The sequence below is a fragment of the Salmonella sp. 5800 genome (assembly GCF_046558195.1).
Taxonomy (GTDB): Bacteria; Pseudomonadota; Gammaproteobacteria; order Enterobacterales; family Enterobacteriaceae; genus Salmonella; species Salmonella enterica.
On sequence record NZ_JBGDOX010000002.1, the window covers coordinates 57,672 to 115,342 of the forward strand.

General features: G+C 53.3%; 52 protein-coding genes, 7 tRNA genes and 1 pseudogene (1 of these 60 only partly in view). 46 read left to right on the forward strand and 14 right to left on the reverse strand.

The features are described from left to right. On the reverse strand, positions 1-1,248 hold the 5' portion of the coding sequence (pgm, locus tag ACLJZ5_RS05265; protein ID WP_000974372.1) for a phosphoglucomutase (alpha-D-glucose-1,6-bisphosphate-dependent). It extends 393 nt beyond the left edge of the window; 1,248 of the gene's 1,641 nt are visible here — the first part of the coding sequence; it begins with the start codon at positions 1,246-1,248; the stop codon falls past the left edge of the window. 24 nt (positions 1,249-1,272) lie between these two features. Beyond that, entirely contained in the window at positions 1,273-1,815 is a 543-nt protein-coding gene (gene seqA / locus ACLJZ5_RS05270) for a replication initiation negative regulator SeqA (protein ID WP_000848395.1), read from the reverse strand. Positions 1,816-1,999: 184 nt separating this feature from the next. On the opposite strand from seqA, the gene ybfF reads away from it, so the two are divergent. The 9 genes and pseudogenes from ybfF (at position 2,000) to tcuC (ending at position 9,635) form a co-directional block, all read left to right on the forward strand. After that, complete coding sequence (gene ybfF / locus ACLJZ5_RS05275) at positions 2,000-2,770, forward strand: esterase (protein WP_000773245.1); 771 nt, start codon at positions 2,000-2,002, stop codon at positions 2,768-2,770. A 133-nt stretch (positions 2,771-2,903) separates the two neighbouring features. Beyond that, on the forward strand, positions 2,904-3,197 hold the full coding sequence (gene ybfE, locus ACLJZ5_RS05280; RefSeq protein ID WP_001040939.1) for a LexA regulated protein: 294 nt from the start codon (positions 2,904-2,906) through the stop codon (positions 3,195-3,197). Between the two features lie 150 nt (positions 3,198-3,347). Continuing rightward, on the forward strand, positions 3,348-3,878 hold the full coding sequence (fldA, locus tag ACLJZ5_RS05285) for a flavodoxin FldA (protein ID WP_001018621.1): 531 nt from the start codon (positions 3,348-3,350) through the stop codon (positions 3,876-3,878). A 203-nt stretch (positions 3,879-4,081) separates the two neighbouring features. Then, positions 4,082-4,167 (forward strand): annotated as a pseudogene (locus tag ACLJZ5_RS05290) (ryhB-regulated fur leader peptide). Continuing rightward, a complete protein-coding gene (fur, locus tag ACLJZ5_RS05295) occupies positions 4,160-4,612 on the forward strand; it encodes a ferric iron uptake transcriptional regulator (protein ID WP_000131699.1) in 453 nt (150 codons plus the stop codon). The pseudogene ACLJZ5_RS05290 and the gene fur overlap by 8 nt, the downstream one beginning before the upstream one ends. Before the next feature lie 114 nt (positions 4,613-4,726). Next, positions 4,727-5,653 (forward strand): tricarballylate utilization LysR family transcriptional regulator TcuR, encoded by a 927-nt coding sequence (gene tcuR, locus ACLJZ5_RS05300; RefSeq protein WP_000423371.1) that lies wholly within the window; start codon positions 4,727-4,729, stop codon positions 5,651-5,653. A 97-nt stretch (positions 5,654-5,750) separates the two neighbouring features. Further along, the gene (tcuA, locus tag ACLJZ5_RS05305; protein ID WP_024798325.1) at positions 5,751-7,154 is read left to right on the forward strand and encodes an FAD-dependent tricarballylate dehydrogenase TcuA; all 1,404 of its coding nucleotides are present in this window, start codon (positions 5,751-5,753) and stop codon (positions 7,152-7,154) included. Then, positions 7,141-8,280 (forward strand): tricarballylate utilization protein TcuB, encoded by a 1,140-nt coding sequence (gene tcuB / locus ACLJZ5_RS05310; protein WP_000811146.1) that lies wholly within the window; start codon positions 7,141-7,143, stop codon positions 8,278-8,280. Before tcuA ends, tcuB begins: the two co-directional genes overlap by 14 nt. 50 nt (positions 8,281-8,330) lie before the next feature. Then, positions 8,331-9,635, forward strand: a complete 1,305-nt coding sequence (tcuC, locus tag ACLJZ5_RS05315) for a tricarballylate/proton symporter TcuC (RefSeq protein ID WP_000057014.1) — start codon at positions 8,331-8,333, stop codon at positions 9,633-9,635. 48 nt (positions 9,636-9,683) lie between these two features. Here the strand turns inward: tcuC and chiQ are convergent, their stop codons facing one another. The 4 genes from chiQ to nagE all read right to left on the reverse strand — a co-directional run bounded on the left by chiQ (position 9,684) and on the right by nagE (position 15,902). Beyond that, on the reverse strand, positions 9,684-10,016 hold the full coding sequence (gene chiQ / locus ACLJZ5_RS05320) for a ChiQ/YbfN family lipoprotein (RefSeq protein WP_000722260.1): 333 nt from the start codon (positions 10,014-10,016) through the stop codon (positions 9,684-9,686). Positions 10,017-10,065: 49 nt separating this feature from the next. Continuing rightward, entirely contained in the window at positions 10,066-11,472 is a 1,407-nt protein-coding gene (gene chiP, locus ACLJZ5_RS05325) for a chitoporin ChiP (protein ID WP_024798324.1), read from the reverse strand. Positions 11,473-12,071: 599 nt separating this feature from the next. After that, a complete protein-coding gene (gene glnS, locus ACLJZ5_RS05330) occupies positions 12,072-13,739 on the reverse strand; it encodes a glutamine--tRNA ligase (protein ID WP_001287181.1) in 1,668 nt (555 codons plus the stop codon). 210 nt (positions 13,740-13,949) lie between these two features. Continuing rightward, complete coding sequence (gene nagE, locus ACLJZ5_RS05335) at positions 13,950-15,902, reverse strand: PTS N-acetyl glucosamine transporter subunit IIABC (RefSeq protein ID WP_001023069.1); 1,953 nt, start codon at positions 15,900-15,902, stop codon at positions 13,950-13,952. A gap of 326 nt (positions 15,903-16,228) precedes the next feature. On the opposite strand from nagE, the gene nagB reads away from it, so the two are divergent. The 12 genes from nagB (at position 16,229) to ACLJZ5_RS05395 (ending at position 23,151) form a co-directional block, all read left to right on the forward strand. Continuing rightward, the gene (gene nagB / locus ACLJZ5_RS05340) at positions 16,229-17,029 is read left to right on the forward strand and encodes a glucosamine-6-phosphate deaminase (RefSeq protein WP_001237059.1); all 801 of its coding nucleotides are present in this window, start codon (positions 16,229-16,231) and stop codon (positions 17,027-17,029) included. Positions 17,030-17,088: 59 nt separating this feature from the next. Next, positions 17,089-18,243, forward strand: a complete 1,155-nt coding sequence (nagA, locus tag ACLJZ5_RS05345; protein WP_024798323.1) for an N-acetylglucosamine-6-phosphate deacetylase — start codon at positions 17,089-17,091, stop codon at positions 18,241-18,243. A 4-nt stretch (positions 18,244-18,247) separates the two neighbouring features. After that, positions 18,248-19,468 carry a DNA-binding transcriptional regulator NagC gene (gene nagC / locus ACLJZ5_RS05350; protein ID WP_000187579.1) on the forward strand — a complete coding sequence of 407 codons (1,221 nt, stop codon included), beginning with the start codon at positions 18,248-18,250 and terminating at the stop codon, positions 19,466-19,468. 46 nt (positions 19,469-19,514) lie between these two features. Next, positions 19,515-20,267, forward strand: a complete 753-nt coding sequence (gene nagD, locus ACLJZ5_RS05355; protein WP_000153143.1) for a ribonucleotide monophosphatase NagD — start codon at positions 19,515-19,517, stop codon at positions 20,265-20,267. Positions 20,268-20,556: 289 nt separating this feature from the next. Continuing rightward, positions 20,557-22,221 (forward strand): asparagine synthase B, encoded by a 1,665-nt coding sequence (asnB, locus tag ACLJZ5_RS05360; protein WP_024798322.1) that lies wholly within the window; start codon positions 20,557-20,559, stop codon positions 22,219-22,221. Between the two features lie 221 nt (positions 22,222-22,442). After that, positions 22,443-22,519 (forward strand) — tRNA-Met (locus ACLJZ5_RS05365). Positions 22,520-22,527: 8 nt separating this feature from the next. Then, positions 22,528-22,612, forward strand: a tRNA-Leu gene (locus ACLJZ5_RS05370). A 23-nt stretch (positions 22,613-22,635) separates the two neighbouring features. Then, a tRNA-Gln gene (locus tag ACLJZ5_RS05375) sits at positions 22,636-22,710 on the forward strand. Positions 22,711-22,745: 35 nt separating this feature from the next. Further along, positions 22,746-22,820: transfer RNA gene (locus ACLJZ5_RS05380), tRNA-Gln, on the forward strand. 15 nt (positions 22,821-22,835) lie between these two features. Beyond that, positions 22,836-22,912: transfer RNA gene (locus ACLJZ5_RS05385), tRNA-Met, on the forward strand. Positions 22,913-22,958: 46 nt separating this feature from the next. Continuing rightward, positions 22,959-23,033: transfer RNA gene (locus tag ACLJZ5_RS05390), tRNA-Gln, on the forward strand. A 43-nt stretch (positions 23,034-23,076) separates the two neighbouring features. Further along, positions 23,077-23,151 (forward strand) — tRNA-Gln (locus ACLJZ5_RS05395). A gap of 132 nt (positions 23,152-23,283) precedes the next feature. Here ACLJZ5_RS05395 and ubiF read toward each other — a convergent pair. Beyond that, positions 23,284-24,459, reverse strand: a complete 1,176-nt coding sequence (gene ubiF / locus ACLJZ5_RS05400; protein ID WP_024798321.1) for a 3-demethoxyubiquinol 3-hydroxylase — start codon at positions 24,457-24,459, stop codon at positions 23,284-23,286. Between the two features lie 143 nt (positions 24,460-24,602). Between ubiF and miaB the strand changes: the two genes are divergently transcribed. The 10 genes from miaB (at position 24,603) to rihA (ending at position 35,019) form a co-directional block, all read left to right on the forward strand. Further along, positions 24,603-26,027: a tRNA (N6-isopentenyl adenosine(37)-C2)-methylthiotransferase MiaB gene (gene miaB / locus ACLJZ5_RS05405; RefSeq protein ID WP_001519200.1), complete on the forward strand. Its 1,425-nt coding sequence runs from the start codon at positions 24,603-24,605 to the stop codon at positions 26,025-26,027. Positions 26,028-26,231: 204 nt separating this feature from the next. Beyond that, positions 26,232-27,278: a PhoH family protein gene (locus ACLJZ5_RS05410; protein WP_001018045.1), complete on the forward strand. Its 1,047-nt coding sequence runs from the start codon at positions 26,232-26,234 to the stop codon at positions 27,276-27,278. After that, a complete protein-coding gene (ybeY, locus tag ACLJZ5_RS05415) occupies positions 27,275-27,748 on the forward strand; it encodes an rRNA maturation RNase YbeY (protein WP_000084477.1) in 474 nt (157 codons plus the stop codon). Before ACLJZ5_RS05410 ends, ybeY begins: the two co-directional genes overlap by 4 nt. Before the next feature lie 157 nt (positions 27,749-27,905). After that, positions 27,906-28,784 carry a CNNM family magnesium/cobalt transport protein CorC gene (gene corC / locus ACLJZ5_RS05420; RefSeq protein WP_001278612.1) on the forward strand — a complete coding sequence of 293 codons (879 nt, stop codon included), beginning with the start codon at positions 27,906-27,908 and terminating at the stop codon, positions 28,782-28,784. Between the two features lie 19 nt (positions 28,785-28,803). Continuing rightward, complete coding sequence (gene lnt, locus ACLJZ5_RS05425) at positions 28,804-30,342, forward strand: apolipoprotein N-acyltransferase (RefSeq protein ID WP_024798320.1); 1,539 nt, start codon at positions 28,804-28,806, stop codon at positions 30,340-30,342. A 417-nt stretch (positions 30,343-30,759) separates the two neighbouring features. Then, a complete protein-coding gene (locus ACLJZ5_RS05430; protein WP_001518176.1) occupies positions 30,760-31,668 on the forward strand; it encodes an amino acid ABC transporter substrate-binding protein in 909 nt (302 codons plus the stop codon). A 159-nt stretch (positions 31,669-31,827) separates the two neighbouring features. Further along, a complete protein-coding gene (gltJ, locus tag ACLJZ5_RS05435; protein WP_000020930.1) occupies positions 31,828-32,568 on the forward strand; it encodes a glutamate/aspartate ABC transporter permease GltJ in 741 nt (246 codons plus the stop codon). Beyond that, positions 32,568-33,242 carry a glutamate/aspartate ABC transporter permease GltK gene (gene gltK, locus ACLJZ5_RS05440; RefSeq protein ID WP_000272799.1) on the forward strand — a complete coding sequence of 225 codons (675 nt, stop codon included), beginning with the start codon at positions 32,568-32,570 and terminating at the stop codon, positions 33,240-33,242. Before gltJ ends, gltK begins: the two co-directional genes overlap by 1 nt. Further along, positions 33,242-33,967 (forward strand): glutamate/aspartate ABC transporter ATP-binding protein GltL, encoded by a 726-nt coding sequence (gene gltL, locus ACLJZ5_RS05445; protein WP_000631369.1) that lies wholly within the window; start codon positions 33,242-33,244, stop codon positions 33,965-33,967. Before gltK ends, gltL begins: the two co-directional genes overlap by 1 nt. 116 nt (positions 33,968-34,083) lie before the next feature. After that, positions 34,084-35,019 (forward strand): pyrimidine-specific ribonucleoside hydrolase RihA, encoded by a 936-nt coding sequence (gene rihA / locus ACLJZ5_RS05450; protein ID WP_024798319.1) that lies wholly within the window; start codon positions 34,084-34,086, stop codon positions 35,017-35,019. Positions 35,020-35,104: 85 nt separating this feature from the next. On the opposite strand, the gene ACLJZ5_RS05455 is transcribed toward rihA, so the two are convergent. From ACLJZ5_RS05455 to ACLJZ5_RS05475, 5 genes are all read right to left on the reverse strand, one after another. After that, positions 35,105-35,578 (reverse strand): zinc ribbon-containing protein, encoded by a 474-nt coding sequence (locus tag ACLJZ5_RS05455; protein WP_024798318.1) that lies wholly within the window; start codon positions 35,576-35,578, stop codon positions 35,105-35,107. A gap of 92 nt (positions 35,579-35,670) precedes the next feature. Then, the gene (locus ACLJZ5_RS05460; protein ID WP_024798317.1) at positions 35,671-37,599 is read right to left on the reverse strand and encodes a sigma-54 interaction domain-containing protein; all 1,929 of its coding nucleotides are present in this window, start codon (positions 37,597-37,599) and stop codon (positions 35,671-35,673) included. 67 nt (positions 37,600-37,666) lie between these two features. Beyond that, positions 37,667-38,620 (reverse strand): 2-keto-3-deoxygluconate permease, encoded by a 954-nt coding sequence (locus ACLJZ5_RS05465; RefSeq protein WP_024798316.1) that lies wholly within the window; start codon positions 38,618-38,620, stop codon positions 37,667-37,669. A gap of 49 nt (positions 38,621-38,669) precedes the next feature. Then, entirely contained in the window at positions 38,670-39,842 is a 1,173-nt protein-coding gene (locus ACLJZ5_RS05470; protein WP_023240948.1) for a UxaA family hydrolase, read from the reverse strand. Positions 39,843-39,858: 16 nt separating this feature from the next. Continuing rightward, positions 39,859-40,200, reverse strand: a complete 342-nt coding sequence (locus tag ACLJZ5_RS05475) for a UxaA family hydrolase (RefSeq protein WP_001574029.1) — start codon at positions 40,198-40,200, stop codon at positions 39,859-39,861. A 236-nt stretch (positions 40,201-40,436) separates the two neighbouring features. Between ACLJZ5_RS05475 and leuS the strand changes: the two genes are divergently transcribed. Genes leuS through nadD form a run of 4 tightly spaced genes read left to right on the forward strand, consistent with a single transcriptional unit; the run spans position 40,437 to position 45,298 of the window. After that, positions 40,437-43,019, forward strand: a complete 2,583-nt coding sequence (gene leuS, locus ACLJZ5_RS05480) for a leucine--tRNA ligase (RefSeq protein WP_024798331.1) — start codon at positions 40,437-40,439, stop codon at positions 43,017-43,019. Positions 43,020-43,033: 14 nt separating this feature from the next. Further along, entirely contained in the window at positions 43,034-43,624 is a 591-nt protein-coding gene (lptE, locus tag ACLJZ5_RS05485) for an LPS assembly lipoprotein LptE (RefSeq protein WP_001269950.1), read from the forward strand. Further along, positions 43,624-44,655 carry a DNA polymerase III subunit delta gene (gene holA / locus ACLJZ5_RS05490; RefSeq protein ID WP_024798330.1) on the forward strand — a complete coding sequence of 344 codons (1,032 nt, stop codon included), beginning with the start codon at positions 43,624-43,626 and terminating at the stop codon, positions 44,653-44,655. Before lptE ends, holA begins: the two co-directional genes overlap by 1 nt. 1 nt (position 44,656) lies before the next feature. Beyond that, positions 44,657-45,298: a nicotinate-nucleotide adenylyltransferase gene (gene nadD / locus ACLJZ5_RS05495; RefSeq protein ID WP_001518902.1), complete on the forward strand. Its 642-nt coding sequence runs from the start codon at positions 44,657-44,659 to the stop codon at positions 45,296-45,298. On the opposite strand, the gene cobD is transcribed toward nadD, so the two are convergent. Next, the gene (gene cobD, locus ACLJZ5_RS05500; protein ID WP_024798329.1) at positions 45,273-46,367 is read right to left on the reverse strand and encodes a threonine-phosphate decarboxylase CobD; all 1,095 of its coding nucleotides are present in this window, start codon (positions 46,365-46,367) and stop codon (positions 45,273-45,275) included. The genes nadD and cobD overlap by 26 nt on opposite strands. A gap of 96 nt (positions 46,368-46,463) precedes the next feature. On the opposite strand from cobD, the gene ACLJZ5_RS05505 reads away from it, so the two are divergent. From ACLJZ5_RS05505 to lipA, 11 genes are all read left to right on the forward strand, one after another. Next, positions 46,464-47,072, forward strand: coding sequence for an adenosylcobalamin/alpha-ribazole phosphatase (locus ACLJZ5_RS05505; RefSeq protein WP_001241922.1), 609 nt, complete (start codon positions 46,464-46,466; stop codon positions 47,070-47,072). Positions 47,073-47,399: 327 nt separating this feature from the next. Continuing rightward, positions 47,400-47,717: a ribosome silencing factor gene (gene rsfS / locus ACLJZ5_RS05510; RefSeq protein WP_001161670.1), complete on the forward strand. Its 318-nt coding sequence runs from the start codon at positions 47,400-47,402 to the stop codon at positions 47,715-47,717. Between the two features lie 3 nt (positions 47,718-47,720). Beyond that, positions 47,721-48,188, forward strand: a complete 468-nt coding sequence (gene rlmH / locus ACLJZ5_RS05515) for a 23S rRNA (pseudouridine(1915)-N(3))-methyltransferase RlmH (RefSeq protein WP_000776107.1) — start codon at positions 47,721-47,723, stop codon at positions 48,186-48,188. A gap of 30 nt (positions 48,189-48,218) precedes the next feature. Beyond that, positions 48,219-50,120, forward strand: a complete 1,902-nt coding sequence (gene mrdA, locus ACLJZ5_RS05520; RefSeq protein WP_024798328.1) for a peptidoglycan DD-transpeptidase MrdA — start codon at positions 48,219-48,221, stop codon at positions 50,118-50,120. Positions 50,121-50,122: 2 nt separating this feature from the next. Next, positions 50,123-51,235, forward strand: coding sequence for a peptidoglycan glycosyltransferase MrdB (mrdB, locus tag ACLJZ5_RS05525; RefSeq protein WP_000131713.1), 1,113 nt, complete (start codon positions 50,123-50,125; stop codon positions 51,233-51,235). A 10-nt stretch (positions 51,236-51,245) separates the two neighbouring features. Continuing rightward, a complete protein-coding gene (gene rlpA / locus ACLJZ5_RS05530; RefSeq protein ID WP_024798327.1) occupies positions 51,246-52,379 on the forward strand; it encodes an endolytic peptidoglycan transglycosylase RlpA in 1,134 nt (377 codons plus the stop codon). Between the two features lie 139 nt (positions 52,380-52,518). Beyond that, the gene (gene dacA, locus ACLJZ5_RS05535; protein WP_000858711.1) at positions 52,519-53,730 is read left to right on the forward strand and encodes a D-alanyl-D-alanine carboxypeptidase DacA; all 1,212 of its coding nucleotides are present in this window, start codon (positions 52,519-52,521) and stop codon (positions 53,728-53,730) included. Between the two features lie 108 nt (positions 53,731-53,838). After that, a complete protein-coding gene (ybeD, locus tag ACLJZ5_RS05540; RefSeq protein ID WP_000850547.1) occupies positions 53,839-54,102 on the forward strand; it encodes a DUF493 family protein YbeD in 264 nt (87 codons plus the stop codon). A 99-nt stretch (positions 54,103-54,201) separates the two neighbouring features. Beyond that, on the forward strand, positions 54,202-54,843 hold the full coding sequence (lipB, locus tag ACLJZ5_RS05545) for a lipoyl(octanoyl) transferase LipB (RefSeq protein WP_000284009.1): 642 nt from the start codon (positions 54,202-54,204) through the stop codon (positions 54,841-54,843). A gap of 301 nt (positions 54,844-55,144) precedes the next feature. Beyond that, positions 55,145-56,098, forward strand: a complete 954-nt coding sequence (locus ACLJZ5_RS05550) for a YbeF family transcriptional regulator (RefSeq protein ID WP_001282817.1) — start codon at positions 55,145-55,147, stop codon at positions 56,096-56,098. 205 nt (positions 56,099-56,303) lie between these two features. Further along, positions 56,304-57,269, forward strand: coding sequence for a lipoyl synthase (gene lipA, locus ACLJZ5_RS05555; RefSeq protein WP_000042640.1), 966 nt, complete (start codon positions 56,304-56,306; stop codon positions 57,267-57,269). A gap of 85 nt (positions 57,270-57,354) precedes the next feature. On the opposite strand, the gene tatE is transcribed toward lipA, so the two are convergent. Continuing rightward, on the reverse strand, positions 57,355-57,558 hold the full coding sequence (gene tatE / locus ACLJZ5_RS05560; protein WP_000503938.1) for a twin-arginine translocase subunit TatE: 204 nt from the start codon (positions 57,556-57,558) through the stop codon (positions 57,355-57,357). Positions 57,559-57,671: the final 113 nt, after the last annotated feature.

A 57,671-nucleotide genomic window follows, 5' to 3' on the forward strand; every position in this document is an offset into this window, starting at 1 on the left:
CAGGCACATGATGATACCGTCTTTATCGGTAGACCACGGCGTACCGTCGAAACGCAGGAACGAAGCGCCCGCGCTCTCTTCCCCGCCGAAACCAAAGCTGCCGTCGAACAAACCGTCAACAAACCATTTGAAGCCAACCGGCACTTCCACCAGCTTGCGTCCCAAATCATTCACCACGCGGTCAATCATCGCGGAAGAGACCAGCGTCTTACCGACGGCAACATCTTTGCCCCACAGCGGACGATGCTGGAACAGGTAGTTAATGGCGACCGCCAGATAATGGTTCGGGTTCATCAGCCCTGCAGGCGTCACGATGCCATGACGGTCGTAGTCCGGGTCGTTAGCGAAGGCCAGGTCAAACTTGTCACGCAGCGCCAGCAAACCCGCCATCGCGCATTCGGAGGAGCAATCCATGCGGATCGCGCCGTCTTTATCCAGATGCATAAAGCGGAAGGTTTGATCAACCTGATCGTTGACTAACGTCAGGTTAAGCTTGTAATGCTCTGCGATACGTTTCCAGTATTCAATACCGGAGCCGCCCAGCGGATCAACGCCCAGCGTCAGACCGGCTTTCTGAATCGCCGCCATATCAACGATATCCGCCAGCCCTTCGACAAACGGCTGTACCAGATCTACCGCTTTAACGTGGCCCGAGGCCATTGCCGCATCCAGAGAGATGCGCTTAACGCCTTGCAGGCCATCCGCCAGCAGCGCATTGGCGCGATCTTCTACCACTTTAGTGACGTTGGTGTCCGCCGGGCCGCCATTGGGCGGATTATATTTAATACCGCCATCTTCCGGCGGGTTGTGCGACGGCGTAATGACAATACCATCAGCCAGCGGGCCGCCTTTTTTGTTATGGACCAGGATAGCATTTGACACGGCAGGCGTTGGCGTGAAGCCATTATTTTCCTGCACGATAACGTCTACGCCGTTTGCCGCCAGCACTTCCAGCACGGAAATGAAGGCCGGTTCCGAGAGCGCATGGGTGTCTTTCCCCACATAGCAGGGGCCGGTAATGCCATTCTTCGCCCGCTCTTCAGCAATCGCCTGGGCGATCGCCAGAATATGCGGTTCGTTGAAACTGTGACGACCTGCGCTACCGCGATGGCCGGAAGTGCCAAATTTCACGGCATGTTCTGCATTCCCTGCCTCCGGTTTCAGTACATAATACTGCGCCGTCAGTTGGGCGACGTTAATCAAATCACTCTGTTGCGCGGGTTGTCCTGCGCGGTTGTGGATTGCCATTGCCTGGTCCTTCTAATGCAAGGATTAAATTGTTCCGCAAACCTTTTCAATCAATTCCGCCGGGAATTGCATTGACTGCATGATGTGTTCGATCATGCTGCATTTACGGCCGGTGTTGGTGTTGGTGATCACCCAGTACGGCGTGCCGGGAACGTGCTTAGGTTTAGTTTGATTCCCATTTTTCAGCAGCGTTTGTTCATCCGCCGCAAAATAGACGCGCGTGCGGCCATGCAACGACTCCGTCGCCTCCGCAAACGCGTGGTGATCCAGTGAATAGAGTGTAGTCAGAATCAGCATAAAGCGGTTGACCGCTTTTTTCTGCTCGGCATATTCGTCAGACAACAACAGCTCACGCATCGCGCGAACTTTGTCTTTTACCGGGTTGACCGGTTTCGCTTCGGCAACGGGTTGCGCCGCAGGCGTCCCCTTCACCGCTGAAGCCGTTGGCTGTGTCGTGGCGGAAAACTTCAACATACGCCGTAAAATGTCGGATGCGCTCTCGCCGATATGCTTGGTGTGGCTGGCAATATAGCTATAGAGTTCATCATCAACTTCAATCGTTTTCATCTTAATCCAGTGCGATGTCTTTGCTGAATACAAGTCATTGGGATTATAGGAACAAATCCCAACAGCGGATAGCGTTAAGCCAGGCTGACAAAAAAACTCGGAGTAAACCTTAGAGGTTGCAGCCCAGTGGCAGAATGGTCAACATAATACCCTAACCCGACAGAGCGAAAAAAAGAACTTTGCCATGAAATTAAACATCCGAGCGCAATCTGCACAAAACCTGCACAATAATTCCCCCATCGTTCTCGTTCATGGCCTGTTTGGCAGCCTGGACAACCTCGGCGTACTGGCGCGCGATCTGGTGACCGATCACGACATTATTCAGGTCGATATGCGCAATCATGGTTTATCGCCGCGCGATCCGGTCATGGATTATCCGGCAATGGCCCAGGATCTTCTGGATACGCTTGACGCGCAGCAGATTGAAAAAGCGACGTTTATTGGTCATTCCATGGGTGGAAAAGCGGTAATGGCGCTGACGGCGCTGGCGCCCGATCGCATCGATCGTCTGGTCGCGATTGATATCGCCCCCGTGGATTATCACGTTCGCCGCCACGATCGCATTTTCGCGGCCATTAACGCCGTCAGCGAATCCGACGCGACATCCCGCCAACAGGCGGCAGGGATTATGCGCCAACACCTCAACGAAGAAGGCGTAATCCAGTTTCTGTTAAAATCCTGGGCTGAAGGCGAATGGCGTTTTAATGTTCCGGTATTATGGGAGCAGTATCCGCATATCGTCGGCTGGGAAACCATTCCGCCCTGGGAACATCCGGCACTGTTTATTCCAGGCGGTAACTCGCCGTACGTGACCGAAGCGTACCGCGACGCGCTGCTGGCGCAATTCCCTTTGGCGCGCGCGCATGTGATCGCCGGCGCGGGCCACTGGGTACATGCCGAAAAACCAGAGGCGGTTCTGCGCGCCATCCGCCGTTATCTGCACGATAAACGCTAACTGATTAAAAACTCATCGCCCGTGCGCGATTACGCGCGCGGGCGTTGGCGTCGCTTCCTCGCTGATGTATGATGGCGCGCTATCCATCCGGGCATAAGCCTGGCTGATTGTTTCCCCCGAAGTCACCAAAATCATGGCCAAAGAACAAACGGACCGTACGACATTAGATCTGTTCGCGCACGAGCGTCGCCCGGGACGACCTAAAACGAATCCGCTTTCGCGCGATGAACAGTTACGCATCAACAAGCGCAACCAGTTAAAACGCGACAAAGTTCGTGGCCTCAAGCGTGTCGAATTAAAACTCAACGCACAAGCGGTTGACGCGCTAAATGAGCTGGCCGAAGCGCGCAACATTAGCCGCAGCGAGCTCATTGAAGAAATATTAATGAAGCAGCTTATGGCGCTGCGCGGCCAGGGTTTAGTCTGAAAATAAGTTTTGTTTCATATTTCGTGTAGCAGAGCGTGCAGTCCCGCGTGATTGCTGTTTCCGCATATCTGCCTGTTCTGCTATGATTGCCCTTATCCGTGGGCAATTCGCCACCACCATTTCAATAAGTTTCAAGAGGTTATTTTACTCATGGCAATCACTGGCATCTTTTTCGGCAGCGACACCGGTAATACCGAAAATATCGCAAAAATGATTCAAAAACAGCTTGGTAAAGACGTTGCCGATGTGCATGACATTGCAAAAAGCAGTAAAGAAGACCTGGAAGGGTATGACATTCTGCTGCTGGGCATCCCAACCTGGTACTATGGCGAAGCGCAATGTGACTGGGATGACTTCTTCCCGACTCTCGAAGAGATTGACTTTAACGGTAAGCTGGTGGCGCTGTTTGGCTGTGGCGATCAGGAAGACTACGCGGAATACTTCTGTGATGCGCTGGGCACGATTCGCGACATTATTGAGCCGCGCGGCGCCACGATTGTGGGTCACTGGCCAACCGCAGGCTATCATTTTGAAGCCTCTAAAGGTCTGGCTGACGACGATCATTTTGTCGGTCTGGCGATTGACGAAGACCGTCAGCCTGAACTGACCGCCGAGCGTGTTGAAAAATGGGTTAAGCAAGTTTCAGCTGAATTGCACCTCGACGACATCCTCAACGCCTAATCTTATGCGGCGCAGCGTTATATCTGCGCCGCATCAATAGACAAGACCAATCAAAATAATTGCTACAAATTTGTAACTTTCGCACCCATCCCTGTACAATGTCCGGGTGTAATCAGGTGGCGCCAGAATTTGCAGGCAAAACCACAGTTTTATTAATATCTGCGAGAGACTTGCGGTTTTCATTTCGGCATGGCAGTCCTATAATGATACGCATTATCTTGAGTGCAATTTCTGTCACTTCTCTAATGAAGTGAATCGTTTAGCAACAGGACAGATTCCGCATGACTGACAACAATACCGCATTAAAGAAGGCTGGCCTGAAAGTAACGCTTCCTCGTTTAAAAATTCTGGAAGTTCTTCAGGAACCAGATAACCATCACGTCAGTGCGGAAGATTTATACAAACGCCTGATCGACATGGGTGAAGAAATCGGTCTGGCAACCGTATACCGTGTGCTGAACCAGTTTGACGATGCCGGTATCGTGACCCGCCATAATTTTGAAGGCGGTAAATCCGTTTTTGAACTGACGCAACAGCATCATCACGACCATCTTATCTGCCTTGACTGCGGAAAAGTGATTGAATTTAGTGATGACTCTATTGAAGCGCGCCAGCGTGAAATTGCGGCGAAACACGGTATTCGTTTAACTAATCACAGCCTCTATCTTTACGGCCACTGCGCTGAAGGAGACTGCCGCGAAGACGAGCACGCGCACGATGACGCGACTAAATAAGTGTAAATCTTTCGAAGAGCCAACCGCCCGGTTGGCTTTTTTATATCCTCCTCTTTCCTGCCGCTTGATGTTGATTTAATGTAAAAAACGCTATCGCATCTCAGGAGAGCAGGAATGGAGCTTCGCCAGTTACGCTATTTCGTGCGTATTATTGAAACCGGCAGTATGGGCAGCGCCGCGCAGGATCTTGATATTGGCGTTTCAGCATTAAGTCAACAGATGTCCCGTCTGGAAAACGAGCTTGCCATCCGTCTGCTGCAGCGCACTTCGCGCGGCGTAACGCCAACCAACGCCGGGCTGGCCTTTTATTCGCAGGCGCAACTCGCCCTGCGTCATGCCGACGACGCGATTCTCGCCGCCAGAGAAGCGCGCCTTTCCGGTCATGTGAGCGTAGGAATGGCCCCCAGTACCGCCTCCATACTGGGTATACCGTTTATCCATGCCATGCAGGAAAACTATGCCGATGTCCGACTGCATGTGGTGGAAAGCTTGTCCGGTAATCTGGAAAGAATGATCAATACCCGCCAGATTGATTTAGCCGTTGTTTTTCAAAAAGATAAAATCCTGCGCTGGAGCGCCAGACCGATCCTTGAAGAACAGCTTTTTCTGATTGGCTCCCATGCCCTGCTGGCGGCGCTTCCTGATAACCCGATCACACCAGAACAACTGGCAGGCATTCCGCTCATTATGCCAAGCCAGGGACATGGGCTGCGCGGCAGGCTGGACGCTGTCTGCCAGGAACATGCGCTTAACGTTGAAATCGTCGCGGAAATTGACGGCCTGGCGTTGTTGATGCGCGCCGTGCGCGACGGTCTTGGCGCCACGTTGCAGCCCGGCGCGGCGATTTCTCATCTGGATAACGACGCGCTACGCGTGATCGGCGTCCATAATCCGGTACTCAGCCGCCCCAATTTTTTAGTCAGCCTGTCGGATGATGAACTGACGCCCGCCGGCCTTGCCGCCAGAGTAGTCCTTACCAAAGTTATGCGTCAGTTAGTCGACGCTGGTGAATGGCCAGGCGCAACCCTTTACGCTTACTAAACCCCTGTTTAGCGCTACCTGATAGCGCGCCGCTTATTTATCCGTATACATTTCAATTACAAATTTAACAAATAGTTAAATGGTACGGGAGTATAAGATGGTTGATGTACTGGTGATAGGCGGAGGCAATGCCGCATTATGCGCCGCACTGACCGCACGGGAAGCGGGCGCATCGGTTCTGCTGCTGGAGGCTGCCCCGCGGGAATGGCGCGGCGGAAATTCTCAGCACACACGAAACCTGCGCTGTATGCATGATGCGCCGCAGGATGTGCTGGTAGAAAGCTATCCTGAAGAGGAATTCTGGCAGGATCTGTGGCGAGTCACCGACGGCAACACCAACGAGGCGCTGGCGCGGCTGGTCATTCGCACCTCTTCACAATGCCGCGACTGGATGCGCAAACATGGCGTTAACTTTCAACCGCCACTATCTGGGGCGCTCCACGTTGCGCGCACCAATGCGTTTTTTATGGGCGGAGGGAAAGCGCTCGTCAATGCCTATTACCGTAGCGCCGAACGGCTGGGCGTACAGATTCGCTATAACACGCCGGTTCACGCGCTTGAACTTCATGACGGCGAATTCGTAGCAGCGCTGGCAGGTAGCGAACGTATTACCGCCAAAGCCTGCGTATTAGCGGCTGGCGGTTTCGAATCAAACCGTGAATGGCTGCGGGAGGCCTGGGGAGAAAACGCCCGCGGCGAATGGCCCGCGGATAATTTCCTGATTCGCGGCACGCGTTTTAACCAGGGCGTATTACTCAAATTTATGATGGATGCCGGCGCGGATATCATTGGCGATCCGTCCCAGTCGCACTGCGTAGCGATTGATGCCAGGGCGCCGCTGTACGACGGCGGTATTTGTACTCGCGTGGATTGCGTATCGCTGGGTATTGTCGTGAATCGCGACGCCGAACGTTTTTATGATGAAGGCGAAGATTTCTGGCCGAAGCGTTACGCCATTTGGGGGCGGCTGGTGGCTCAACAGCCAGGACAAATTGGCTATTCGATTATTGACAGCAAAGCCATCGGCCACTTTATGCCGCCGGTTTTTCCTGGCGCGCAGGCCAATACGCTGGCTGAACTGGCCTGCCAGTTGGGGCTGGACGCGGAAAAACTTACCCATACCGTCACGCAGTATAACCAGGCCTGCCAACCCGGTCATTTTGATCATACCTTGCTTGATGACTGCGCCACTAAAAACCTGACGCCGGCGAAAACCCACTGGGCGCGCCCGCTTGATGCGCCGCCCTACTACGGTTATGCGCTGCGACCCGGCATCACATTTACCTACCTGGGCCTGAAAGTTAACGAACGTGCCGCGGTGCATTTTGCCGGTCATCCAAGCCGCAACCTATTTGTTGCTGGCGAGATGATGGCAGGAAATGTTCTGGGCAAGGGGTATACCGCAGGCGTCGGCATGTCTATCGGCACAACCTTTGGCCGCATTGCGGGAATAGAAGCCGCTCGCGCGGCGCACAAGGAGGCGCAGCATGAAACAGCTTGAAAAATTAATCATTGAGGCCACCGTGCTTACCGAACCGGAAGCCGAGGTCGAACGCGTCATGCAAGTGTGTAACGCATGTCGCTACTGCGAAGGTTTTTGCGCGGTATTTCCGGCGATGACCCAGCGGCTCGAATTCGGTAAAGCCGATATTCATTATCTGGCAAATTTATGTCATAACTGCGGTGCCTGCCTGCACGCGTGCCAGTACGCGCCACCCCATGAATTTGCCATTAACGTGCCGAAAGCGATGGCGCAAGCCCGCCTGGAGACGTATCAACAGTATGCCCAGCCCGCCGCTTTTGGCGCGTTATACCGTCGGGCGGGGATCACCGTCGCGCTGGCGCTGATAGTCGGTCTGACGCTCTTTTTATTACTGACGATGGCGCTGAAAGGGTCGCTGATTCATCCGCCGCTGGCCGGTGACTTCTATCAAATTTTTCCGCATAGCCTGCTGGCATGGATGTTTGGCTCAGTTTTTGTGTTGGCAATCGGTTTGCTTATGGCGGGCGTAATCCGCTTCTGGCGTGAGATCTCGCCGGGGGTACCGCGTTCGGCGGAGATTGCGGAAGCGTCGCACAATGCGTTAACGCTGAAATATCTCGACGGCGGTCACGGCAAAGGCTGTAACGAAGCGGACGATGCGTTCACGCTGCTGCGCCGTCGCTTTCATCACTTTACCTTCTACGGTTTTATGCTCTGTTTTGCCGCCACGGTCGTGGCGACGGGCTATCACTACGTCGCCGGTTGGGAAGCGCCCTACCCGTTCTTTAGCCTGCCGGTCATGCTCGGCACGCTGGGCGGTATCGGTCTGCTTATCGGCCCGGCCGGGCTACTGTGGCTCAATCTGCGGCGGTCGCCGTTACATGGCGATGCGCGCCAGAAACCCATGGATCGCGGCTTTATTCTGCTGCTGTTCTTAACCAGCCTTACCGGGCTGGCGCTGCTGGCAGGCAGAGACACCAGCGGAATGGGCATACTGCTGGCGCTCCATTTAGGCGTGGTGATGGCGCTCTTTCTCACCCTTCCCTACGGAAAATTCGCCCACGGATTTTTCCGCTGCGCGGCCTTACTCAAATGGGCAGTTGAGAAGCGACGCGGAAAACATGCGGGGGATACAGGCAACTGACCCGCAACATCTTACCCATAAAACAATAAAGACAGTGGAGAGCAAACCCTATGGCACAACACACACCTGCAACATCGCGCGCCGGCACGTTCGGCGCAATACTGCGCGTGACAAGCGGCAATTTTCTTGAACAGTTTGATTTTTTCTTGTTCGGATTTTACGCCACCTATATCGCCAGAACGTTTTTTCCGGCGGAAAGCGAATTTGCCTCATTAATGTTGACCTTTGCCGTCTTTGGCTCCGGTTTTTTAATGCGCCCCGTCGGCGCGATTGTGCTTGGCGCCTATATTGACAGAATCGGACGCCGTAAAGGGCTGATGGTGACGCTGGCGATTATGGGCTGCGGTACGTTGCTCATCGCCCTCGTCCCCGGCTACCAAACGATCGGCCTGGCAGCGCCTGCGTTGGTGCTGTTGGGCCGGTTATTACAAGGATTTTCTGCGGGCGTTGAGTTAGGCGGCGTCTCAGTCTATCTGTCCGAAATCGCAACGCCAGGCAATAAAGGGTTTTATACCAGCTGGCAATCTGCCAGTCAGCAGGTCGCGATCGTTGTCGCCGCGTTGATTGGTTATAGCCTGAATATCACGCTGGGACACGACGCGATATCGGAGTGGGGCTGGCGAATTCCGTTCTTTATCGGCTGTATGATCATTCCGCTGATTTTTGTTTTACGTCGTTCATTACAAGAAACAGAAGCGTTTTTACAACGCAAGCATCGCCCCGACACCAGGGAAATTTTTGCAACTATCGCCAAAAACTGGCGCATTATTACAGCCGGAACGCTGCTGGTGGCGATGACCACCACAACATTTTATTTTATCACCGTTTATACGCCGACCTATGGCAGAACCGTGCTTAATCTCAGCGCACGGGACAGTTTGATCGTCACCATGTTAGTGGGGGTGTCCAATTTTATCTGGTTACCCATTGGCGGCGCGATTTCCGACCGGATTGGCCGTCGCGCCGTGTTAATGGGCATTACGTTGCTGGCGCTGATCACCACCTGGCCCGTCATGCAGTGGCTGACCGCCGCGCCCGACTTTACCCGCATGACGCTGGTACTGCTGTGGTTCTCTTTCTTTTTTGGCATGTATAACGGCGCAATGGTCGCGGCGTTAACCGAAGTGATGCCAGTCTATGTGCGTACCGTTGGTTTCTCGCTGGCCTTTAGCCTGGCGACGGCAATTTTTGGCGGCCTGACGCCGGCCATCTCTACCGCGCTGGTAAAGTTAACCGGCGATAAAAGCTCGCCAGGCTGGTGGCTGATGTGCGCAGCGTTATGTGGACTTGCCGCGACGGCGATGCTGTTTGTACGTCTGAGTCGCGGCTATATCGCGGCAGAAAATAAAGCCTGAAAAAACCACGGGCGGAAAACATTCGCCCGTGGGTGGCAAGGCAGGGTTTTATTGCACGTTATTATGACTGCGAATTTCCTGCCAGACCTTATCGCAGTCAGCCTTGACCGCCTGATCGTTACCCGTGCGCGTCGCCTGAATGCACTGCTGATAGTCCAGTACCCGCACGCTTTCTTCGTTAGCAAATTGCTGATGTTTGCGCTCTTTTTTAAGGACATTCAGTACGCTTTGGCAGGCCTCTATCTTCTCAGGCGAGCCCTGTGCGGTATTGATACAGGCGCTGTACGCCTCTTTCAGCCGACTATCTTCTTCCGGCGCGGGTGATGACGCGCAGGCCGTCAAACCGGCGGTCATGCTGGCGATGAGTAAAATTTTTTTCATAGGTCGTTCCTCAACAGCGCGGCAGACCGGCAGCCTGCCGCATCTGACATCAGAAAATAGTGAATGGCGCAATAACGATAAATTTCACGTCACGTTCATCCTGGAAGATGTTGCCGTAACCACCGCCCCAGCTTGGAATATTGGAGTGGTTGTCATATTCGGTGAAGTGCAGTTTGAACATGGTGCCTTTGGCACGCCCCTCCTGCAGGGTATAGACCGCATCCAGACTGTATGAGGACTCTTCGATAGTGCGGTTTTTGTCGTAGTAAGCATCCGGGTTACTTTGCCAGGTTGCCGGTTTAGCATCCCAGGCGTAAACGTAAGACGCACCCACAGCCCAGCCCGGCAGATTCCAGTTTTTCAGGTCATACATCGCGCCGAAGAAAACCGCCTTTTCACCGTTAGCGTTAAAGTCGGAGCGGTTATCCCACCAGATATCCAGACGACCGTTTGAAGAGGCGTAGGTTGGCGTCATACGTTGCAGAAAATAGCCCTGCTGACCGTCCGCTTTCACCCAGGTGCCTTCCAGACGCAGGTCAACCACTTCCGCGATTTTGTAGCCGAAGGTCAACGCCTGCAACCAGGCCGTACCGTCGTAAATATCATTCACGCTGCGATCGTCTACTTTGTCGCGCGCGCCGTAGAACTGGTAACTGGTGGTGAACGGATTGCCGCCTAAATCAAATTTATAGCTGGCCTTTGCGAAATATTGATCGACATAGCCTTCGGACTGACCAAACGCCGCTTCCAGCACCAGATCATTTTTAAAGTCGTACTTCGCGCCGATAGAGTGGAGATAATCCACATTGGTTTTTTTATCCGCCTGATAAAACTTATCCATTTCGGTATGCCACGGCGCTTTATATTCGTTAGTCCACATGTAGGAAAAACTTAACGCGCCCGCATCGCCATAGTCAAAACTGGCGCCGGCTTCCGCACCCTGATAGGTACCCGGCATAAAACTCCAGTGCGGCGCTAACAGCGTCTGACCGGTAGGCTGAATATAACCGGCGCGCGCCCAGACCGGGCCATATTTAAATTTCGCTGCGGCTTTATAAAGACTGATACCGCTCTTATCGCCGGAATAGTCTTCGTCGTAGCCTTTATTCTTTTTCGAGAAGGCAATTTCGTTTGGATGACCGCTGTCGCCGTTTTCTGCCATTTCAATCGCGGTAAACGCCGCGATATCCAGACCGAACATATCCGCGGCGTAACCAGACTGAAAATCCAGGTTAGCGTTCCAGGTCGCATGAGAAAGGTTAGTTTTATATTTGTCGCCGTCGGTCACATCTTTGCGATCGCGTTCACGCTGCCAATAATAGATGCCGCCCGTTAACGTGGAGTCGTCGAAAAAGCCGGAGGCTTGCGCCTGCGGAACAACGATCCACCCCGACATTGCTGTGATACCGGCGATAGCCAGAGCCAGCGTACTACGTTTGCCACTAAACGTACGCATAAGTTAATCCTCTTTGACGTATAAATTGCTGCCGACAAAAGCGAACAGCGAAAAAATAAAAATAAAAAGTAGCGCTGAGAAACCTCATTTACTACGTTAAATAGACTATTTTTCGCGATGCGAATTATCAATCTCTTTCTGTAACCAGTATGTAATAATATGAGCAACCGCACATATTTAATTGCTTTCTGTTACATTCGACTGCTGGTGGGGGAAGCAGACCGCCAGAAAGAAAATTGACTTGTTTTCCATAGGCATGAAAATAATTGTCTCCTGTTGACCTGACGCTTATAACATTTAGATTAATAATCATTTATCAGATCAATAATTTTCAGAGAATAATTAATTCGCCTCGCAAAAAAGAGAATCGACTTAGAGCCTATCCCACCAGGCGTTATTGGCGCAGCCAGTTTGGACACGGACAGCGCGCAAAAACCGGAGCGTACACGTAGTACGTGAGGATTTTGAGCACTGCCCAGGTCCAAAATGGCAAGTAAAATAGCCCTAATGGGATAGGCTCTTGGAAATGCAGAGAAAAAACGCCGCAAAACGCGGCGTTGACAAGGTATTTTTACAGCATTCGCCTGTTGGCGCAGTGCTTATTCGCCCGCTTTCGCCCAGGTATCACGCAGGCCCACAGTGCGGTTAAAGACCAGCTTATCGGCCGTTGCATAGCGGCTGTCGAGGCAGAAGTAGCCTTCACGTTCAAACTGGAAAGCTTTCCCTGCTACCGCCGCTTTCAGCGACGGCTCACCATAACCCTGCTTAATCACTAATGATTCGGGGTTGATAACGGACAGGAAGTCCTCCGCGGCGCCCGGGTTCGGCACGCTGAACAGACGGTCGTAGAGACGAATTTCAATCGGCAGCGCATGTGCTGCGCTAACCCAGTGGATTACGCCTTTCACTTTACGCCCGTCAGCCGGATCTTTACTCAGCGTATCGGCATCATAGGTACAGAAGATGGTGGTGATATTCCCTTCGGCATCCTTCTCTACGCGCTCCGCTTTAATGACGTAGGCATTACGCAGACGCACTTCTTTGCCCATCACCAGACGCTTGTACTGCTTGTTCGCTTCTTCGCGGAAATCTGCGCGATCGATCCAGATCTCACCGCTAAACGGCACTTCACGGCTGCCCATCTCCGGTTTATTCGGATGGTTAGGCATGGTAACCATTTCGCTCTCACCCTGCGGGTAGTTTTCGATAACCAGTTTTACCGGATCGATTACCGCCATCGCGCGCGGCGCGTTTTCGTTCAGATCTTCGCGAATGCAGGATTCCAGCGACGCCATCTCAATGGTGTTGTCCTGCTTGGTGACGCCGATGCGTTTGCAGAACTCACGAATAGAAGCCGCGGTATAGCCGCGACGGCGCAGACCGGAAATAGTCGGCATACGCGGATCATCCCAGCCTTCAACGTGTTTGTCGGTCACCAGCAGGTTCAGCTTACGCTTGGACATCACGGTATATTCCAGATTCAGCCGCGAGAATTCGTACTGGCGCGGGTGAACCGGAATGGTGATGTTGTCCAGTACCCAGTCGTACAGACGACGGTTGTCCTGGAACTCCAGCGTACACAGAGAATGAGTAATACCTTCCAGCGCATCGCTGATGCAGTGAGTAAAGTCGTACATCGGGTAGATGCACCACTTGTTGCCGGTCTGATGATGCTCGGCGAATTTAATGCGATACAGCACCGGATCGCGCATCACGATAAACGGCGACGCCATGTCGATTTTAGCGCGCAGACAGGCTTTACCCTCTTCAAAACCGCCGGTACGCATTTTTTCAAATAGCGCGAGGTTCTCTTCGACGCTGCGATCGCGGAACGGGCTGTTTTTACCCGGCGCGGTCAGCGTACCGCGGTATTCGCGGATCTGCTCCGGCGTCAGCTCATCAACGTAGGCCAGGCCTTTATTGATTAGCTCGACCGCATAGGCGTGCAGTTGGTCAAAGTAATCGGAGGAGTAGCGAATATCGCCAGACCAGTGAAAGCCTAACCACTCGACGTCGTTTTTAATCGAATCAACGTACTCGATATCTTCTTTTACCGGGTTGGTGTCATCGAAACGCAGGTTGCACTGGCCCTGATAATCTTGCGCGATGCCAAAGTTCAGGCAGATAGATTTCGCGTGGCCGATGTGCAGATAGCCATTCGGCTCCGGCGGAAAACGGGTATGGACAGTGGTATGTTTACCACTCGCCAGATCTTCATCAATAATCTGACGAATAAAGTTAGTCGGGCGGGCTTCAGCCTCACTCATCGTGGATTCCTCAAAGCGTAAACAACGTATAACGGCATATGATCTTATAAGCCGGACAGACTGACAACCTTTAGTTACTTAAAAAGTGGCTTTGCAGAAAATATTGGGGCTAATTGCGGTAAAAAAAAGCGGCGAAGGTTTCCCTCTGCCGCTTATGTTTTCTGTGATATCGCCGGATGACGTCTTACGCCTTATCCGGCCAGGAAGCGATTATTTGCTCTTGATCTCGTACAGCGGCGTTTGACCCGCTACCACGTGACCATCCGCTTTGATGACCAGAGCGCTGAAGTCATCGCTGTTGCTGCAAACAACCGGGCTTATCATGGAACGCGCATTGGCATTCAGGAAGTCCAGATCCAGTTCCAGAACCGGCTGACCCGCCGTGACTTCCGCACCCTCTTCTACCAGACGCTTGAAGCCCTGACCGTTCAGCGCGACAGTATCGATACCCATATGGACAACGATCTCCGCGCCTTTTTCGGTTTCCAGACAGAACGCGTGGTTAGTGTTGAAGATTTTCACAATAGTACCCGCCGCCGGAGAAACCACGGTTTTATCGGTGGGTTTCACCGCTACGCCGTCGCCGACCGCTTTGCTGGCGAAAGCTTCATCCGGTACCTGATCCAGCGCCACTACCTCACCGGTAATCGGAGAGACCAGTTCAGCGATAGTCACCGCATTCGGCACCGCCTGGGGTTTGGCCGCCGGAGCAGGTGTTGCAACGTGAGCCGCATCAGCAGACGCTGCCGCGACCGGTCCCCGCGCCACCACTTTCTTCATTTCATCGCCAATCGATTCCGCTTTCGCGCCGACAATAACCTGAATGGTCTGTTTGTTCAGTTTCACCACGCCGGAAGCGCCGAGGCGTTTGCAGGCCGCATCGTTGACACGAGCAGAGTCATTCACGGTCAGGCGCAGACGGGTAATACACGCATCGATCGCTTTCAGGTTGTCCGTACCGCCAACCGCAGCAATATAGCTGGTCGCCAGTTGCGTTAACCCTTCTTCGGTGTTGCTGTTGGCTTCTTCCGTTACCATCTCATCAACTTTATCTTCGCGGCCCGGCGTTTTCAGGTTAAACATACGAATAACCGCGCTGAACAGCAGGAAGTAGATGATAAAGAATACAACGCCCATCACCAGCAACATCCAGACGTTATTGCTGGCCGCTGGCAGGTTATACATCAGAACATAGTCGATCGCGCCTGCCGAGAAAGAGAAGCCTGCATGGATACCCAGCAGCGTCGCGACGAACAGGCTGATACCGGTCAAAATGGCGTGCAGGAGGTACAGCAGCGGCGCCAGGAACATAAACAGGAATTCCAGCGGCTCGGTTACGCCGGTCAGAAACGCGGTAATCGCGACAGACAGCAGCATACCGCCCACCATCGGACGACGTTCTTTCGGCGCGGCGAAATACATCGCCAGAGCGGCGCCCGGCAGACCAAACATCATGATCGGGAAGAAGCCGGACATAAACATCCCCGCCGTGCCGTCGCCAGCATAGAAGCGGTTGATGTCGCCGTGGAATACAGTGCCTGCGGCATTGGTGAATTCGCCAATCTGGAACCAGGCGATGGTGTTCAGTACCTGATGCAGACCGGTTGGGATCAGCAGACGGTTGATGAAGCCAAAGATACCGGAACCCAGCGCGCCTGCGGAAACGATCCATTCACCGCCCGCATGGATGCCATGCTGTACCGGCGGCCAGACGTAACCGAAAATAGCGGCCAGCACCAGACAGAAAAAGCCCGTTGCGATCGGCACAAAACGTTTTCCACCGAAGAAACTGAGAAAATCAGGCAGTTTGATACCAGACCAGCGATTATAAACCGCGCCGCCGACCAGACCGGTAATAATCCCCGCCAGCACGCCCATGTTGATTTCCGGGTTAATCGTCACCATCGCTTTGGTCATGACGAAGTAACCCACGGCTCCCGCCAGCGCTGCCGCGCCCGCGCTATCTTTAGACCAACTGGATGCCACGCCGATAGCGAAGACCAGCGCCAGGTTATCGAAAATAGACCCGCCCGCTTGCGCGATAAACGGCATATTCAGCAAATCTGGTTGGCCGAATCGCAGCAACAACGCTGCCACCGGCAACACGGCGATAGGGAGCTGCAACGCCCTACCCAGCCGCTGGAAAAAACCTAAAATATTCATCTTATTCCCCCTACGAGACGCCGATATGGCTTCTTTGAAGCCGTTTTTTATTGTGCTGCAAACGTTAAAAACGTGATGTTCTGTAATCGAACGGTGAGATCATCTTCTGCAGAGTGTGTGGAAAATTAATTCGCCTCGCAAATTAAACGGGTGTTTTTTGTGATTATAATCACTAAATATCGTAATTACCCCCACCATCCACTGGCTAACACGGAAAACTTATTTTATGATTCAAAAAATCAGGACGGATTGAACACGAACCCTGGATATCCAGGTTACGCTTAATACGATCCGCCAAATTTTGACATTGATTATTGAGGTGAAGAATGAGACTGATCCCCCTGAGTACCGCAGAACAGGTTGGCAAATGGGCCGCTCGCCATATCGTTAACCGTATTAATGCGTTCAAACCGACCGCCGATCGTCCGTTTGTCCTTGGACTGCCTACCGGCGGTACGCCGCTAACGGCGTACAAAGCGCTGGTTGAGATGCACAAAGCGGGCGAGGTCAGCTTTAAGCATGTGGTCACCTTTAATATGGACGAATATGTTGGCCTGCCGAAAGAGCACCCGGAAAGCTACCACAGCTTTATGCATCGTAACTTTTTCGATCACGTTGATATTCCAGCAGAAAACATCAATCTTCTCAACGGTAACGCACCGGATATCGATGCAGAATGCCGTCAATATGAAGAAAAAATTCGTTCTTACGGTAAAATCCATCTGTTTATGGGCGGCGTCGGCAACGACGGTCACATCGCCTTTAACGAACCGGCGTCTTCCCTGGCTTCCCGTACCCGTATCAAAACGTTAACCCATGATACTCGCGTAGCGAACTCCCGCTTCTTTGACGGCGACGTAAACCAGGTGCCGAAATACGCGCTGACGGTAGGCGTGGGCACGCTGCTGGATGCGGAAGAAGTGATGATTCTGGTGCTGGGCCATCAGAAAGCCCAGGCGCTGCAGGCGGCGGTTGAAGGCAACGTCAACCACATGTGGACTATTAGCTGCCTGCAACTCCATCCGAAAGCGGTTGTGGTATGCGATGAGCCGTCCACAATGGAACTTAAAGTTAAAACATTGAAATATTTCAATGAATTAGAAGCAGAAAATATTAAAGGTCTGTAATGTTGTCTCCGCCCCGCCAGTCAATGCGGGGCGGTAAATTTTTGATATCGGGGGTCAGAATGTATGCTTTAACCCAGGGCCGGATCTATACCGGTCACGAAATTCTTGATGACCATGCGCTTGTTGTCGCTAATGGCCTGATTGACCGCGTTTGTCCGATGGCCGAACTGCCGCCGGGAATAGAACAACGCTCATTGAATGGGGCCATTCTCTCCCCCGGTTTTATTGATGTGCAGTTAAACGGCTGCGGCGGCGTGCAGTTTAACGATACCGCAGAAGCCGTCAGCGTTGAAACGCTGGAAATTATGCAGAAAGCCAATGAAAAATCGGGCTGTACTAACTTTCTGCCAACGCTTATCACTACCAGCGACGAATTGATGAAACAGGGTATTCGCGTCATGCGCGAATACCTGGAAAAACATCCGCACCAGGCGCTGGGTCTCCACCTGGAAGGGCCCTGGCTTAATCTGGTAAAAAAAGGCACCCATAATCCTGATTTCGTACGTAAACCAGACGCTGCGCTGGTCGATTTCTTGTGCGATAATGCCGACGTCATCACCAAAGTTACACTCGCGCCGGAAATGGTGCCTGCCGACGTAATCGCTAAACTGGCGAATGCGGGCATTGTGGTTTCCGCAGGCCACTCCAACGCGACGTTAAAAGAGGCAAAAGCGGGCTTCCGCGCCGGGATTACCTTTGCGACTCACCTGTTTAACGCGATGCCGTACATTACAGGGCGTGAGCCGGGCCTTGCTGGCGCCGTTCTGGACGAAGCGGATATTTATTGCGGCGTTATCGCCGATGGTCTGCATGTCGACTACGCCAACATTCGCAATGCCAAACGCCTGAAAGGCGACAAACTTTGTCTGGTGACAGACGCCACCGCACCGGCGGGGGCCAATATTGAGCAGTTCATTTTCGCAGGTAAAACAATATACTACCGCAATGGACTGTGTGTGGATGAAAACGGTACGTTGAGCGGTTCGTCCTTAACCATGATTGAAGGCGTACGTAACCTGGTCGCGCATTGCGGCATCGCGCTGGATGAAGTGCTGCGCATGGCAACGCTCTATCCGGCTCGCGCTATCGGCGTTGATAAGCATCTCGGTAGCATTGCGCCGGGTAAAGTCGCCAACCTGACCGCGTTCACCCACGATTTTAAAATTATCAAGACCATCGTTAATGGTGACGAGGTCGTTGACTTGAGTAAGTGAGAATATGACACCAGGCGGACAAGCTCAGATAGGTAACGTTGATCTCGTAAAACAGCTTAACAGCGCGGCCGTTTACCGCCTGATTGACCAGCATGGTCCTATCTCGCGCATACAAATTGCCGAGCAAAGCCAGCTTGCTCCCGCCAGCGTAACGAAAATTACGCGTCAACTCATTGAGCGCGGGCTGATCAAAGAAGTCGATCAGCAGGCCTCTACCGGAGGCCGCCGCGCTATCTCTATCGTCACGGAAACCCGTAACTTCCATGCCATTGGCGTTCGCCTGGGCCGTCATGACACCACTTTAACGCTCTACGATCTGAGCAGTAAAGTGGTCGCTGAGGAGCATTATCCGCTACCGGAGCGCACCCAGGAGACGCTGGAACATGCGCTGCTCAACACCATCGCCGTCTTTATTGATAGCTGTCAGCGTAAAATTCGTGAATTGATCGCTATCTCGGTGATCCTGCCAGGGCTTGTCGATCCGGAAAGCGGCGTGATTCGTTACATGCCGCACATTCAGGTTGAAAACTGGGGACTGGTCGAAGCGCTGGAAAAACGGTTTCACGTTACCTGTTTCGTGGGACACGATATCCGTAGCCTGGCGCTGGCGGAACACTACTTCGGCGCCAGTCAGGATTGCGAGGACTCGATTCTGGTGCGCGTTCATCGTGGTACAGGCGCCGGGATTATCTCCAACGGACGCATCTTCATTGGCCGTAACGGCAACGTCGGCGAAATTGGGCATATTCAGGTGGAGCCGTTGGGCGAGCGCTGCCACTGCGGTAATTTCGGCTGTCTGGAAACCATTGCCGCCAATGTGGCGATTGAACAACGGGTGCTGAATTTGCTTAAACAAGGGTATCAAAGCCGTGTTCCGCTTGACGACTGCACGATTAAAACCATTTGTAAGGCGGCAAACCGGGGCGACAGCCTGGCCTCGGAAGTCATTGAGCATGTTGGTCGCCATTTGGGCAAAACGATCGCCATTGCTATCAACCTGTTTAATCCGCAAAAAATCGTCATTGCCGGCGAGATCATTGAAGCCGATAAAGTCCTGTTGCCCGCTATCGAAAGCTGTATCAATACGCAGGCGTTAAAGGCATTTCGCAAAAATTTGCCGGTGGTACGCTCCACGCTGGATCACCGTTCTGCCATCGGCGCTTTTGCCTTAGTTAAACGCGCCATGCTCAACGGAACATTGCTGCAACGTTTGCTGGAAAGTTGATGCGCTCTTATAGTATCGGATTATTCACAAATTCCCTGGGTAGTTCATGACCATCAAGAATGTAATCTGCGATATCGACGGCGTGCTGATGCACGACAACGTAGCCGTACCCGGTGCGGCGGAATTTCTGACGGGGATTCTGGAAAAAGGTCTGCCGCTGGTGCTGCTGACCAATTACCCGTCGCAAACCGGCCAGGATCTGGCGAACCGTTTTGCTACCGCTGGCGTTAACGTGCCGGACAGCGTGTTTTATACGTCAGCAATGGCGACAGCCGATTTTCTGCGCCGTCAGGAAGGTAAAAAAGCGTATGTCGTGGGCGAAGGCGCGCTTATTCACGAGCTCTATAAAGCGGGTTTTACCATTACCGATGTGAACCCTGATTTTGTCATCGTTGGAGAAACCCGCTCCTACAACTGGGACATGATGCATAAAGCAGCATTTTTCGTCGCCAATGGCGCGCGCTTTATCGCCACCAATCCGGATACCCACGGTCGCGGCTTTTATCCGGCCTGCGGCGCGCTGTGCGCAGGCATTGAAAAAATTTCCGGCCGGAAGCCGTTTTATGTCGGCAAACCCAGCCCGTGGATCATCCGCGCGGCGTTAAACAAAATGCAGGCGCACTCGGAAGAGACCGTTATTGTCGGCGACAACCTGCGCACCGACATTCTGGCGGGGTTCCAGGCCGGTCTGGAGACCATTCTGGTACTTTCTGGCGTATCAACGATCAATGATATTGACAGTATGCCGTTCCGCCCAAGCTGGATTTACCCTTCCGTCGCCGAGATCGACGTTATCTAAACCTGTCCCCTACCTGATGACGCATAGCTTTCAGGCCTACGGTTCGAACAGCATTGTAGGTCTGATAAGCGAAACGCCATCAGGAAAAACATAATTCAATTAAACCACGATAAAACTGAAGATCCATCAATAAATCCGCGCAATACGTAATCATTTTTCACTAATCAACAATGACGATTGCATTTTTCATTTTTCAGACCGTAATCCCCTTGCGCCTTCCACGCCTTTGCGGCATTTTTTAGTCAAGCAAACACAAAAAGTACGACGCAACAGATTAACGGAGAAGGCTATGTGTTCTATTTTCGGCATATTCGATATCAAAACAGATGCAGCGGAACTGCGTAAAAAAGCCCTTGAACTGTCACGCCTGATGCGCCATCGCGGCCCGGACTGGTCCGGCATCTACGCTTGCGATAACGCGATTCTCGCACATGAACGTTTGTCGATTGTTGATGTTAACGCCGGCGCCCAGCCCCTGTATAACGCCAGAAAAACCCACGTGCTGGCGGTGAACGGTGAAATTTATAACCATCAGACATTACGCGCGGAGTATGGCGATCGTTACGCGTTCCAGACAGGCTCCGACTGCGAAGTTATCCTCGCGCTATATCAGGAAAAAGGGCCGGATTTCCTTGACGATTTACAGGGGATGTTCGCCTTCGCCCTGTATGACAGCGAAAAAGACGCTTATCTGATTGGTCGTGACCATATCGGTATTATTCCGCTCTATATGGGCTATGACGAATTCGGCAACTTCTACGTAGCGTCAGAAATGAAAGCGCTGACCCCGGTCTGCCGCACCATTAAAGAGTTCCCGGCGGGCAGCTACCTGTGGAGCAAAGACGGCGAAATTCGTCAGTACTATCAGCGCGACTGGTTCGATTACGATGCGGTAAAAGACAACGTTACCGACAAAAATGAGCTGCGCCAGGCGCTGGAAGAATCCGTGAAAAGCCACCTGATGTCCGACGTCCCTTACGGCGTGCTGCTCTCCGGCGGTCTGGACTCGTCGATTATCTCGGCTATCACCAAAAAATTCGCCGCCCGTCGCGTCGAAGATCAGGAGCGCTCCGAAGCCTGGTGGCCACAGCTGCACTCTTTTGCGGTCGGTCTGGAAGGTTCGCCTGACCTGAAGGCGGCCCAGGAAGTGGCTAACCACCTCGGCACCGTGCATCATGAAATTCACTTCACCGTGCAGGAAGGCCTTGATGCCATTCGTGATGTTATCTATCACATTGAAACCTATGACGTGACCACTATCCGCGCCTCAACGCCAATGTATCTGATGTCGCGTAAGATCAAAGCGATGGGCATCAAAATGGTGCTCTCCGGCGAAGGTTCCGATGAGGTGTTTGGCGGCTACCTGTACTTCCATAAAGCGCCGAACGCCAAAGAGTTACATGAAGAGACGGTCCGTAAGCTACAGGCGCTGCATATGTATGACTGCGCCCGCGCCAACAAAGCGATGTCAGCCTGGGGCGTGGAAGCGCGCGTACCGTTCCTGGATAAAAAATTCCTCGACGTGGCGATGCGTATCAACCCACAGGATAAAATGTGCGGTAACGGCAAGATGGAAAAACACGTGCTGCGCGAGTGCTTCGAGTCTTATCTGCCAGCAAGCGTCGCGTGGCGTCAGAAAGAGCAGTTCTCTGACGGCGTAGGCTACAGCTGGATTGATACGCTGAAAGAGGTGGCGGCGAAACAGATTTCCGATCAACAACTGGAAACCGCCCGCTTCCGCTTTCCATACAACACGCCGTCGTCTAAAGAGGCGTACTTGTACCGGGAAATTTTTGAAGAATTGTTCCCGGTGCCGAGCGCGGCGGAATGCGTACCCGGCGGCCCGTCCGTGGCCTGTTCTTCCGCCAAAGCCATTGAGTGGGATGAAGCATTCAAAACGATGGATGACCCGTCAGGCCGCGCGGTCGGCGTGCATCAGTCGGCGTACCAGTAAATTAACGATGACGAAAGAGCCCTTAGGGGCTCTTTTTTTATAGCAAACCACTTTCGGAAAAACGATTAATAACCAATAATTGCCGAATATTGCGCCACGCTGTTCGCAACCTAACCAAACAGACACTTTCCGACGTTTTTCGATGAAAAAGAGGTTGACGCTTCAAGGCTCAATACGCATAATGCGCCCCGCAACGCCGATAAGGTAACGCGAAAAAAGATGGCTACGTAGCTCAGTTGGTTAGAGCACATCACTCATAATGATGGGGTCACAGGTTCGAATCCCGTCGTAGCCACCATCTTTTTTGCGGGAGTGGCGAAATTGGTAGACGCACCAGATTTAGGTTCTGGCGCCGCAAGGTGTGCGAGTTCAAGTCTCGCCTCCCGCACCATTCACCGATAAGCGTTGTACGGATGGGGTATCGCCAAGCGGTAAGGCACCGGTTTTTGATACCGGCATTCCCTGGTTCGAATCCAGGTACCCCAGCCATATTTCTTCGAGTTTGCGGTTCACCGCGACGGTATTGGGGTATCGCCAAGCGGTAAGGCACCGGTTTTTGATACCGGCATTCCCTGGTTCGAATCCAGGTACCCCAGCCATCGAAGAAATCATCTGGCTACGTAGCTCAGTTGGTTAGAGCACATCACTCATAATGATGGGGTCACAGGTTCGAATCCCGTCGTAGCCACCATATTAAGAACGCGTCGAGGTATTCGACCGGTTCGAAAATAATTTGTTGGGGTATCGCCAAGCGGTAAGGCACCGGATTCTGATTCCGGCATTCCGAGGTTCGAATCCTCGTACCCCAGCCAGTTTTAAAGACGCTCTGCTAATGAGCGCAAGAAGTACGACAATTGGGGTATCGCCAAGCGGTAAGGCACCGGATTCTGATTCCGGCATTCCGAGGTTCGAATCCTCGTACCCCAGCCACCTTTAAAAAGCTCGCTTCGGCGAGCTTTTTGCTTTTCTGGTAATTCGGACTGCCTGATGGCGCTACGCTTATCAGGCCTACGGGCGAATACAGGCCGGGTAAGGTATTGCCGCCACCCGGCATAACACAAACTACAACCCCAACGCATACTTCAGCGCCTGACGTTTTAGCACGCCTGCGCGCTGCGCCGCCATCAACCCCATATTGCGTAAAATACGCAGCGGCGGCAATTCATTGCTGAACCCGGCATAAAACAGATCCATTCCACTTTGCATCATAAAATTATCTGCCATGCGCCGCGTCTGATAGCGTTTCAACACCGAATGGCTGGCCCAGGACTCGCCATAGCTACGGGCACTCGCCAGCACATCAATCAACGCATCAACATCCCGATACCCCAGGTTGACGCCCTGCCCGGCCAGCGGATGAATGGTATGCGCCGCGTCGCCTACCAGCGCCAGCCCCGGTTGTACATACTGCAACGCGTGACGACGGGTTAGCGGAAACGCGCCCGCCGCGACAGGCATCACCGCCCCCAGACGCGCCGGAAAGTGCTGGTTAATTTCCACCTGCAATTGCGTCATCGATAAACCCTGCAACTGGCGAATACGTGCCGGAGCGTCATACCACACCAGCGACGCCCAATCGTCGAACAGCGGCAAAAAGGCGCGCGGCCCCGTTGGCGTAAACTGCTGCCAGGTGCTGTCGCCTGGCGCATTTTCACACTTGACGGTGATAAGCATACACGACTGCGCATATTGCCAGGCATGAATGCCAATTCCCGCCATTTGCCGAACCTGCGAATTCGCGCCGTCGGCGCCAATCACTAACTTCGGCGTTATCCATTCGCCGTCGGCCAGTTCCAGCGCATAACCATCGTGGCGGCGGTGCAATGCCGCCAGTGAAGCCGGAACGCGCAGCGTCACGCCGGGGTGCGCTTCCAGCGCCTGCCACAGCGCCTGTTGCAGGACATTGTTCTCCACCATATAGCCTAACAGCGGCAGCTTGAGTTCAGCGGCGTCGAACACCACATGGGCGTTTTCCCACTCCCAGGTCTCCAGTCGCCGATAAAGATGGCTACGCATCCCCTGCACCGCCTCCCAAACGCCCAGTCCCTTGAGCAGCGCCACGGATGCCGCGCTAATGGCCGAAATCCGCACGTCAGGCTGGCTGTCAGCCACAAACGGCGCAGGCGCGGCATGTTCTATTACCATCACCGTAAATCCTTGCTGCACCAGACCCAGCGCCAGCGCGCCGCCGACCATTCCCCCGCCGACAATGGCAATTTCCGTTGGTTGATTTGTCATGGTCATTCATCCTGTTACGTTTTAGACAAGTTTACAGGATTTTTTACCCATTAGGGCTGACGTCAGTCATACTGGTCACAACCGCGCCAAAGCATTACACTATGCGCCCTGCTTTTCAGCCACTATTTCGCAAGAGCAAGTCGATGACTAAAAAACTCCATATTAAAACCTGGGGCTGTCAGATGAACGAGTACGATTCATCGAAGATGGCCGATCTGCTGGACGCCACCCACGGCTATCAACTGACCGACGTGGCGGAAGAGGCGGATGTGCTGCTGTTGAATACCTGCTCAATCCGCGAGAAGGCTCAGGAAAAAGTCTTCCATCAATTAGGTCGCTGGAGACTGTTAAAAGAGAAAAATCCCGATCTGATTATCGGCGTCGGCGGCTGCGTGGCTTCCCAGGAAGGCGAGCACATTCGTCAACGCGCCCATTACGTCGACATTATTTTTGGCCCGCAAACCTTACACCGCCTGCCGGAGATGATTAACTCCGTGCGTGGCGACCGCAGCCCGGTGGTCGATATCAGCTTCCCGGAAATCGAGAAGTTCGACCGTTTGCCGGAACCGCGCGCAGAAGGCCCGACCGCTTTCGTTTCTATCATGGAAGGCTGCAATAAATATTGTACTTACTGCGTGGTACCGTATACCCGCGGTGAAGAAGTCAGCCGTCCCTCAGACGATATCCTGTTCGAAATCGCCCAGCTAGCGGCGCAGGGCGTGCGTGAGGTCAACCTGCTGGGCCAGAACGTTAACGCCTGGCGCGGAGAAAACTACGACGGCACCACTGGCACCTTTGCCGATCTGCTGCGTCTGGTTGCCGCCATCGACGGCATTGACCGTATTCGCTTTACCACCAGCCATCCGATTGAGTTCACCGACGATATTATCGAGGTGTACCGCGATACGCCGGAACTGGTCAGTTTCCTGCATCTGCCGGTACAGAGCGGGTCCGATCGCGTGTTGAATCTGATGGGGCGCACCCACACTGCGCTGGAATATAAAGCAATCATCCGTAAACTGCGCGCGGCGCGGCCGGACATTCAGATAAGCTCTGACTTTATCGTCGGTTTCCCTGGCGAAACTACCGATGATTTCGAAAAAACCATGAAGCTTATCGCTGACGTCAACTTTGATATGAGCTACAGCTTTATCTTCTCTGCGCGTCCGGGAACGCCGGCTGCCGATATGGTTGATGACGTACCGGAAGAAGAGAAAAAGCAGCGTCTGTATATTCTGCAAGAGCGTATCAATCAGCAGGCGATGGCATGGAGCCGCCGTATGCTCGGCACGACACAGCGCATTCTGGTGGAAGGCACGTCACGTAAAAACATTATGGAACTGTCTGGCCGTACCGAAAACAATCGGGTGGTGAACTTTGAAGGCACGCCGGAGATGATTGGTAAGTTTGTCGATGTGGAAATTACTGACGTCTATCCGAACTCCCTGCGCGGAAAAGTGGTGCGTACCGAAGATGAAATGGGTCTGCGCGTCGCCGAAACGCCGGAGTCCGTCATTGCCCGTACCCGTAAAGAAAATGAGCTGGGCGTAGGATTCTACCAGCCTTAATCCTGCAGGAAAGGCAATAATGCCCGATGGCGCTACGCCTGTCGGGCTTCCTGGTCATGGCCTGTCGCCCGACGGGCCTTGCAATTTTCTCTCTTCATCCCCATCTTCATTGCAATGCTTGCGCCTTTTCCCTATGGCGTGAATAATTTCCTTAGATGCCGGTAAATGTTCAGCGTCCGGCGATACAGACACAAGAGGAACAGTTTGAATATAGACACTCGCGAAATTACCCTTGAGCCCGCAGACAACGCCCGTCTGTTGAGCCTTTGCGGGCCGTTTGATGACAATATTAAACAGCTCGAACGTCGTCTCGGTATTGAAATCAACCGCCGTGACAATCACTTTAAACTGACCGGTCGTCCGATTTGCGTGACCGCGGCGACAGATATTTTGCGAAGTCTGTATGTCGATACCGCACCGATGCGCGGCCAGACTCAGGATATCGAACCGGAACAAATTCATCTGGCGATCAAAGAAGCGCGGGTGCTGGAACAGAGCGCGGAAAGCGTGCCTGACTATGGCAAAGCGATTAATATCAAAACTAAGCGCGGCGTGATTAAACCGCGTACCCCGAACCAGGCGCAGTACATCGCCAATATTCTCGATCACGATATTACCTTTGGCGTCGGCCCGGCGGGTACCGGTAAAACTTATCTTGCGGTCGCCGCTGCGGTAGACGCCCTGGAGCGCCAGGAGATTCGCCGTATTCTGCTGACCCGTCCGGCGGTGGAAGCGGGCGAAAAACTGGGCTTCCTGCCAGGCGATTTAAGTCAGAAAGTGGACCCGTACCTGCGTCCGCTGTATGACGCGCTGTTCGAAATGCTCGGCTTTGAAAAAGTCGAGAAGCTGATTGAACGCAATGTGATTGAAGTCGCGCCGCTGGCCTATATGCGCGGACGCACATTAAACGACGCCTTTATCATTCTGGATGAAAGCCAGAACACCACTATCGAACAGATGAAGATGTTCCTGACGCGTATCGGCTTTAACTCGAAAGCGGTGATCACCGGTGACGTGACGCAGATTGACCTGCCACGCAACACCAAATCCGGCTTGCGTCATGCCATTGAAGTGCTGGCGGAAGTCGATGAAATCAGCTTTAACTTCTTCCACAGCGAAGACGTGGTGCGCCATCCGGTCGTTGCCCGCATTGTTAACGCCTATGAAGCCTGGGAAGAGGCAGAACAAAAACGCAAAGCGGCGTTGGCGGCAGAGCGTAAGCGTGAAGCCCAGGAGCAGGAGCAGAAATGAGCCAGGTGATCCTCGATTTACAGTTGGCCTGTGAAAACCACGCGGGCCTACCGGATGAAGCTCAGTTTCAACGCTGGCTGGACGGCGTTATTCCGCAGTTTCAGGAAGAGGCGGAAGTCACAATCCGTCTGGTGGATGAGGCCGAAAGCCACGACCTTAATTTGACGTACCGCGGGAAAGATAAACCCACTAATGTTCTCTCCTTCCCGTTTGAAGCGCCCCCCGGCATTGAAATGCCGCTACTGGGCGATCTGATTATTTGCCGTCAGGTCGTGGAGCAGGAAGCGCAGGAACAGAGCAAGCCGCTGGAGGCGCACTGGGCGCACATGGTCGTGCACGGTAGCCTGCATTTGCTGGGTTACGATCATATCGACGATGACGAAGCGGAAGAGATGGAGTCTCTCGAAACGGAGATTATGCTTGCTATGGGCTATGAGGATCCGTACATTGCCGAGAAGATTGCAGAATAGTAGCTTGCCGGATGGCGGCGCTTGCGCCTTATCCGGCCTACATTCATGCCTTTTGTAGGCCTGATAAGCGTAGCGCCATCAGGCAAAACATGCCGTCACAGCTGAGTATACGCATGACGAGCTTTGTATTAACTAACATGAGAACCCATACGACGCCATGAGCGACGACAATTCACACAGTAGTGACACAGTAAACAGTAAAAAGGGATTTTTTTCCCTGCTACTCAGCCAGCTTTTCCACGGTGAACCTAAAAACCGTGATGAGTTGCTGGCGCTGATCCGTGATTCCGGGCAGAACGAGCTTATCGATGAAGATACGCGCGATATGCTCGAAGGCGTAATGGACATCGCCGACCAGCGCGTTCGCGATATTATGATCCCGCGCTCCCAGATGATTACCCTGAAACGCAACCAGACGCTGGACGAATGTCTCGATGTTATCATCGAGTCCGCCCACTCGCGTTTTCCGGTGATCAGCGAAGATAAAGATCACATTGAAGGGATTCTGATGGCCAAAGATTTGCTGCCGTTTATGCGCAGCGATGCCGAAGCCTTCAGCATGGACAAAGTGTTACGCCCCGCGGTTGTCGTACCGGAAAGCAAACGGGTTGACCGTATGCTCAAGGAGTTCCGCTCCCAGCGCTACCATATGGCCATCGTTATCGATGAGTTTGGCGGCGTTTCCGGCCTTGTGACTATCGAAGACATCCTCGAACTGATTGTCGGTGAAATTGAAGATGAGTATGACGAAGAAGACGATATCGACTTCCGTCAGCTTAGCCGCCATACCTGGACGATTCGCGCGCTGGCGTCGATTGAAGACTTCAACGACGCTTTCGGCACCCACTTCAGCGATGAAGAAGTCGATACCATCGGCGGACTGGTGATGCAGGCGTTCGGCCATTTACCGGCCCGCGGCGAAACCATTGACATTGATGGTTACCAGTTCAAAGTGGCGATGGCCGATAGTCGTCGTATTATTCAGGTGCATGTCAGGATCCCGGATGACTCGCCCCAGCCAAAACTGGACGAATAACAGCAATAGTGGACTAAAAATGGCATTTGCCTCGTTAATTGAACGCCAGCGTATTCGCCTGCTGCTGGCGTTATTATTCGGCGCCTGCGGAACACTGGCTTTCTCTCCGTATGACGTCTGGCCCGCAGCGATAGTGTCGCTTATCGGGCTGCAGGCCTTAACGTTTAATCGCCGCCCACTCCAGTCTGCCGCCATCGGCTATTGCTGGGGACTCGGACTTTTCGGTAGCGGGATTAACTGGGTTTATGTCAGTATCGCGCAGTTTGGCGGCATGCCGGGCCCGGTTAACGTTTTTCTGGTGGTGCTGCTTGCAGCTTATCTCTCGCTGTATACCGGACTGTTTGCCGGGATTTTGTCGCGCCTGTGGCCAAAAACCAACTGGCTGCGCGTCGCTATCGCCGCGCCTGCAATATGGCAAATCACCGAATTTTTACGCGGCTGGGTGCTGACCGGCTTCCCCTGGCTGCAATTTGGCTATAGTCAGGTCGACGGCCCGCTAAAAGGCCTGGCGCCGGTAATGGGCGTCGAAGCGATCAACTTCCTGCTGATGATGGTCAGCGGCCTGTTAGCGCTGGCACTGGCGACGCGGAACTGGCGTCCGCTGGCTGTCGCCGTGATTCTGTTTGCTTTGCCCTTTCCGCTACGTTATATCCAGTGGTTTACGCTGGAACCGGCCAAAGCGACCCAGGTATCGCTGGTGCAGGGCGATATCCCGCAGTCGCTGAAGTGGGACGAAAACCAGCTACTGAATACGCTAAAAATTTATCTCAACGAAACTCGCCCAGAGTTAGGCAAATCACAGATTATTATCTGGCCTGAGTCGGCGATTCCGGATCTCGAAATCAATCAGCAGCCCTTCCTTCGTTCGCTGGACGAGATGTTACGCGAAAAAAATAGCACGCTGATCACCGGTATTGTCGATGCGCGTCTCAATAAACAGAATCGATACGACACCTACAATACGATTATTACGTTGGGCAAGGATAATCCATACAGTTATGACTCGCCCAATCGCTACAATAAAAATCACCTTGTGCCCTTTGGCGAGTTCGTTCCGCTGGAGTCTATCCTGCGTCCGCTGGCGCCGTTCTTCGATCTGCCCATGTCCTCCTTTAGCCGCGGCCCTTATATCCAGCCGCAGTTACATGCGCACGACTATAAGCTGACGGCGGCAATCTGTTATGAAATTATTCTTGGCGAACAGGTGCGGGATAACTTCCGCCCGGACACCGACTATCTGCTGACGATTTCTAACGACGCCTGGTTTGGTAAGTCCATTGGCCCGTGGCAACATTTCCAGATGGCGCGGATGCGTTCGCTGGAGCTGGCGCGTCCGTTACTGCGCAGTACTAATAACGGTATTACGGCGGTGATTGGCCCGCAGGGCGAAATCCAGGCGATGATCCCGCAGTTCACACGCCAGGTACTGACTACCAAAGTCACGCCGACCACCGGCCTGACGCCGTACGCACGAACCGGCGACTGGACGGTGTGGTTGATTACCGTACTGTTCGGCTTTGGCGCGCTGGTGATGAGCCTGCGTCAACGCCGCAAATAAAACATTGCACTATCCAATGTAGGCCGGATAAGGCGGTACGCCGCCATCCGGCAGTTGTATCGCACCGTGCCTGATGGCGCTACGCTTATCAGGCCTACAACCTCTCACCGCCACCAAAACCTCATTCTGGCACGCCAATTGCTTAATATAATCAAGAGGCTGCACACTCCCTACCGGCTCAACCAGGTTGCACCACAACACAGCATCGGTAGCACCATTATTGTGCAAACTGCGATTTTTGCCTCTGAACGGTGCGGCGCACTTCGCAAAAATAAACAATATCGCAGCAAAATATTTACAACAAGCCACACTAAATGTTAACAAACACACATAACACTGCACGCGCAAGTTGCAGGCAATAACAACATCACAATAGCTATCAATGCGTCGACGGCGCAGATGATAAAGGAGTTGGATATGCAATTACGTAAGCTAACCACAGCAATGCTGGTCATGGGACTGTCTGCGGGCCTTGCGCACGCAGAAGATGGCGCGCCTGCCGCTGGTAGCACCCTGGACAAGATCGCTAAAAATGGCGTGATCGTCGTCGGGCATCGCGAATCTTCTGTGCCCTTTTCTTATTACGACAACCAGCAGAAAGTGGTCGGCTATTCCCAGGACTACTCCAACGCCATTGTGGAAGCGGTAAAAAAGAAACTTAACAAGCCCGATCTGCAGGTGAAGCTGATCCCGATCACCTCGCAAAACCGTATTCCGCTGTTGCAAAACGGAACCTTCGATTTTGAATGTGGTTCAACGACTAACAATCTTGAGCGCCAGAAACAGGCCGCCTTCTCCGATACGATTTTCGTCGTCGGGACGCGACTGCTGACTAAAAAAGGCGGCGATATTAAAGATTTCCCGGATCTGAAAGGCAAAGCGGTCGTCGTCACCTCCGGGACGACCTCTGAAATTCTGCTGCATAAGCTTAACGAAGAGCAAAAGATGGGGATGCGTATTATTAGCGCGAAAGACCACGGTGACTCGTTCCGCACCCTGGAAAGCGGCCGCGCCGTCGCCTTTATGATGGATGACGCGCTGCTGGCCGGCGAGCGCGCCAAAGCCAAGAAACCGGATAACTGGGAGATTGTCGGTAAACCGCAGTCCCAGGAAGCCTACGGCTGTATGCTGCGTAAAAACGACCCTGAGTTTAAAAAGCTGATGGACGATACCATCGCCCAGGCGCAAACCTCCGGCGAAGCGGAAAAGTGGTTTGATAAGTGGTTTAAAAATCCGATCCCACCGAAAAACCTGAACATGAATTTCGAGTTGTCTGACGAGATGAAAGCCCTGTTCAAAGCACCGAATGATAAAGCGCTTAACTAACTAAAACTAAATGGGATGGGACTCCTGTCCTCTCGATTGTCGCTCAGCACGGACAGACTATAAGCCTGATGGTCGTTCCCCCTCGGGCCTGAAACCGCAAATCGCCGGGCAACAATCTTCGAGGGTAGCGCTGCTACCCTTTTTTTTCGGAGTAGATGTATGTCAATAGACTGGAACTGGGGTATTTTTTTACAGGAAGCCCCCTTCGGCAATACCACCTATCTCGGCTGGCTATGGAGTGGTTTTCAGGTCACCGTAGCCCTTTCGATTACCGCCTGGATTATCGCTTTCCTGGTAGGATCTATTTTCGGCATTTTACGTACCGTTCCCAACCGTTTCCTCTCCGGACTGGGCACGTTGTACGTAGAACTGTTCCGTAACGTGCCGCTGATCGTGCAATTCTTCACCTGGTACCTGGTGGTGCCTGAACTGTTGCCGGAAGATCTTGGCATGTGGTTTAAGGCGGAACTCGATCCCAATATTCAGTTTTTCCTCTCCTCAATGATCTGTCTGGGACTGTTTACCGCCGCCCGCGTTTGCGAACAGGTGCGCGCCGCGATTCAGTCTCTGCCTCGCGGGCAGAAGAACGCGGCGCTGGCGATGGGGCTAACGCTGCCGCAGGCTTATCGCTATGTCCTGCTGCCGAATGCCTATCGCGTTATCGTGCCGCCAATGACGTCAGAGATGATGAACCTGGTGAAAAACTCGGCTATTGCCTCAACCATCGGCCTGGTGGATATGGCGGCGCAGGCAGGCAAACTGTTGGATTACTCGGCGCACGCCTGGGAATCTTTCACCGCCATTACGCTGGCCTATGTGCTGATTAACGCCGTTATCATGCTGGTCATGAGCCTGGTTGAACGCAAAGTCCGCCTGCCGGGCAACGTGGGGAGCAAATAATGTACGAATTTGACTGGAGTTCGATTATCCCCTCACTGCCTTACCTGCTGGCCGGGCTGGTCATCACGCTGAAGATTACCGTCACCGCCGTTGTCGTGGGGATAGTCTGGGGAACCATTCTGGCCGTCATGCGCCTCTCAAGCTTTGCCCCTATCGCCTGGTTTGCTAAAGCGTATGTTAACGTTTTCCGTTCCATCCCGTTGGTCATGGTCTTGCTGTGGTTTTATCTGATTGTCCCCGGCTTTCTGCAAAACGTGCTGGGACTATCGCCGAAAACCGATATCCGCCTGATCTCCGCGATGGTGGCATTCTCCATGTTTGAAGCGGCCTACTATTCCGAGATTATTCGCGCCGGTATTCAAAGTATTTCCCGCGGGCAGTCCAGCGCCGCGCTGGCGCTGGGGATGACCCACTGGCAGTCGATGAAGCTCATTATTCTGCCGCAGGCGTTTCGGGCGATGGTGCCGCTGTTGCTTACACAGGGCATCGTGCTATTTCAGGACACCTCTTTAGTTTATGTACTCAGCCTGGCGGACTTCTTCCGCACCGCGTCGACTATCGGCGAGCGTGACGGTACTCAGGTCGAAATGATTCTGTTCGCCGGCGCCGTTTATTTTGTTATCAGCCTGAGCGCGTCGTTGCTGGTCAGCTATTTGAAGAAAAGGACAGTTTAATGATTACCCTGAAAAATGTTTCAAAATGGTATGGTCACTTTCAGGTGCTGACCGATTGTTCAACAGAAGTGAAAAAAGGTGAGGTGGTGGTAGTCTGCGGGCCATCGGGTTCCGGTAAATCCACGCTAATTAAGACCGTCAACGGTCTGGAACCGGTGCAAAAAGGCGAAATTACCGTTAACGGCATTATTGTGAACGACAAAAAAACCGATCTGGCGAAACTGCGTTCCCGCGTGGGCATGGTATTCCAGCACTTCGAGCTGTTTCCCCACCTGTCGATCATCGAAAACCTGACGCTGGCGCAGGTGAAAGTGCTGAAACGCGATAAGGCCGCCGCCCGCGATAAAGGCCTAAAGCTGCTGGAGCGCGTTGGTCTGTCTGCACATGCCAACAAGTTCCCGGCGCAACTCTCCGGCGGCCAGCAGCAGCGCGTGGCGATCGCCCGCGCGCTGTGTATGGACCCCATTGCCATGTTATTCGATGAACCGACTTCCGCGCTCGATCCGGAAATGATCAACGAGGTACTGGACGTGATGGTCGAACTGGCGAACGAAGGGATGACCATGATGGTGGTGACGCACGAAATGGGCTTTGCCCGTAAAGTGGCTAACCGGGTGATCTTTATGGATGAAGGTAAAATCGTCGAAGATTCGCCAAAAGAGGAGTTCTTCGCTAACCCCAGTTCCGATCGCGCAAAAGACTTCCTTGCGAAAATCCTGCACTAATCTTCCCGGCGCGCACGTCAGAGTGCGCGCTATCTCACGCTTTACCGCTTCGCTTCTCGAAACGGATCCAGCCGGGCGTTAACCTTGTCACAAAGTACCGCTTACAAGGAGCCACAATGGCACTGCCCATTATTATTGATTGCGATCCGGGTCATGATGACGCGATCGCCCTCGTTCTCGCCCTCGCCTCCCCTGAACTGGAAGTGAAAGCGATCACCTCTTCCGCCGGCAACCAGACGCCGGAGAAGACCCTGCGCAACGTGCTGCGGATGCTGACACTGCTCAAACGCCCGGATATTCCGGTGGCGGGCGGCGCGGTGAAACCTCTCATGCGCGAATTGATTATCGCCGATAACGTTCACGGCGAAAGCGGTCTTGACGGCCCGGCGCTGCCCGAGCCGTCATTCGCCCCGCAAAGCGGCACTGCCGTTGAGCTGATGGCAAAAACACTGCGCGAGAGCTCACAGCCAGTCACCATCGTCTCCACTGGCCCACAGACCAACGTGGCGCTGCTGCTGAATAGCCATCCGGAACTGCATACGAAAATCGCCCGCATTGTGATCATGGGCGGCGCGATGGCGCTGGGTAACTGGACGCCCGCTGCGGAATTTAATATTTACGTCGACCCGGAGGCAGCCGAAATTGTCTTCCAGTCAGGCATTCCGGTGGTGATGGCCGGGCTGGACGTCACCCATAAGGCACAGATTCACGCCGCCGATATCGAGCGTTTCCGCGACATCGGCAATCCAATTTCGACGATCGTGGCTGAACTACTCGACTTCTTCTTTGAATATCACAAAGACGAAAAATGGGGATTTGTCGGCGCGCCGCTGCACGACCCGTGCACCATCGCCTGGCTGCTGAAACCCGAGATTTTCACCACCGTTGAGCGTTGGGTTGGCGTGGAAACTCAGGGGAAATACACCCAGGGGATGACGGTGGTGGATTATTATTTCCTGACGGGGAATAAGCCGAATGCGACGGTGATGGTCGATGTAGACCGCCAGGGATTTGTCGATTTACTGGCGGAACGGCTGAAGTTTTACGCGTAATATTTGCCGGATGGCAGCTTCGCCATATCCGGCCTACGTGAACGATTTTTGGTAGGCCGGATAAGACGCACCAGCGCTCTTCCACTCACGGCTCAAACGGTCTTCTCTGAAACTGGTCATGACCGCATTTCGGGCAGCGCGGCAACACATCCGGCGTGTAAACCGCCAGATGATAGTGGCACTTCTCGCACACCAGATTCCCCAATCCCACCACTTCGCCGCTGTGATACACGCCGTGGTGATTCAAATCCTGAAACACCTCGCGCCATTCCAGCTGGGTTTTGTCGGTAATATCCGCCAGTTCCTGCCAGAGGCTCTCTTTAATCACCCGCAAGAAGACGCTATCTTCCTGGCTCTCTTCGTAGCTCATGGCGAACTCTTCCAGATCGCGTCTGACAGCGCGCGTCAGTTCGTCCACCTCGGTTCGCGTTAACTCCCCTGTTTGCATCACGCGCTGGCGCGCCTGCTCCACCAGCGCATCAATGTCGCGCTCGCCATTGCGTAAACGCTCGCTTAATGAGACCACCAGTTCACGGTAATATTGAGCAACCTTGTTCATCACTTCACCTCTTGGATCGTTAACTGCCTATAATAATAGACGTTATTTGCGTTACGCTTTGCAAGGCTGCCCACAGAGTCTGTAAATTCTTGTCAGGCCGACTCACGTATCCAGCGCGTCAGCGAGGTACGATCGACATTTAACCGTTTCGCCACTAACGATTTATTATCCCTTTCCGCCTCTAATAATTTTCTCAAAATACGCAGTCGAATCGTTTTATAATCGCCAGCCAGCATCTGGCAGTCGTGGCAGGTACTTGGCTCGCGTCGGCTCCCCTCTTCCAGATCGTCCAACAAGAGGCGGCCCTCATCCAGCGTTGCCGGGGAGTGATCAATAGAGAGCACCAGCCGTTCGATAATATTGCTTAACTGCCTGACGTTTCCGGGCCAGGCGAAGCGCTGAAGCTCTTGCCACAGCGCCGGGGTTAACGTTAGTGCCGGGCGTTTATAATGCTGGCTGAAACTGGTAAGCAGCGACAGGCCGATGGCTTTGATATCCTCCGGACGTTTGCGTAACGGGATGGTGGTCACTTTTAATACGTTAAGCCGATAATAAAGATCTTCGCGAAATGTCCCGTCCGCAATGAGCTTCGTTAACGTCTGATTGGTCGCCGCAATCACACGAATATCAACAGGTATCATCTGGTCTGAGCCCAGCCGCATAATCTGCCGCTCCTGCAATACCCGTAATAAGCGCGTCTGTAGCGGTTTATCCAGTTCGCTAATCTCATCCAGAAAAATGGTACCGTGGTGCGCTAATTCAAACAGGCCTATTTTGCCTTTCGGCGACGCGCCGGTAAATGCGCCGGCGACATAGCCAAAGAGTTCGCTCTCCAGAATCTGAGGGGCCATCGCGCCGCAGTTAATGGCGACGAACGGGCCGTTGACGCGTTGGCTGGCATTATGAATACTTTGCGCCAGCACCTCTTTTCCCGTCCCGCTTTCGCCATTAATTAAGATAGTCGCGTCCGTACCGGCATAATTTTTAATGATCGCCAGACGACGCAGCATTTCCGGGTTTTCGGTAAGCAGATCGTCGAAATGATAGCGGGCGCTCAAGCCGCGGCGAGACAGTTCCTGGCGGCGAACATGATGTTCCACCCCCTGTAAACTGGAGACGGTTTGCATCGTCAACACCACCCGGCTTAACTGTCTGGCCGCAAATACCGGATACAGATTAACCACCATCGCGCCTTGCGGCGTATCGACGACTTTCGCGCTGACGGTTTTTCCCTCACGTAATGTATGCCGTTCCTGGTGCAATACCTGTTTCAGGAAAGACGCGTCATAAATTTCACCGGAGGCGTTAACTTTAAAAAGTTGGCTCGCATATTTATTGTAATGCAGTAACGCGCCGGTATCATCAAGCGTGATAACAGCTTTATCAAACTGATCGAGAATCAGCTGCAGATGATGACGCTCCAGTAATTGGCTGCGAAAAGCCAGATATAATGAGCGGGCTTCTTCCAAAGCTTCGGTTATTGAGGCGGGGCTGGAATCAAGCAAACGGAATTGCGAGCCCAGCGGTGAAAAATAATCCTGACAAACGGTATCGCCAACAATGCAATCTAATGGCGTGGACGCTAATTGCCGCTTCAGGCAAGAAATCGTTTCTTTATCATTTCCCTGTAAGGTAAAAATTTTATAGTTAATATTTAACTGTTCCGCTACGCGCGCGCATCCTTTGATCACACTGGAAAAGCCGACAATACCGACAGTGCCTTTTTGTCCTTTAAAAGGGATAAGCGCATCAAGAATGTCGTAGCCGGACATTTTAATTTCGACTACCGGTAATTTACTGTGCTTTTTTAATATTTCCGCACAGCCGCCACGACTAATCAGTACCTGGTGCCCACGGGACTCTAATAAAGGTAGCTCATCCAGGATACGATTAAGCGTCGTTTGATGAATAGTGACGGCGTAATCCAACTGCGCGACCAGCGCCTCGGCAGCCTTTGCCAGTTGAGGGTAAGGAGAGACAAAACAGAGAGGAGATGCGGCTATATCTTTCGTCTTATTCATCACTCACCATCCTGTTGGTTTATGAACGGGCGAGACCGCCCGTCGTGATTTATTTTCCGCCGAAACGCTAACCGCCTGAGGCGGCTGGGTTCAGTTTACGATCGTAGCGTTTTTTTATCCATACGGTCAGGAAGGGGGCGCACAGAGCGGTAATAATCGTCGAGGCCGCCACCTGCGCCGCCGCCGTCGACGCCAGGTCGGTAAAATGCGGATCGAGCAGCGCGATTGCCGCTGGCGTCGCGACGGCGTTGCCAGAGGTGGTGGATACCGCCGCGCCTGCCACGCCGCTGCCTCCCGTCACACGATCGGCGAAAATATTAAAAAATCCGCCAATCGCCACCGTCATGAGTCCCAGTAAAATGCCTGAAGAACCTGCCGTGATAAGTCTTGCGAAATCAATACCGTATCCTAACCCAAAGGCAAAAAAGGGAATCGTTACCACGCTGCCCTGTTTAAGAAACTTGCGCATGTCCTCATCCAGATTACCCAAAATCATGCCAATGATAATGGGAATAATAACCGCCACCAGATTCATAAAGGGTATCGACACCATGCCTGCCGATCCTAACGCCAGCATGGTGAAAAAGGGACCATCGTTCAACGATATTACCGCAATCGCGCCGCCGTCGGTTTCATCGCCGTACTCCCCCACCAACGCGGCATATAACCCACTGTTCGAGTTGGTCATCGCCGAAATAATCGCTAAAGCCGACAGACCTAATAACCCATCCGGGCCGCAAAATTTCCCGACCAGAATGCCAATAATCACGCCGCTGGCAAATTTCGCAAAGGTGATCGCAGCGCCTTTTTTCAACGCTTTCGGCGCGGCTTTAAACTGGATATCCGCGCCCATACAGACTAAAAACATGCCTAAAATCGCCATTGCGCCATGCGAAATAGAGGTGACAAAACCGCCTATTTCCAGCGCCTCCGGCGCAAAAGTTTTAAACAATGCGCCGATGATTAGCGGTACAACCATCATACCACCAGGAAAACGTTCCAGTGTTTTTTTAATTTTCATAGCTTATTCCCAGGAGATAACCGGACAGCTTGTGCTGCCCGATTTGGTATCAGAACGTCGGCGCGATCTTATAAATAGAGAATTCGTTATGACCTAAATCTTCTGATTTAGTCGTTTTCCCATTCGCGACGCGTAAAATTTCCTGATAAATTTCCTCGCCCATTTGCGTAATAGAAGCCTCGCCAGACATAATGGCGGACACATCAATATCAATATTGTCCTGCATCATTTCCCACGTTGCTTTATTACCCGTAATTTTTATTACCGGCGCTATTGGGTTACCGGCAGGCGTTCCGCGACCGGTAGTAAAAATAACGATCTGCGCTCCCCCCGCCACCATGCCGGAAATAGATTCAATATCCTGCCCCGGGGTATCCATAATCCACAGGCCCGGATGCGTTGGTCTATCGGCATATTCCAGTACGCCCTGTAGCGGCGCATGACCCGCTTTATGCATACAGCCTAACGATTTTTCTTCAATGGTAGTCAACCCGCCTTTAATATTGCCCGGCGTCGGCTGTCCCCCGCGAATATCCTCTCCCAGCGCTTTTGCTCGCGCCTCGCAGCCGACCACTAAATCAATGAGCTGTTGACCAACCTCCGGCGTCACCGCACGTTTCGCCATCACATGCTCGGCGCCAATAAATTCCGTCGTTTCAGAAAGAATTGAGCTTCCGCCGCAGCGTATCAGCTTATCCGAGGCGACCCCGCAGGAAGGGTTAGACGCCAGCCCCGATGTCGTATCTGACCCGCCGCACTCCATCGCCAGCAGCAGCTCGCTAACCGGTGCTTGCTGCGGTTTTTGCATGGAGAGTTGTTGCGCATAGTCGCGGGCCAGCGAAATCCCCCTGGCCTGACATTTAAGCGTGCCGCCCTCTTCCTGAATGGTGATGCAGGAGGTCGGTTTGCCAAATGCGGTAATCTCCTCTGCGATGCGTAGCGGCTCCGCGCCTTCACAGCCTAAGCCCACAACCACAATAGCGCCGACGTTGGGATTATTCGCCACATTAATCAATGTTTTTTCCGTCAGACGCGCATCGCCTGCCACCTGGCAGCAGCCAAAATCGTTATTCACCCATGTCGCGCCTTTTACCTGCCGGGCAATATCCTGGGCAACTTTATTCGCACAAACGCTGGTAGGTAAAATCAGTACATAATTACGGATGCCAAAACGGCCGTCAGGGCGGCGGAACCCCAAAAAAGTCTCATTGCTCATAATCATTTTCCCTTGTTTTATATTATTTCCAGTCACCACGTCCGCGTTCGCTTTCCACATTGTGGACGTGCACATAGTCGCCACTTTTTATTTCCTGAGTGGCGCGGCCAATGGATTCGCCATATTTATAAACTTCGCCATGAAAAGGCACATCGCAGATGGCGAATTTGTGGCCAAATGGCACATCCTGATGTAACACAACGCTTATCTCGCGTTCGCCAATGAACATTGTGGCGGTTTCGCCAGCCTTGAGCGCCGTAATAGCCGTCGCGACGCAATCCTGAGGGTGAATCACCACTGCATTTTTTTTCACGATTAACTCCTTTGCTTTAGTCCTGTCTTCCCTAATCAAAAGGCGTGCCATTTTTTAACTTATTGGTTTATATTACTTTATTTTCACAGACCGATCTGGCGGTGACAGGAACTGCGGTAATTTGCCTCAGTCGTGTCGCATTTTGCGTCACCTCCTCACGGACGCCTGGCGCGACAAATGTTCTACCCCCTGTTTTGACGTGCGTGTTTGGGCTATGCTATGCGGATCTAAACACCACCTCTAAAGCTACATTTGTAGCTGTATCGAAAACAGGACTACTGGCTGCCATGCAAGAGCAATACCGCCCGGAAGAGATAGAATCCAAAGTACAGCTTCACTGGGATGAGAAGCGCACATTTGAAGTGACCGAAGACGAGAGCAAAGAGAAGTATTACTGCCTGTCGATGCTTCCCTATCCTTCTGGCCGACTACACATGGGCCACGTACGTAACTACACCATCGGCGACGTGGTTGCCCGCTACCAGCGTATGCTGGGCAAAAACGTGCTGCAGCCAATCGGCTGGGACGCCTTCGGCCTGCCGGCGGAAGGCGCGGCGGTGAAGAACAACACCGCGCCGGCGCCGTGGACGTACGACAACATCGCGTACATGAAAAACCAGCTCAAAACGCTGGGTTTTGGCTATGACTGGAGCCGTGAAATCGCGACCTGCACCCCGGAATACTACCGCTGGGAACAGAAATTCTTCACCGAGCTGTATAAAAAAGGCCTGGTGTACAAGAAGACTTCTGCCGTTAACTGGTGCCCGAACGATCAGACCGTTCTCGCCAACGAACAGGTGATCGACGGCTGCTGCTGGCGCTGCGACACCAAAGTTGAGCGTAAAGAGATCCCACAGTGGTTTATCAAAATCACCGCTTACGCAGACGAGCTGTTGCGCGATCTGGATAAGCTGGACCACTGGCCTGATACCGTAAAAACGATGCAGCGCAACTGGATTGGCCGCTCTGAAGGCGTGGAAATAACCTTCGATGTGAAGGGTTACGATAACACCCTGACCGTCTATACCACCCGTCCGGATACCTTTATGGGCGCCACTTACCTGGCGGTGGCCGCCGGTCATCCGCTGGCGCAAAAAGCGGCGGCGAACAACGCCGAGCTGGCGGCGTTCATCGACGAATGCCGTAACACCAAAGTGGCCGAAGCCGAAATGGCGACCATGGAGAAAAAAGGCGTCGACACCGGCTATAAAGCGATTCATCCGTTAACTGGCGAAGAGATCCCGGTCTGGGCGGCAAACTTTGTCCTGATGGAGTACGGCACTGGCGCGGTGATGGCCGTTCCGGGTCACGATCAGCGCGACTACGAATTTGCCTCCAAATACGGTTTGACCATCAAGCCGGTGATTCTGGCCGCCGACGGTTCCGAGCCGGATCTTTCCGAACAGGCGATGACCGAAAAAGGCGTGCTGTTTAACTCCGGCGAGTTCGACGGTCTGGCCTTTGAAGCGGCGTTTAACGCCATTGCCGATAAACTGGCGGAAAAAGGCGTCGGCGAACGTAAAGTGAACTACCGTCTGCGTGACTGGGGCGTTTCCCGTCAGCGTTACTGGGGCGCGCCGATCCCGATGGTCACCCTGGAAGACGGCACCGTGCTGCCGACGCCGGAAGATCAACTGCCGGTTATTTTGCCGGAAGATGTCGTCATGGACGGCATCACCAGCCCGATCAAGGCCGATCCTGAGTGGGCGAAAACCACCGTTAACGGTATGCCGGCGCTGCGTGAAACCGACACCTTCGACACCTTTATGGAATCGTCATGGTACTACGCGCGTTACACCTGCCCGCAGTATCAGGAAGGAATGCTGGATTCGAAAGCGGCAAACTACTGGCTGCCAGTCGATATCTACATCGGCGGTATTGAACATGCCATCATGCACCTGCTCTACTTCCGCTTCTTTCATAAGCTGATGCGCGATGCGGGCATGGTCACCTCTGACGAGCCGGCTAAACAGTTGCTGTGCCAGGGCATGGTACTGGCGGATGCGTTCTATTATGTCGGCGAGAACGGCGAACGTAACTGGGTTTCGCCAGTTGACGCTATCGTCGAGCGCGATGAAAAAGGCCGCATCGTCAAAGCAAAAGACGCAGCGGGTCATGAGCTGGTCTACACTGGCATGAGTAAAATGTCCAAGTCAAAAAATAACGGTATCGACCCGCAGGTAATGGTTGAACGTTATGGCGCGGACACGGTACGCCTGTTTATGATGTTCGCTTCTCCGGCGGATATGACTCTGGAATGGCAGGAGTCCGGCGTAGAAGGCGCAAACCGCTTTATTAAACGCGTCTGGAAGCTGGTTTACGAACACACCGCTAAAGGTCCTGTCGCGGCGCTGAACGTCGATGCGCTGAGCGAAGATCAAAAAGCGCTGCGTCGCGATGTGCATAAAACCATTGCCAAAGTGACCGATGATATCGGCCGCCGTCAGACGTTCAACACCGCCATTGCGGCGATCATGGAGTTGATGAACAAACTGGCGAAAGCCCCGCAGGAAGGCGAACAAGACCGCGCACTGCTTCAGGAAGCGCTGCAGGCCGTCGTGCGTATGCTTAACCCGTTCACCCCGCACGTCTGCTTTACCTTGTGGCAGGAACTGGGTGGCGAAGGCGATATCGACAACGCGCCGTGGCCGGTTGCCGACGAGCAGGCAATGGTGGAAAACACCACGCTGGTTGTCGTGCAGGTTAACGGTAAAGTTCGCGGTAAGATCACCGTTGCGGTGGATGCCACCGAAGAACAGGTGCGTGAACGTGCAGGCCAGGAACATCTGGTGGCAAAATATCTTGATGGTGTTACCGTGCGTAAAGTGATTTACGTTCCGGGTAAACTCCTCAATCTGGTTGTTGGCTAAGCGCGGGAGGAAGCGTGCGATATCTGGTAACACTGTTGTTATCTCTGGCGGTGCTGGTCACCGCCGGATGCGGCTGGCATCTGCGTAGCACTACGCAGGTTCCGGCTTCAATGAAAACGATGATCCTCGATTCCGGCGATCCGAACGGTCCGCTAAGTCGTGCGGTACGTAATCAGTTACGGCTGAATAACGTAAACCTGCTTGATAAAGACACAACGCGCAAAGACGTTCCGTCTCTGCGGCTTGGAACGGTGACTATTTCGCAGGATACGGCGTCAGTGTTCCAGGACGGCCAGACGGCGGAATATCAGATGGTGATGACCGTCAATGCCTCGGTATTGATTCCGGGCCATGACATCTATCCTATCAGCACGAAAGTGTACCGTTCGTTCTTCGATAACCCGCAGATGGCGTTGGCGAAGGATAACGAGCAGGCCATGATCGTTCAGGAGATGTACGACAAAGCCGCTGAACAGCTGATTCGTAAGCTGACCAGCGTCCGCGCGGCGGATATTCAGGCGACGAAAGAGGAGGCTACCGCCGACAATGAGACGGCGGCGCCCGCCTCTACGCCAGCACGCGTCTCCACTACGCTGAGTAACTAATGATCAGGTTGTATCCTGAACAACTCCGCGCGCAGCTCAACGAAGGGCTGCGTGCGGCATATTTATTATTGGGCAACGATCCGCTGCTGCTGCAGGAAAGTCAGGACGCTATTCGTCTGGCGGCTGCGTCGCAAGGCTTCGAAGAGCACCACGCTTTTACTCTCGATCCCAGTACAGACTGGGGATCGCTTTTCTCACTCTGCCAGGCGATGAGCCTGTTCGCCAGCCGTCAAACGCTGGTGCTGCAACTGCCGGAAAACGGGCCTAACGCGGCAATGAATGAGCAACTCGCCACGCTGAGCGAGCTGCTGCATGACGACCTGTTATTAATAGTACGCGGAAACAAGCTCACCAAAGCGCAGGAAAACGCCGCCTGGTATACCGCACTGGCAGACCGTAGCGTTCAGGTCAGTTGTCAGACGCCGGAGCAGGCGCAGCTTCCCCGCTGGGTGGCCGCCAGAGCGAAAGCACAGAATTTGCAACTGGATGACGCCGCGAACCAACTGCTGTGCTATTGCTATGAGGGCAATCTGTTGGCGCTGGCGCAGGCGCTGGAACGACTGTCGCTGCTTTGGCCTGACGGTAAGTTAACGCTTCCTCGCGTGGAGCAGGCCGTCAATGACGCCGCCCACTTTACCCCTTTCCACTGGGTGGATGCGTTACTGATGGGGAAAAGCAAACGCGCGCTGCATATTCTGCAACAGCTACGCCTTGAAGGCAGCGAACCGGTCATTCTGCTGCGGACCCTCCAGCGAGAGCTGCTGCTACTGGTCAATCTCAAACGTCAGTCCGCGCATACGTCGTTACGCGCGCTGTTTGATAAACACCGGGTCTGGCAAAACCGTCGCCCCATGATCGGCGACGCGTTGCAGCGTCTCCATCCTGCACAGCTTCGCCAGGCCGTGCAGTTACTGACGCGTACAGAAATTACGCTCAAACAGGATTATGGTCAGTCGGTATGGGCAGATCTTGAAGGGCTGTCGCTCCTGCTCTGCCATAAGGCGCTGGCAGACGTATTTATTGATGGGTGATATGAAATCGTTACAGGCTTTATTCGGCGGCACCTTTGATCCGGTGCATTATGGACATCTTAAACCTGTTGAAACGCTGGCGAATCTGATCGGCTTATCGCGGGTGATTATTATGCCTAACAATGTGCCGCCGCATCGCCCCCAGCCGGAAGCCTCCAGCGCGCAGCGTAAATATATGCTGGAGCTGGCTATCGCCGATAAGCCGCTTTTTACGCTGGATGAACGCGAGCTACAGCGAAACGCGCCCTCTTACACTGCGCAAACGTTGAAAGCATGGCGCGAAGAACAGGGTCCCGAAGCGCCGCTGGCGTTTATTATCGGCCAGGACTCTCTGCTTAACTTCCCCACCTGGCATGATTACGACACCATCCTTGATAACACTCACCTGATCGTTTGTCGTCGTCCGGGCTATCCCCTTGAAATGACGCAGGCGCAACACCAGCAGTGGCTGGAACAGCATCTGACCCATACGCCGGACGATCTACACCAGTTGCCAGCCGGTAAAATTTACCTGGCGGAAACGCCCTGGCTTAATATCTCCGCAACCCTCATCCGCGAACGGCTGGAAAAAGGCGAGTCCTGCGACGATCTGTTGCCGGAAAACGTGCTGAACTACATCAATCAGCAGGGGTTATACCGGTAAGCACATTGCGCAGCGCCGACAGCAGACGCTCGTTTTGCGCAGCGCTGCGTATCGCCACACGATAATAGCGGCTGTCCAGCCCCGGGTAGTTAGCGCAGCTACGAATTAAAATCCGCTGCGTCAGCAACCGTCGCTGCAGGTCAATATCCTCTCGCTCACAGCGTAACAACAGATAGTTTGCCCGCCCGGGATAAACCGTCAGCAGGGGGAGCTGACAAAGCGCCTGATAAAACCGGGCGCCCTCCTCCCGTAACCAATGCCAGGTCGCCTGTTGCCAGGCGCTATCCTGTAACGCTACCTCACCGGCAAGCGCCGCCAGCGCGTTAACCGACCACGGCATTTGTTGGCGACGCATCCGCGCCACCGCCGCGTCATCGCTGTTGACGAGATATCCCAACCGCAGGCCGGGAATAGCATAAAATTTGGTCAGCGAACGCAGCACCCAGATATGCGGATTATCTTTAAGAGCAGGAATAAAGCCCGTCTCATGCGGAATAAAATCGATAAACGCTTCATCCAGGATCAGGTTAATGTTCAGCGATTTGCAGCGATCGGCAATGGCCTGTAATAACTGCCGCTCCGGCAGCAGGCCGGTAGGATTATTGGGCGTACACAGAAACAGGCAGTCCAGATCGGGCGTCAACGCCTCAAGAATGGCATCGGTAAGCTGCCAGCCATCCGCTTCGCGTAGAGACCAGCGACGAATTTCACAGCCACTTTGCGCCAGCGCCCGGCCATACTCCGCGAAACCTGGCGTGACAATCATTGCACGACGCGGTTTAAGACCGCTCGCCACGGTAAAGATTGACTCCGTCTCGCCATTTCCCGCCAGTATCCACGATGCCGGCACCTGATGATGACGCGCCAGCGCCTGGTGCAAATGAAAATAATCGGCGTCCGGGTAGCGCTCAATGCAGTCCAGTTTGTCGATAAGCGCGCGTTTCACGCTGACAGGCATACCCAGCGGATTAATGTTTGCGCTAAAATCCAGTAACTGGTCAGGTGAGATGCCCAACACCGTCGCGGCTTCCCGAATATTACCGCCATGCGCGCTGTTGAATAACGCCATTATGCCTCCGGCCAAAAAACGCTATTTTAGTGAAAAAAACGTTGCGCAATCAGGGGCATTATCATGTTTTGCGCATTTAACCTCATGAGGAATACCATGCGATTGTGGCTGGTGCGTCATGGCGAAACCGAGGCCAATGTCGCCGGGTTGTATAGCGGACATGCTCCCACGCCGTTAACGGAAAAAGGGATTGGCCAGGCGAAAACGCTACATACTTTATTGCGCCACGCGCCATTTGACCGGGTGTTATGCAGCGAGCTGGAGCGCGCGCGCCATACCGCCCGGCTCGTACTGGAGGGCCGGGATGTGCCGCAACACATCTTACCTGAGCTTAATGAGATGTACTTTGGCGACTGGGAAATGCGCCATCACCGCGACCTGACCCATGAAGATGCCGAAAGCTATGCCGCCTGGTGTACGGACTGGCAGAATGCGGTTCCGACCAATGGCGAGGGTTTTCAGGCTTTTACCCGGCGCGTAGAGCGCTTTATCTCGCGACTCGATGCGTTTAGCGATTGCCAGAACCTGCTGATCGTCAGCCATCAGGGCGTACTCAGCCTGTTGATTGCCCGTCTGCTCGCAATGCCCGCAGCCTCGCTATGGCATTTCCGGGTAGAACAGGGATGCTGGAGCGCGATCGACATATGCGAAGGGTTCGCCACCCTGAAAGTATTAAATAGTCGTGCCGTCTGGCGGCCTGAGTGATGAATTTTCCGTTTTTTCTCGCCGCAGCGGTTTCGCCCATTGACAGCCCCCGACAGGCTGTTATTCTCCGCAGCCAGGCTTTTTTCACCTTGCAGAGCTTTGCAGAAATTGTTTTACAAAAATGGCGATGCTTTCTGTGACGTGGGATGGGATGATAATCTGGTTTTAAACGCCGATCCGGCGACATAAGTCCCGGTATCGCCGCTAATTCAGGTATACTACACGGCGTCCCGCCGGAAGGTTAGCGTTAACTCGCAACGCCTTACCGGTCCAGCCTGTTGGCCTTTTTCTATCGTTATAACGCAATTATTCACCCAGGGGGAAAACTTGCAGGGTAAAGCACTCCAGGATTTTGTTATCGACAAAATTGATGACCTGAAAGGTCAGGACATCATCGCCTTAGATGTTCAGGGTAAATCCAGTATCACCGACTGTATGATTATTTGTACCGGCACCTCCAGCCGTCACGTTATGTCTATTGCCGACCACGTGGTGCAGTCGTCGCGCGCGGCCGGTATGCTGCCATTGGGCGTCGAAGGCGAAAATGCGGCTGACTGGATTGTCGTCGATCTGGGCGATGTGATTGTGCATGTCATGCAGGAAGAAAGTCGCCGCCTGTATGAACTGGAAAAACTCTGGAGTTAATGCGTGAAGCTGCAACTTGTCGCTGTCGGCACGAAGATGCCCGACTGGGTTCAAACGGGATTTACGGAATATCTGCGTCGTTTTCCGAAAGATATGCCCTTTGAGCTGATCGAAATCCCTGCGGGCAAACGCGGCAAGAACGCGGATATCAAACGCATTCTCGACAAAGAGGGCGAGCAGATGCTGGCCGCCGCCGGTAAGAATCGCATTGTTACCCTGGATATTCCAGGCAAGCCGTGGGATACGCCGCAGTTAGCCAATGAGCTGGAGCGCTGGAAACAGGACGGGCGCGACGTCAGTTTGCTGATTGGCGGCCCGGAAGGATTATCTCCCGCCTGCAAAGCGGCAGCGGAACAGAGCTGGTCGCTCTCGGCGTTAACGCTCCCTCACCCGCTGGTTCGGGTTCTGGTCGCGGAGAGTTTGTACCGGGCGTGGAGCATCACAACCAACCACCCTTATCACCGTGAGTGATCGTGAAGTCTTGAGAAGATTAAGCAGCGGATGAAACGACAAAATTCTTTTCGTGACTATACGGCTGAGTCCGCACTGTTTGTGCGTCGGGCGCTGGTCGCCTTTTTGGGTATTTTGCTGCTGACCGGCGTACTGATCGCCAATTTGTATAATCTGCAAATCCTTCGTTTTACCGATTACCAGACCCGCTCGAACGAAAACCGTATCAAGCTGGTGCCAATTGCGCCAAGCCGCGGGATAATCTACGACCGCAACGGCATTCCCCTTGCGCTGAACCGCACTATCTATCAGATTGAAATGATGCCGGAAAAGGTGGATAACGTTCAGCAAACGCTGGATGCGCTACGCAGTGTGGTCGATTTAAACAACGACGATATCGCCGCCTTTAAAAAAGAGCGCGCCCGATCCCATCGCTTTACTTCTATTCCGGTGAAAACAAACCTGACGGAAGTTCAGGTCGCGCGCTTTGCTGTCAACCAGTACCGTTTTCCGGGCGTCGAAGTCAAAGGCTATAAACGCCGCTATTATCCATACGGATCGGCGCTGACCCACGTTATCGGCTACGTATCGAAAATCAATGATAAAGACGTCGAGCGTCTCGACAGAGAAAACAAACTGGCAAACTACGCCGCCACCCATGACATCGGCAAGCTGGGCATTGAGCGCTACTATGAAGATATTCTGCATGGGCAAACCGGTTATGAAGAGGTTGAAGTCAACAACCGCGGCCGCGTCATTCGCCAGCTCAAAGAGGTGCCGCCGCAGGCCGGACACGATATCTACCTGACGCTGGATCTCAAGCTCCAGCAGTATATTGAAACGCTGCTGGCAGGCAGTCGCGCGGCGGTGATTGTCACCGATCCGCGTACCGGCGGCGTGCTATCGCTGGTCTCCATGCCAAGTTACGACCCTAACCTTTTCGTGGATGGCATCTCCAGCAAAGATTACTCCGGGCTGCTTAACGACCCGAACACGCCATTAGTGAACCGCGCGACTCAGGGTGTCTACCCACCCGCTTCTACCGTTAAGCCTTACGTCGCCGTATCGGCGTTAAGCGCTGGCGTCATCACCCGTAACACCAGTCTTTTCGACCCTGGCTGGTGGCAGTTGCCGGGGTCTGAGAAACGCTACCGCGACTGGAAAAAATGGGGCCACGGGCATCTGAATATAACCAAATCCCTTGAAGAGTCGGCGGATACCTTCTTCTATCAGGTGGCCTATGACATGGGAATCGACCGCCTGTCAGAATGGATGGGTAAGTTTGGCTATGGGCACTATACGGGAATTGATCTCGCAGAAGAGCGCTCTGGTAATATGCCGACCCGCGAGTGGAAACAGAAACGCTTTAAAAAACCGTGGTATCAGGGCGATACGATTCCGGTGGGCATCGGCCAGGGCTACTGGACAGCGACGCCGATTCAGATGAGTAAGGCGCTGATGATCCTTATTAACGACGGCGTAGTTAAAGTCCCGCACCTGTTAATGAGCACCGCGGAAAACGGTAAACAGGTGCCGTGGGTACAGCCGCATGAGCCGCCGGTGGGCGATATTCACTCCGGCTACTGGGAAATTGCGAAAGATGGCATGTATGGCGTCGCCAACCGCCCTAACGGCACGGCGCATAAATATTTTGCCAGCGCGCCCTACAAAATCGCGGCGAAGTCGGGCACCGCGCAGGTCTTTGGCCTGAAGGCCAACGAAACGTACAATGCGCATAAAATCGCCGAGCGCCTGCGTGACCATAAATTAATGACCGCCTTTGCGCCGTATAACAATCCCCAGGTCGCCGTCGCGATCATCCTTGAAAACGGCGGCGCAGGCCCGGCAGTAGGCACGATCATGCGCCAAATCCTTGATCACATTATGCTGGGCGACAACAACACCCATTTGCCTGCGGAAAACCCGGTGGTTGCAGCGGCGGAGGACCAATAATCATGACGGATAATCCGAACAAAAAAACCTTCTGGGATAAAATTCATATCGATCCCACGATGCTACTTATTCTGCTGGCGTTACTGGTTTACAGCGCATTGGTCATCTGGAGCGCCAGCGGCCAGGACATCGGCATGATGGAGCGTAAAATCGGTCAGATTGCGATGGGGCTGGTGGTCATGGTGGTGATGGCGCAGATCCCGCCGCGCGTGTATGAAGGCTGGGCGCCCTATCTCTATATCATTTGTATCATTCTGCTGGTCGCCGTTGATGCCTTCGGCGCAATATCCAAAGGCGCGCAGCGCTGGCTCGATCTGGGAATCGTTCGCTTTCAGCCTTCGGAAATAGCCAAAATCGCCGTGCCGCTGATGGTCGCCCGCTTTATTAACCGTGACGTCTGCCCGCCCTCGCTGAAAAATACCGCCATCGCCCTGGTATTAATCTTTATGCCTACCCTGCTGGTTGCCGCCCAGCCGGATCTGGGGACGTCTATTCTGGTCGCCCTTTCCGGTCTCTTTGTCCTATTTTTGTCTGGTCTGAGCTGGCGCTTAATTGGGGTCGCCATTGTATTGATCGCTGCATTTATTCCTATTTTGTGGTTTTTCCTGATGCACGATTACCAACGCCAGCGCGTCATGATGCTCCTTGATCCGGAGACCGATCCGCTGGGCGCGGGCTATCATATTATTCAGTCTAAAATCGCCATTGGCTCAGGCGGCCTGCGCGGTAAAGGCTGGCTCCACGGCACCCAGTCGCAGCTGGAGTTTTTACCCGAACGCCATACCGACTTTATCTTCGCGGTACTGGCGGAAGAGCTCGGTCTGGTGGGCATCCTGATTCTGCTCGCGCTCTATATTTTGCTAATAATGCGCGGTCTGTGGATTGCCGCCAGAGCGCAAACTACATTTGGTCGCGTGATGGCTGGCGGATTAATGTTAATATTATTCGTTTATGTCTTCGTAAATATTGGTATGGTGAGCGGTATTCTGCCTGTGGTTGGAGTACCTTTACCCCTGGTCAGCTACGGGGGCTCCGCACTGATTGTGCTGATGGCCGGGTTCGGGATTGTGATGTCGATCCACACCCACAGAAAAATGTTGTCGAAAAGCGTATAAGGGGTGCGCAATGCGTAAGCAGTTGCCTGTAATCTGCGTCGCGGCAGGGATAGTACTACTCGCGGCATGTACTAATGACGGCGGTCAGCAGCAAACCACCGTCGCGCCGCAACCTGCGGTATGTAATGGTCCGACTGTGGAAATCAGCGGAGCGGAACCGCGTTATGAACCTCTGAATCCGACCGCAAACCAGGATTATCAGCGTGACGGTAAAAGTTATAAAATCGTTCAGGACCCGTCCCGCTTTAGCCAGGCTGGCCTGGCCGCTATTTATGATGCGGAACCCGGCAGTAATTTAACCGCCTCCGGGGAGATGTTCGATCCGATGCAGCTTACCGCCGCCCATCCGACACTGCCTATCCCCAGCTATGCGCGAATCACCAACCTGGCCAACGGTCGCATGATCGTCGTGCGTATTAACGATCGCGGCCCCTATGGCACCGATCGGGTCATCTCCCTGTCCCGCGCGGCGGCGGATCGTCTGAATACCTCGAATAATACTAAAGTACGGATTGACCCTATTATCGTGGCGCCGGATGGTTCGCTCTCCGGCCCGGGGATGGCCTGTACGACGGTGGCGAAACAGACCTACGCTCTGCCCCCGCGCCCTGATTTAAGCGGCGGAATGGTAAGCGCCTCTTCAGCGCCTGCGCAACCGCAAGGCGACGTTCTTCCGGTCAGTAATTCCACGTTGAAAAGTGACGATACCACCGGTGCGCCGGTGAGCAGCAGCGGCTTCCTCGGCGCGCCGACCACGCTGGCGCCTGGCGTGCTGGAGGGTAATGAACCGACGCCGGCGCCACAGACAGCGCCGGTTTCCGCGCCGGTGGCGGCTCCAGCGACTGCGACGCCGGTGAGCGCGCCTGCCGCCGCAGCCCCGGTATCTGCCCCGGTGAGCGCGCCAGCCGCCGCGGCGAGCGGTCGTTTCGTCGTCCAGGTCGGCGCCGTCAGCGATCAAACGCGTGCGCAGCAGTACCAACAGCGTTTAAGCCAGCAGTTCAGCGTACCAGGACGCGTAATACAAAACGGCGCGGTCTGGCGTATTCAACTGGGGCCTTTTGCCAGTAAAGCCGAAGCCAGCGCGTTACAGCAACGTTTGCAAACAGAAGCACAATTACAGTCCTTTATCGCCAGCGCGCAGTAACCGATCGCAGGTATCTGTACTGTCAATTTCTGTAAATGACATTAACAAAGTCACGCGGAAAGTCAGATGCCTGCCAGTTATGCTTTTGCTATAGTAGGGCTCTTTTTTTAATTTCATCACGGACGTCGTAGTTCAGACCATGAAGACCACTTTTTCCGCTCGTTTTATGCAGCGCATGGCGCTCACCACGGCGCTTTGTGCCGCGTTTATCTCAACCGCACATGCCGATGACCTGAATATCAAAACTATGATCCCGGGTGTTCCGCAGATCGATGCGGAATCCTACATCCTGATCGACTACAACTCCGGCAAAGTTCTGGCGGAACAAAACGCCGACGAACGTCGCGACCCGGCGAGTCTGACAAAGATGATGACCAGTTACGTCATCGGACAGGCAATGAAAGCGGGTAAATTTAAAGAAACCGACCTGGTTACCGTCGGTAATGACGCCTGGGCCACCGGCAATCCGGTATTTAAAGGCTCCTCGCTGATGTTCCTCAAGCCGGGAATGCAGGTACCGGTCTCTCAGTTGATACGCGGCATCAATCTGCAATCCGGCAATGACGCCTGTGTGGCAATGGCTGATTTCGCCGCCGGTAGTCAGGATGCTTTCGTCGGGCTGATGAACAGCTATGTGAACGCGTTGGGGCTGAAAAATACCCACTTCCAGACCGTACACGGCCTGGACGCCGACGGACAATACAGTTCAGCTCGCGATATGGCGCTGATTGGTCAGGCGTTAATTCGCGATGTGCCTAACGAATATGCAGTTTATAAAGAAAAAGAGTTCACCTTTAACGGCATTCGCCAGTTAAACCGTAACGGTCTGCTGTGGGATAACAGCCTGAATGTGGACGGCATCAAAACCGGCCATACCAGCAAAGCGGGCTATAATCTGGTCGCTTCCGCAACCGAAGGCCAGATGCGATTGATTTCCGCCGTGATGGGCGGACGGACCTATAAAGGCCGTGAAACAGAAAGCAAAAAACTGCTGACGTGGGGCTTCCGTTTCTTTGAAACCGTTAATCCGCTGAAGGCTGGTAAAGAGTTCGCCTCTGAACCCGCCTGGTTTGGTAATACCGATCGCGCCTCGCTGGGCGTCGATAAAGACGTTTACCTGACGATCCCTCGCGGTCGCATGAAAGATTTGAAAGCGAGCTATGTACTGAATACCGCAGAACTGCACGCGCCGCTGCAGAAAAACCAGGTGGTCGGCACCATCAACTTCCAGCTGGACGGTAAAACCATCGAGCAGCGTCCGCTGGTCGTACTGCAAGAGATCCCGGAAGGGAACTTCTTCGGTAAAATCATTGATTACATTAAATTAATGTTCCATCACTGGTTTGGATAAAAATTGAACGCTTGAAAGTGTGATTTTCGTCCCCATATACTATGCATCAGTAAAACTCCCGCCCTGTGGCGGGAGTTGTTATTTTTTTTACGTAATGCCGGAGCTGACATGAAAACCAAACTTAACGAACTGCTTGAATTCCCTACGCCATTTACTTACAAAGTAATGGGGCAGGCGTTACCTGAGCTGGTTGATCAGGTGGTTGAAGTGGTACAGCGCCATGCGCCTGGTGATTACTCTCCGACGGTAAAACCGAGCAGCAAAGGCAACTACCACTCGGTCTCTATCACCATTAATGCCACCCATATTGAACAGGTTGAAACGCTGTACGAAGAACTGGGCAATATTGATATCGTGCGAATGGTATTGTAATACATCCAGACGGTTACCCGGTCTTATCCGGGTAACTCCCCGCCTCCCCCGCTGTGATATACTTTCCTCTCTTTTTTCATTCTCTACGGAGATGCCGTTTTGTATCAGGATAAAATCCTTGTCCGCCAGCTCGGCCTTCAGCCCTATGAAGCTATCTCTCAGGCCATGCATAACTTTACCGATATGCGCGATGAAAACAGCCATGATGAAATCTGGTTGGTTGAGCATTACCCGGTGTTTACCCAGGGCCAGGCCGGTAAAGCGGAACATATATTGATGCCTGGCGATATTCCCGTTGTGCAGAGCGATCGTGGAGGACAGGTGACCTATCATGGTCCGGGCCAACAGGTAATGTACGTTTTACTTAACCTGAAACGACGTAAACTGGGCGTGCGTGATTTAGTCACCCTACTTGAACAGACCGTGGTGAATACACTGGCTGAAATTGGTATTGAGGCGCATCCGCGCGCCGATGCGCCGGGCGTCTATGTGGGTGAAAAGAAAATCTGCTCGCTGGGTTTACGTATCCGTCGCGGCTGCTCATTCCACGGTTTAGCGCTAAACGTTAACATGGATCTTTCTCCTTTCCTACGCATCAACCCGTGTGGTTATGCCGGCATGGAAATGGCTAAAATAACGCAGTGGAAGGAAGACGCTACCACGGATAATATTGCGCCCCGCTTGCTGGCGAATATTTTAGCTCTGCTAAATAATCCACCGTATGAATATATTGCTGCTTAATGCGTAAAATATAATGGCCCAAGAAATTTATGGGTCATTAATCATATATGATTTGAATGCTTTACTTCTCCCCCCGCTTTCTATATTTTCGTTATATCCCTGCTGTAGCCGCCAGGCGGCATGGTCTCTTCAGTCCTCATGATGAGGAATTTTCCGTGAACAAAATCCCGGCCTTGCTGTTACTTATCTTATTGAAATGACTAAAAATACATTCATAAGAGTAATTTTAAAACCAACTCATAAATGCAAAATATACTATTTCATCTATTATTCATAATACGAATGAATTCGGAGCCAGAGCGTGAGTGATAATAATCAGGCAGAAAGACAACCGGCCGATCAACATCTACAAGACAAACCGCAAATTTTCAGAACACTGAGAAATATTGACCTCAATCTGTTGACGATTTTTGAGGCCGTATATGTCCATAAAGGGATCGTCAATGCAGCGAAAATTCTTAACCTGACGCCGTCAGCCATCAGCCAGTCCATTCAAAAATTACGGACTATATTTCCCGATCCGCTGTTTATTCGCAAAGGCCAGGGCGTAACGCCCACGACGTATGCTACGCATCTGCACGAATACATCAGCCAGGGGCTGGAATCTATTCTTGGCGCCCTGGATCTTACGGGCAGCTATGATAAGCAACGCACCATTACAATTGGCACGACGCCTTCGGTCGGCGCGCTAGTGATGCCGATTATTTACCAGGCCATCAGGCCGCGTTATCCTCAGCTTTTGCTGCGCAACATTCCGGTAGACGATGCCGAAAGCCAGCTTAGTCAGTTTCAGACCGATCTCATTATCAATACCCATAGCTATAACAACCGGAGCATCCAGCATCACGTCCTGTTTAGCGATACGCTTGAGATTGTCTGCCGCCAGCATCACCCATGTCTGGCGAACGCCATTACTGAAGAGAGACTGAACAGCGCGGATCACACCTTTCTGATGCTGGAGGGACAACATCTTTCCCTACTGCGCCAGCGACTGCAGGAGACATTTCCCGATCAGCAAATCAGTTTTAGCAGCTACAATATTTTTACCATTGCCTCGCTGATCGCCAGCAGCGATCTGCTGGGACTGATGCCCACCCGCTTCTACGACTTATTTAGCCGCTGCTGGCCGCTTGAACGCCTTCCCTACGCGCCGGTGAATAGTGAACAGGTCGAGTTCTCGCTGCATTACAATAAACTGAGTCTGCGCGATCCGGTGCTGGAGAACGTCATTGATATCATTCGTGAGGCGTTCTGACAAAAATGTTGCATTCAGGTCACGGAAGATATGGGCAAACAGCACAAAACAACAACTATTTTACATTTTGCCGGGCTGTCAGGCTGCTTTATGGCCCTTATCAATGATATACTGCGTGTCACAAATTCAAAAATAGTTGATAAATACAACTTTCCCTTGAATTGAAACGCTTTCCTTCGTTATTCGCAACTGGAACACGCACGCTATGAGTAAACCCATTGTGATGGAACGCGGTGTAAAATACCGCGATGCCGATAAGATGGCTCTTATCCCGGTTAAAAATGTGGTCACAGAGCGCGACGCTCTACTACGTAAACCGGAATGGATGAAAATAAAACTTCCGGCGGATTCTACCCGTATCCAGGGCATCAAAGCCGCAATGCGCAAAAATGGCCTGCATTCTGTCTGCGAGGAAGCGTCTTGCCCAAACCTGGCTGAATGTTTCAACCACGGTACCGCTACGTTTATGATCCTTGGCGCCATTTGCACTCGCCGCTGTCCGTTCTGTGATGTCGCCCATGGCCGCCCCGTTGCGCCGGATGCGGAAGAGCCGCAGAAACTGGCGCAAACGATCGCCGACATGGCGCTACGCTATGTGGTCATCACCTCTGTCGACCGTGACGATCTGCGTGACGGCGGCGCCCAGCATTTTGCTGACTGCATCACCGCCATCCGCGCCAAAAGCCCGGAGATAAAAATAGAGACGCTGGTGCCAGACTTCCGTGGACGTATGGATCGCGCGCTGGATATTCTTAACGCGACGCCGCCGGATGTGTTTAACCACAACCTGGAAAACGTGCCGCGTATTTACCGCCAGGTTCGTCCGGGCGCCGATTACAACTGGTCGCTGAAATTACTGGAACGCTTCAAAGAAGCGCACCCGGAAATTCCAACAAAATCGGGTCTGATGGTGGGCTTAGGCGAAACCAATGCGGAAATCATTGAGGTTATGCGCGACTTACGCCGTCACGGCGTTACCATGCTGACGCTTGGTCAGTATCTACAGCCAAGCCGCCATCACCTGCCGGTACAGCGTTATGTCAGCCCGGAAGAGTTTGACGAGATGAAAGCGGAAGCCCTGGCGATGGGCTTTACCCATGCCGCCTGTGGCCCCTTTGTACGTTCTTCGTACCATGCTGATCTCCAGGCCAAAGGCATGGAAGTGAAATGATCGTGTAATAGACGCTTACATTTCAGGCAAAAAAAACCGGCAACTCGCCGGTTTTTTTACTCTGCGGAGCAAGCGCATCGCGCTATTACTCTTTGTGCGAGAGTTTTTCAGCCTGAACGCTACCGTCGACGTCTTTCTTAACGCCCGCGTCTTCATCGTTCATTGCTTTCTTGAATCCTTTAATCGCCGTGCCCAGGTCTCCGCCCAGCGTACGTAACTTCTTGGTACCAAACAGCAGAACAACCAGTGCGGCAACCACCAGCAGTTTGGTAATACTAATCTCACCCATAGATACCTTCTTCACTAAAAACAGGCTGCGTAACGCGCCGGATTAACCTGAGAATATTAACGGTCTTTCGACGCGCGCACACAATAGCAATCTGTAACAAGGTGAATCAAGCT

Excerpts from the sequence above, each read along its gene's own strand:
- nagB (WP_001237059.1), top strand. The coding sequence starts at position 16,229 with ATGAGACTGATCCCCCTGAGTACCGCAGAACAGGTTGGCAAATGGGCC.
- ubiF (WP_024798321.1), bottom strand. The coding sequence starts at position 24,459 with ATGACAAATCAACCAACGGAAATTGCCATTGTCGGCGGGGGAATGGTC.
- dacA (WP_000858711.1), top strand. The coding sequence starts at position 52,519 with ATGAAGACCACTTTTTCCGCTCGTTTTATGCAGCGCATGGCGCTCACC.
- mrdB (WP_000131713.1), top strand. The coding sequence starts at position 50,123 with ATGACGGATAATCCGAACAAAAAAACCTTCTGGGATAAAATTCATATC.
- miaB (WP_001519200.1), top strand. The coding sequence starts at position 24,603 with ATGACTAAAAAACTCCATATTAAAACCTGGGGCTGTCAGATGAACGAG.
- ybfE (WP_001040939.1), top strand. The coding sequence starts at position 2,904 with ATGGCCAAAGAACAAACGGACCGTACGACATTAGATCTGTTCGCGCAC.
- chiQ (WP_000722260.1), bottom strand. The coding sequence starts at position 10,016 with ATGAAAAAAATTTTACTCATCGCCAGCATGACCGCCGGTTTGACGGCC.
- ACLJZ5_RS05460 (WP_024798317.1), bottom strand. The coding sequence starts at position 37,599 with ATGAATAAGACGAAAGATATAGCCGCATCTCCTCTCTGTTTTGTCTCT.
- nagA (WP_024798323.1), top strand. The coding sequence starts at position 17,089 with ATGTATGCTTTAACCCAGGGCCGGATCTATACCGGTCACGAAATTCTT.
- tcuC (WP_000057014.1), top strand. The coding sequence starts at position 8,331 with ATGGCACAACACACACCTGCAACATCGCGCGCCGGCACGTTCGGCGCA.
- ybeD (WP_000850547.1), top strand. The coding sequence starts at position 53,839 with ATGAAAACCAAACTTAACGAACTGCTTGAATTCCCTACGCCATTTACT.
- tcuB (WP_000811146.1), top strand. The coding sequence starts at position 7,141 with ATGAAACAGCTTGAAAAATTAATCATTGAGGCCACCGTGCTTACCGAA.
- leuS (WP_024798331.1), top strand. The coding sequence starts at position 40,437 with ATGCAAGAGCAATACCGCCCGGAAGAGATAGAATCCAAAGTACAGCTT.
- rlpA (WP_024798327.1), top strand. The coding sequence starts at position 51,246 with ATGCGTAAGCAGTTGCCTGTAATCTGCGTCGCGGCAGGGATAGTACTA.
- tcuR (WP_000423371.1), top strand. The coding sequence starts at position 4,727 with ATGGAGCTTCGCCAGTTACGCTATTTCGTGCGTATTATTGAAACCGGC.
- ACLJZ5_RS05430 (WP_001518176.1), top strand. The coding sequence starts at position 30,760 with ATGCAATTACGTAAGCTAACCACAGCAATGCTGGTCATGGGACTGTCT.
- seqA (WP_000848395.1), bottom strand. The coding sequence starts at position 1,815 with ATGAAAACGATTGAAGTTGATGATGAACTCTATAGCTATATTGCCAGC.
- nagE (WP_001023069.1), bottom strand. The coding sequence starts at position 15,902 with ATGAATATTTTAGGTTTTTTCCAGCGGCTGGGTAGGGCGTTGCAGCTC.
- glnS (WP_001287181.1), bottom strand. The coding sequence starts at position 13,739 with ATGAGTGAGGCTGAAGCCCGCCCGACTAACTTTATTCGTCAGATTATT.
- ACLJZ5_RS05475 (WP_001574029.1), bottom strand. The coding sequence starts at position 40,200 with ATGGCACGCCTTTTGATTAGGGAAGACAGGACTAAAGCAAAGGAGTTA.
- rihA (WP_024798319.1), top strand. The coding sequence starts at position 34,084 with ATGGCACTGCCCATTATTATTGATTGCGATCCGGGTCATGATGACGCG.
- lnt (WP_024798320.1), top strand. The coding sequence starts at position 28,804 with ATGGCATTTGCCTCGTTAATTGAACGCCAGCGTATTCGCCTGCTGCTG.
- gltJ (WP_000020930.1), top strand. The coding sequence starts at position 31,828 with ATGTCAATAGACTGGAACTGGGGTATTTTTTTACAGGAAGCCCCCTTC.
- ybeY (WP_000084477.1), top strand. The coding sequence starts at position 27,275 with ATGAGCCAGGTGATCCTCGATTTACAGTTGGCCTGTGAAAACCACGCG.
- ACLJZ5_RS05455 (WP_024798318.1), bottom strand. The coding sequence starts at position 35,578 with ATGAACAAGGTTGCTCAATATTACCGTGAACTGGTGGTCTCATTAAGC.
- asnB (WP_024798322.1), top strand. The coding sequence starts at position 20,557 with ATGTGTTCTATTTTCGGCATATTCGATATCAAAACAGATGCAGCGGAA.
- ACLJZ5_RS05465 (WP_024798316.1), bottom strand. The coding sequence starts at position 38,620 with ATGAAAATTAAAAAAACACTGGAACGTTTTCCTGGTGGTATGATGGTT.
- gltK (WP_000272799.1), top strand. The coding sequence starts at position 32,568 with ATGTACGAATTTGACTGGAGTTCGATTATCCCCTCACTGCCTTACCTG.
- cobD (WP_024798329.1), bottom strand. The coding sequence starts at position 46,367 with ATGGCGTTATTCAACAGCGCGCATGGCGGTAATATTCGGGAAGCCGCG.
- mrdA (WP_024798328.1), top strand. The coding sequence starts at position 48,219 with ATGAAACGACAAAATTCTTTTCGTGACTATACGGCTGAGTCCGCACTG.
- fldA (WP_001018621.1), top strand. The coding sequence starts at position 3,348 with ATGGCAATCACTGGCATCTTTTTCGGCAGCGACACCGGTAATACCGAA.
- ACLJZ5_RS05470 (WP_023240948.1), bottom strand. The coding sequence starts at position 39,842 with ATGATTATGAGCAATGAGACTTTTTTGGGGTTCCGCCGCCCTGACGGC.
- corC (WP_001278612.1), top strand. The coding sequence starts at position 27,906 with ATGAGCGACGACAATTCACACAGTAGTGACACAGTAAACAGTAAAAAG.
- nadD (WP_001518902.1), top strand. The coding sequence starts at position 44,657 with ATGAAATCGTTACAGGCTTTATTCGGCGGCACCTTTGATCCGGTGCAT.
- ACLJZ5_RS05505 (WP_001241922.1), top strand. The coding sequence starts at position 46,464 with ATGCGATTGTGGCTGGTGCGTCATGGCGAAACCGAGGCCAATGTCGCC.
- gltL (WP_000631369.1), top strand. The coding sequence starts at position 33,242 with ATGATTACCCTGAAAAATGTTTCAAAATGGTATGGTCACTTTCAGGTG.
- ybfF (WP_000773245.1), top strand. The coding sequence starts at position 2,000 with ATGAAATTAAACATCCGAGCGCAATCTGCACAAAACCTGCACAATAAT.
- fur (WP_000131699.1), top strand. The coding sequence starts at position 4,160 with ATGACTGACAACAATACCGCATTAAAGAAGGCTGGCCTGAAAGTAACG.
- nagC (WP_000187579.1), top strand. The coding sequence starts at position 18,248 with ATGACACCAGGCGGACAAGCTCAGATAGGTAACGTTGATCTCGTAAAA.
- holA (WP_024798330.1), top strand. The coding sequence starts at position 43,624 with ATGATCAGGTTGTATCCTGAACAACTCCGCGCGCAGCTCAACGAAGGG.
- lipA (WP_000042640.1), top strand. The coding sequence starts at position 56,304 with ATGAGTAAACCCATTGTGATGGAACGCGGTGTAAAATACCGCGATGCC.
- nagD (WP_000153143.1), top strand. The coding sequence starts at position 19,515 with ATGACCATCAAGAATGTAATCTGCGATATCGACGGCGTGCTGATGCAC.
- tcuA (WP_024798325.1), top strand. The coding sequence starts at position 5,751 with ATGGTTGATGTACTGGTGATAGGCGGAGGCAATGCCGCATTATGCGCC.
- tatE (WP_000503938.1), bottom strand. The coding sequence starts at position 57,558 with ATGGGTGAGATTAGTATTACCAAACTGCTGGTGGTTGCCGCACTGGTT.
- chiP (WP_024798324.1), bottom strand. The coding sequence starts at position 11,472 with ATGCGTACGTTTAGTGGCAAACGTAGTACGCTGGCTCTGGCTATCGCC.